The organism is Rhizobium sp. P32RR-XVIII (assembly GCF_012641395.1).
In the GTDB taxonomy this organism is placed as follows: domain Bacteria; phylum Pseudomonadota; class Alphaproteobacteria; order Rhizobiales; family Rhizobiaceae; genus Rhizobium.
This window is the reverse complement of record NZ_JABAIH010000025.1, coordinates 1-52952: the sequence shown is the minus strand read 5'-3', so window position 1 is coordinate 52952 and position 52952 is coordinate 1. Positions and strand designations below refer to the sequence as shown.

Annotated in this window: 45 protein-coding genes, 1 tRNA gene and 3 pseudogenes; 28 read left to right on the top strand and 21 right to left on the bottom strand. The window is 55.3% G+C overall.

Annotated elements, in window-relative coordinates:
• Positions 1-851, top strand: an 851-nt coding sequence (locus tag HGP14_RS32070) for an RHE_PE00001 family protein (RefSeq protein WP_168833853.1), incomplete at its 5' end; no start/stop codon positions are given.
• A 344-nt stretch (positions 852-1195) separates the two neighbouring features.
• Here HGP14_RS32070 and HGP14_RS32065 read toward each other — a convergent pair.
• On the bottom strand, positions 1196-2260 hold the full coding sequence (locus tag HGP14_RS32065; protein ID WP_168833852.1) for a hypothetical protein: 1065 nt from the start codon (positions 2258-2260) through the stop codon (positions 1196-1198).
• Positions 2261-2660: 400 nt separating this feature from the next.
• On the opposite strand from HGP14_RS32065, the gene HGP14_RS36000 reads away from it, so the two are divergent.
• From HGP14_RS36000 to HGP14_RS32035, 7 genes are all read left to right on the top strand, one after another.
• The gene (locus tag HGP14_RS36000) at positions 2661-3440 is read left to right on the top strand and encodes a toll/interleukin-1 receptor domain-containing protein (RefSeq protein WP_246704708.1); all 780 of its coding nucleotides are present in this window, start codon (positions 2661-2663) and stop codon (positions 3438-3440) included.
• Positions 3437-4618 (top strand): hypothetical protein, encoded by a 1182-nt coding sequence (locus HGP14_RS35995; protein ID WP_246704707.1) that lies wholly within the window; start codon positions 3437-3439, stop codon positions 4616-4618. Before HGP14_RS36000 ends, HGP14_RS35995 begins: the two co-directional genes overlap by 4 nt.
• A gap of 212 nt (positions 4619-4830) precedes the next feature.
• Positions 4831-6168, top strand: coding sequence for a hypothetical protein (locus HGP14_RS32055; RefSeq protein WP_312862237.1), 1338 nt, complete (start codon positions 4831-4833; stop codon positions 6166-6168).
• Between the two features lie 218 nt (positions 6169-6386).
• Complete coding sequence (locus HGP14_RS32050) at positions 6387-8141, top strand: ATP-dependent endonuclease (protein WP_168833850.1); 1755 nt, start codon at positions 6387-6389, stop codon at positions 8139-8141.
• The gene (locus tag HGP14_RS32045) at positions 8138-9658 is read left to right on the top strand and encodes an ATP-binding domain-containing protein (RefSeq protein ID WP_168833849.1); all 1521 of its coding nucleotides are present in this window, start codon (positions 8138-8140) and stop codon (positions 9656-9658) included. The genes HGP14_RS32050 and HGP14_RS32045 overlap by 4 nt, the downstream gene beginning before the upstream one ends.
• Positions 9659-9944: 286 nt before the next feature.
• Positions 9945-10433, top strand: a complete 489-nt coding sequence (locus tag HGP14_RS32040; protein WP_168833848.1) for a hypothetical protein — start codon at positions 9945-9947, stop codon at positions 10431-10433.
• Positions 10434-10661: 228 nt separating this feature from the next.
• Positions 10662-12896: an adenylate/guanylate cyclase domain-containing protein gene (locus tag HGP14_RS32035; protein WP_168833847.1), complete on the top strand. Its 2235-nt coding sequence runs from the start codon at positions 10662-10664 to the stop codon at positions 12894-12896.
• A 1617-nt stretch (positions 12897-14513) separates the two neighbouring features.
• Here HGP14_RS32035 and HGP14_RS32030 read toward each other — a convergent pair.
• The gene (locus HGP14_RS32030; protein WP_205927429.1) at positions 14514-15038 is read right to left on the bottom strand and encodes a PDDEXK nuclease domain-containing protein; all 525 of its coding nucleotides are present in this window, start codon (positions 15036-15038) and stop codon (positions 14514-14516) included.
• Between HGP14_RS32030 and HGP14_RS32025 the strand changes: the two genes are divergently transcribed.
• A complete protein-coding gene (locus HGP14_RS32025) occupies positions 15025-16563 on the top strand; it encodes an alginate lyase family protein (protein ID WP_168833846.1) in 1539 nt (512 codons plus the stop codon). The genes HGP14_RS32030 and HGP14_RS32025 overlap by 14 nt on opposite strands.
• 201 nt (positions 16564-16764) lie before the next feature.
• Here the strand turns inward: HGP14_RS32025 and HGP14_RS32020 are convergent, their stop codons facing one another.
• The gene (locus HGP14_RS32020) at positions 16765-17643 is read right to left on the bottom strand and encodes a bifunctional 2-polyprenyl-6-hydroxyphenol methylase/3-demethylubiquinol 3-O-methyltransferase UbiG (RefSeq protein ID WP_168833845.1); all 879 of its coding nucleotides are present in this window, start codon (positions 17641-17643) and stop codon (positions 16765-16767) included.
• 506 nt (positions 17644-18149) lie between these two features.
• Between HGP14_RS32020 and HGP14_RS32015 the strand changes: the two genes are divergently transcribed.
• The 3 genes from HGP14_RS32015 to wecB all read left to right on the top strand — a co-directional run bounded on the left by HGP14_RS32015 (position 18150) and on the right by wecB (position 22724).
• Positions 18150-19376 (top strand): glycosyltransferase, encoded by a 1227-nt coding sequence (locus HGP14_RS32015; RefSeq protein ID WP_205927428.1) that lies wholly within the window; start codon positions 18150-18152, stop codon positions 19374-19376.
• 139 nt (positions 19377-19515) lie between these two features.
• The gene (locus tag HGP14_RS32010) at positions 19516-21354 is read left to right on the top strand and encodes a glycosyltransferase (protein WP_168833843.1); all 1839 of its coding nucleotides are present in this window, start codon (positions 19516-19518) and stop codon (positions 21352-21354) included.
• 251 nt (positions 21355-21605) lie between these two features.
• Positions 21606-22724, top strand: a complete 1119-nt coding sequence (gene wecB / locus HGP14_RS32005; protein ID WP_168833842.1) for a non-hydrolyzing UDP-N-acetylglucosamine 2-epimerase — start codon at positions 21606-21608, stop codon at positions 22722-22724.
• Between the two features lie 318 nt (positions 22725-23042).
• Here the strand turns inward: wecB and HGP14_RS32000 are convergent, their stop codons facing one another.
• A complete protein-coding gene (locus HGP14_RS32000; RefSeq protein WP_168833856.1) occupies positions 23043-24107 on the bottom strand; it encodes a stealth family protein in 1065 nt (354 codons plus the stop codon).
• Positions 24108-24255: 148 nt separating this feature from the next.
• Between HGP14_RS32000 and HGP14_RS31995 the strand changes: the two are divergent.
• A pseudogene (locus tag HGP14_RS31995) lies at positions 24256-24756 on the top strand (transposase); the annotation flags it as partial.
• A 166-nt stretch (positions 24757-24922) separates the two neighbouring features.
• On the opposite strand, the gene HGP14_RS31990 reads toward HGP14_RS31995, so the two are convergent.
• The gene (locus HGP14_RS31990; RefSeq protein ID WP_168833840.1) at positions 24923-25768 is read right to left on the bottom strand and encodes a glycosyl transferase; all 846 of its coding nucleotides are present in this window, start codon (positions 25766-25768) and stop codon (positions 24923-24925) included.
• A 610-nt stretch (positions 25769-26378) separates the two neighbouring features.
• On the opposite strand from HGP14_RS31990, the gene HGP14_RS36580 reads away from it, so the two are divergent.
• Genes HGP14_RS36580 through HGP14_RS31975 form a run of 3 tightly spaced genes read left to right on the top strand, consistent with a single transcriptional unit; the run spans position 26379 to position 29867 of the window.
• A complete protein-coding gene (locus HGP14_RS36580) occupies positions 26379-26726 on the top strand; it encodes a hypothetical protein (protein ID WP_205927427.1) in 348 nt (115 codons plus the stop codon).
• A gap of 16 nt (positions 26727-26742) precedes the next feature.
• The gene (gene wecC / locus HGP14_RS31980) at positions 26743-27999 is read left to right on the top strand and encodes a UDP-N-acetyl-D-mannosamine dehydrogenase (RefSeq protein ID WP_168833839.1); all 1257 of its coding nucleotides are present in this window, start codon (positions 26743-26745) and stop codon (positions 27997-27999) included.
• A 35-nt stretch (positions 28000-28034) separates the two neighbouring features.
• On the top strand, positions 28035-29867 hold the full coding sequence (locus HGP14_RS31975) for a glycosyltransferase family 4 protein (RefSeq protein WP_168833838.1): 1833 nt from the start codon (positions 28035-28037) through the stop codon (positions 29865-29867).
• Between the two features lie 277 nt (positions 29868-30144).
• Here the strand turns inward: HGP14_RS31975 and HGP14_RS31970 are convergent, their stop codons facing one another.
• Positions 30145-31911 (bottom strand): ABC transporter ATP-binding protein, encoded by a 1767-nt coding sequence (locus tag HGP14_RS31970; RefSeq protein ID WP_168833837.1) that lies wholly within the window; start codon positions 31909-31911, stop codon positions 30145-30147.
• A gap of 961 nt (positions 31912-32872) precedes the next feature.
• Between HGP14_RS31970 and HGP14_RS31965 the strand changes: the two genes are divergently transcribed.
• Positions 32873-33661 (top strand): IS110 family transposase, encoded by a 789-nt coding sequence (locus HGP14_RS31965; protein ID WP_312862238.1) that lies wholly within the window; start codon positions 32873-32875, stop codon positions 33659-33661.
• A gap of 131 nt (positions 33662-33792) precedes the next feature.
• Positions 33793-33951, top strand: a complete 159-nt coding sequence (locus HGP14_RS31960; RefSeq protein ID WP_168833836.1) for a hypothetical protein — start codon at positions 33793-33795, stop codon at positions 33949-33951.
• Between the two features lie 415 nt (positions 33952-34366).
• On the opposite strand, the gene HGP14_RS31955 is transcribed toward HGP14_RS31960, so the two are convergent.
• Entirely contained in the window at positions 34367-34702 is a 336-nt protein-coding gene (locus HGP14_RS31955; RefSeq protein ID WP_246704706.1) for a hypothetical protein, read from the bottom strand.
• Positions 34703-35260: 558 nt separating this feature from the next.
• Between HGP14_RS31955 and HGP14_RS31950 the strand changes: the two genes are divergently transcribed.
• On the top strand, positions 35261-35617 hold the full coding sequence (locus HGP14_RS31950) for a DUF3307 domain-containing protein (protein WP_168833835.1): 357 nt from the start codon (positions 35261-35263) through the stop codon (positions 35615-35617).
• A 184-nt stretch (positions 35618-35801) separates the two neighbouring features.
• Here the strand turns inward: HGP14_RS31950 and HGP14_RS31945 are convergent, their stop codons facing one another.
• Positions 35802-36002 (bottom strand): hypothetical protein, encoded by a 201-nt coding sequence (locus HGP14_RS31945; protein ID WP_168833834.1) that lies wholly within the window; start codon positions 36000-36002, stop codon positions 35802-35804.
• Positions 36003-36062: 60 nt separating this feature from the next.
• Here HGP14_RS31945 and HGP14_RS31940 point away from each other — a divergent pair, with 60 nt between their 5' ends.
• Entirely contained in the window at positions 36063-36428 is a 366-nt protein-coding gene (locus tag HGP14_RS31940; protein ID WP_168833833.1) for an HNH endonuclease, read from the top strand.
• 5 nt (positions 36429-36433) lie between these two features.
• Here HGP14_RS31940 and HGP14_RS31935 read toward each other — a convergent pair whose 3' ends face one another.
• Positions 36434-37159 carry a hypothetical protein gene (locus HGP14_RS31935; protein WP_168833832.1) on the bottom strand — a complete coding sequence of 242 codons (726 nt, stop codon included), beginning with the start codon at positions 37157-37159 and terminating at the stop codon, positions 36434-36436.
• Between the two features lie 252 nt (positions 37160-37411).
• Between HGP14_RS31935 and HGP14_RS31930 the strand changes: the two genes are divergently transcribed.
• A complete protein-coding gene (locus HGP14_RS31930; RefSeq protein ID WP_168833831.1) occupies positions 37412-37567 on the top strand; it encodes a hypothetical protein in 156 nt (51 codons plus the stop codon).
• 139 nt (positions 37568-37706) lie between these two features.
• Positions 37707-39377, top strand: a complete 1671-nt coding sequence (locus HGP14_RS36890) for a flagellin (protein WP_168833830.1) — start codon at positions 37707-37709, stop codon at positions 39375-39377.
• Positions 39378-39514: 137 nt separating this feature from the next.
• Here the strand turns inward: HGP14_RS36890 and HGP14_RS31920 are convergent, their stop codons facing one another.
• The 4 genes from HGP14_RS31920 to HGP14_RS31905 all read right to left on the bottom strand — a co-directional run bounded on the left by HGP14_RS31920 (position 39515) and on the right by HGP14_RS31905 (position 40972).
• Complete coding sequence (locus tag HGP14_RS31920) at positions 39515-39769, bottom strand: hypothetical protein (protein ID WP_168833829.1); 255 nt, start codon at positions 39767-39769, stop codon at positions 39515-39517.
• A 46-nt stretch (positions 39770-39815) separates the two neighbouring features.
• Positions 39816-40043: a hypothetical protein gene (locus HGP14_RS31915; protein WP_168833828.1), complete on the bottom strand. Its 228-nt coding sequence runs from the start codon at positions 40041-40043 to the stop codon at positions 39816-39818.
• 126 nt (positions 40044-40169) lie between these two features.
• Positions 40170-40240: transfer RNA gene (locus HGP14_RS31910), tRNA-Gln, on the bottom strand.
• A gap of 204 nt (positions 40241-40444) precedes the next feature.
• Positions 40445-40972, bottom strand: coding sequence for a hypothetical protein (locus HGP14_RS31905; protein WP_168833827.1), 528 nt, complete (start codon positions 40970-40972; stop codon positions 40445-40447).
• An 838-nt stretch (positions 40973-41810) separates the two neighbouring features.
• On the opposite strand from HGP14_RS31905, the pseudogene HGP14_RS31900 reads away from it, so the two are divergent.
• Both HGP14_RS31900 and HGP14_RS31895 read left to right on the top strand, forming a co-directional pair.
• A pseudogene (locus HGP14_RS31900) lies at positions 41811-42369 on the top strand (NADPH-dependent FMN reductase).
• 342 nt (positions 42370-42711) lie between these two features.
• Entirely contained in the window at positions 42712-43185 is a 474-nt protein-coding gene (locus tag HGP14_RS31895; protein ID WP_246704705.1) for an NUDIX hydrolase, read from the top strand.
• 419 nt (positions 43186-43604) lie between these two features.
• On the opposite strand, the gene HGP14_RS31890 is transcribed toward HGP14_RS31895, so the two are convergent.
• Positions 43605-44090 (bottom strand): nucleoside-diphosphate kinase, encoded by a 486-nt coding sequence (locus HGP14_RS31890; RefSeq protein WP_168833825.1) that lies wholly within the window; start codon positions 44088-44090, stop codon positions 43605-43607.
• A 139-nt stretch (positions 44091-44229) separates the two neighbouring features.
• Positions 44230-44676 carry a nucleoside diphosphate kinase regulator gene (gene rnk / locus HGP14_RS31885; protein ID WP_168833824.1) on the bottom strand — a complete coding sequence of 149 codons (447 nt, stop codon included), beginning with the start codon at positions 44674-44676 and terminating at the stop codon, positions 44230-44232.
• A 1391-nt stretch (positions 44677-46067) separates the two neighbouring features.
• On the opposite strand from rnk (HGP14_RS31885), the gene HGP14_RS31880 reads away from it, so the two are divergent.
• Positions 46068-46505, top strand: a complete 438-nt coding sequence (locus HGP14_RS31880; RefSeq protein ID WP_168833823.1) for a GreA/GreB family elongation factor — start codon at positions 46068-46070, stop codon at positions 46503-46505.
• A 21-nt stretch (positions 46506-46526) separates the two neighbouring features.
• On the opposite strand, the pseudogene HGP14_RS35980 reads toward HGP14_RS31880, so the two are convergent.
• The 4 genes and pseudogenes from HGP14_RS35980 to HGP14_RS31865 form a co-directional block, all read right to left on the bottom strand.
• A pseudogene (locus tag HGP14_RS35980) lies at positions 46527-46696 on the bottom strand (IS630 family transposase); the annotation flags it as partial.
• 619 nt (positions 46697-47315) lie between these two features.
• Positions 47316-47615 carry a helix-turn-helix domain-containing protein gene (locus HGP14_RS31875; RefSeq protein ID WP_168833822.1) on the bottom strand — a complete coding sequence of 100 codons (300 nt, stop codon included), beginning with the start codon at positions 47613-47615 and terminating at the stop codon, positions 47316-47318.
• Positions 47616-47728: 113 nt separating this feature from the next.
• Positions 47729-48139, bottom strand: a complete 411-nt coding sequence (gene rnk, locus HGP14_RS31870) for a nucleoside diphosphate kinase regulator (RefSeq protein ID WP_168833821.1) — start codon at positions 48137-48139, stop codon at positions 47729-47731.
• Positions 48140-48163: 24 nt separating this feature from the next.
• Positions 48164-48667, bottom strand: a complete 504-nt coding sequence (locus HGP14_RS31865; protein ID WP_246704709.1) for a PTS sugar transporter subunit IIA — start codon at positions 48665-48667, stop codon at positions 48164-48166.
• 500 nt (positions 48668-49167) lie between these two features.
• Here HGP14_RS31865 and HGP14_RS31860 point away from each other — a divergent pair, with 500 nt between their 5' ends.
• The 3 genes from HGP14_RS31860 (at position 49168) to HGP14_RS31850 (ending at position 51010) form a co-directional block, all read left to right on the top strand.
• A complete protein-coding gene (locus tag HGP14_RS31860) occupies positions 49168-49581 on the top strand; it encodes a DUF5602 domain-containing protein (protein WP_168833819.1) in 414 nt (137 codons plus the stop codon).
• Entirely contained in the window at positions 49578-50096 is a 519-nt protein-coding gene (locus tag HGP14_RS31855; protein ID WP_168833818.1) for a plastocyanin/azurin family copper-binding protein, read from the top strand. The genes HGP14_RS31860 and HGP14_RS31855 overlap by 4 nt, the downstream gene beginning before the upstream one ends.
• Positions 50097-50212: 116 nt before the next feature.
• Positions 50213-51010: a nitrogen regulation protein NR(II) gene (locus HGP14_RS31850; protein WP_168833817.1), complete on the top strand. Its 798-nt coding sequence runs from the start codon at positions 50213-50215 to the stop codon at positions 51008-51010.
• On the opposite strand, the gene HGP14_RS31845 is transcribed toward HGP14_RS31850, so the two are convergent.
• A complete protein-coding gene (locus HGP14_RS31845; RefSeq protein ID WP_168833816.1) occupies positions 51007-51858 on the bottom strand; it encodes a LysR family transcriptional regulator in 852 nt (283 codons plus the stop codon). The genes HGP14_RS31850 and HGP14_RS31845 overlap by 4 nt on opposite strands.
• A gap of 219 nt (positions 51859-52077) precedes the next feature.
• The gene (locus HGP14_RS31840; protein ID WP_168833815.1) at positions 52078-52449 is read right to left on the bottom strand and encodes a DUF488 domain-containing protein; all 372 of its coding nucleotides are present in this window, start codon (positions 52447-52449) and stop codon (positions 52078-52080) included.
• Positions 52450-52952 lie beyond the last annotated feature (503 nt).

Genomic DNA, 52952 nt, shown 5'->3' with positions numbered 1-52952 from the left:
CTCAGTCACCGGAGTGGGCGCTGTCGGCAGACGGCGTTCGGGCGCTGCGACAGACATCTGAGATCCCGTCGACCGGCACGGGCGAGGCGACGACGGTCGCCGCCACCCGACGCGCATTCGCAACCGAACCGGAAGGGGAGGGAGAAGACGCCAACGCTGTCAAAAATCTGCCCGGCGTCGACTACGCCGCCATCGATGCCGTGCTCGCCCGATCGGAGGCGGCGATCGAGAACGCAACACGGCCCGGCCGCGCCGGCAGCCATGCTGCCGAAAAGGATCCGCTGGTCTATGATCTCGACTGGGACGAGGACGCGCGGCTCGAAGAATGGCGGGGCGTGCTGCGGCAGGCCGAACATCTGCCGACGGTGCTGCAGGCCATCGTCGCCCTGGATGCCTGGAATGAATTGTCCGTCCTGCAGCATGCACCCTGGCTCGGTCGGTTGTTTGCGGCCTCCATCTTGCGCCATGCCGGCATCACATCAGGCGCGCATCTCGCCGCCATCGATCTCGGCCTCAAAACCATTCCCGTCGATCGGCGCCGACATCGCGATCGCGAGACGCGACTGCTGGCCATCGCCCACGGCCATTTGGCGGCCGCCGAGATCGGCATAAAAGAGCATGACCGGCTGACGCTAGCGAAAAAGATGATGGATCGAAAGCTGGAGGGGCGGCGGACGTCGTCAAAGCTGCCGGAGCTGGTCGAGCTGGTGATGGCGAAGCCGCTGGTGTCGGCCAAAATGGTGGCCAAGACGCTGGACGTGACGCCGCAAGCGGCGCGGCGGATCGTTTTGGAGCTTGGCTTGAGGGAAATGACCGGAAGGGGGAGGTTTCGGGCATGGGGGATCTTATAATCGAGTCCGAGCTCTTCGCCGTCGGCAAAGTCCTGGAGGCATTTTTTCAACGTCGAAGCCAAACCTACCGGTTCTGGGAACGAGAGCGTTTCGCCAGTTCCCTTTAAGAGCAAGACGACCGTTGCTTTCCGGACCCAATCCAACATCGGCGCCGGAAGTGCAGCTCCGACCTCGATTGTGCTGTGCCCCACCGTTGGGCGCCCAGTAGTGGCCGATAGCAACTGCCGAACAGGTCCGAGACCCCGGCTTTCTATTTCTGCCTGAACATTGTTCGCCGCAACTGTCGCCTGTTAGTCATTTGCGGATTCCAGATGCTGGCTCGATCTCTGACGACTTGCTGTAGATTACTTGGAGGGCGTCAACCCGGCTATCGGCTTGTGGTCTCGCGCTGGTCGTGGCGGCTTGCTTTTCCGGCTCGATCTCCGGGTGATGACGGCTTCCTGGTCGAAGATATCTTGCCAGAATGAACCACTATCGTCACCACTTCCGTCTATTGCAACGAAATCGGGGAGGTTGACACGGGCCATAGCTCCCAAGAGCACGCGCGCATCTTCCTTGTTCAAACAAATCCCCGACTCATCTGCCATCACCATAGCGAGAAAGCTCTTCCTCTCGCGACCCGCTGATAGAGACAGATTTGCCTTAGGCTTGCGACTATTCATTTCCTGCGAAACTTCGCCATAAACCGCAGCGGCGGCAGCGGCGGTTGGCAAACGATATGTCAACCTTTTTCCAACCACCAAGGGCTGAGACCAATACATATAGTAGCACCAAATCGGATCGACTTTGTCCTGCCCGTGGATATCGCGCCAGACAGCGTTGCCGACTTCCTGCCAACGAAGGAGGCGATGAATTTGATGAAGTCTTGTGACGCTATCAATTTTGCCGGGCGCCTGACCAAACGCATATTTCCTCAACTCCGCGTCTGCGAAATTGCGATCGGCTACCCGGCGGTAATGTGAAAACGGCAAGGGCATAAACGGCGCCTTCTTTGCCTGGAAGAGCTTGATGTTGACGAAGTTTTCTCCGATGCGGCGGGCAAGTCCAAAATCCCCTCCGCGGATCGCCTCAATATGCTTGGGCTGTTGCGCCCAGTAGATTTCAGGTTGGAGGGCGTCGTGGTCCTCGGGGTTCTGCCATCGGTCCATGAGATTGAACCAAGAAAGACACGAGGCGAAATGGCCCATGAAACTCGACGTATGATGCTCTTCATCGAACCCAGACAAGGTGGAGGTCCAAATCGTCTCAAGTGCGGCCTGAGTAAGGGCTGCAGACAATACCGTGCCCTCAGTCGAGAGGCTATTGACCCATTCCAGGTCATAACTTGCCAGGCCGCCCATTGCCGCTATGCGCTGTTGTAGCACCGCTACTGCGTCGTCCAGAAGCCGTAAATCGTTTCCTTGGCCCATTAGATATCTCCGATCTAATCGGCGTAGTAAAGTTGAAGAGTTCACTCCGCCCTAAAGGCAAACCTAAATTTCCATCGATTTCTGCTTAAAAATCATTGCGGCGAAGAATGGGATTCCTTTTCATTGAAAGCTGCAGCCGAACCGGTGCATGCTTGAACCTTCCGATGCGGTCCACGGATGCGCGCTGGATAAACTAGAAAGTCGGCGTGTTAGCCGCGGTTGTTTATGCTTGCCCACCTGCGCCGCCAACTCGAAGATGAGAATCCGAGTTTGGCGCCGGGAACGCTCGACTATCCCTATCTTGCATCGATCGTTATTGTTGCGGTGCACGCGGAACGCAAACAACACCCGATAGTTGTTAGTAACGCGTCAAACTGAAGTTTATCTCGATGCGCAGTGCTTGACGGCAGGCGCACTGGCCTCTCATCGTCTGCCGATGAAGTACGATTTCGCAACACTCTCCGCCGCCGATTTTGAAGATTTGGCGCGCGACCTTATAGGGCGCGAATGTGGTGTCCGCTTTGAGGCCTTCACAGTGGGCACAGATGATGGAATGGACGGTCGGCACGCAATGGCGACCGGAGCAGTCATCCTGCAGGCGAAACACTATCTTCGCTCGGGCTTCTCAAAACTGAAGTCGAAAATGAGGGAAGAGCGCCGGTCAATCGACGAGCTCGCACCCCAACGCTATATTCTCGCGACTTCTGTTGCGCTAACGCCCGCCAACAAGGAAGATCTCGCCGAGATTATTGGCCCTGCATTGATATCCACTGGTGATATCTTCGGTGCTGACGACCTCAACGCCTCCCTACGCTCTCATTCGGACATTGAGACGGCACACCAAAACCTTTGGCAGCAAAACACGCCGGTTCTCGAAAAGGTTCTCACTTCCATCGTCCGCAAGGCTATGACATCTGAGGATGTCCCGCCGGCGCTGGCGAGACTTCTGCCGCCGCATCCCAGCAAAACCACTGAGGTCGCACATGCCGAGCGCGATATCATATTTCTGATCAAGGGCTCGCCTATCGACGACGAGTTCACGCTGTGGCTGGCGCCGAAACTCGAGGCCGAGGGCTATCAGGTATTTGCGGACATCCTTACACTTCAACCTGGTGATCGGTGGAAGCGGGAATTTACCACTGCACTTCGCCACCGCGCAGCCAAGGTGCTTCTGCTGTGAGGGATGCGACACTGGCCGAGAGCAATGTCGAAGACGATCTCGATATTGCCTTGGAATTGGCCAAGGAACTTGGCGACCAGCGGTTCATTATACCATTGCGAATGGAGACATTCCGCAAGATCAAGGGTCTTGGAGATACAGTCCCTGTCGACTTCGTTAGGAACTGGGGGGAGGGTCTCGATAAGCTGCTCGATACACTTCAGCGTCAGAAAGCACCGCGGCGGACAGACCAGATCTCGATCAACCCGAACTGGGAGATATTCCGCCGGCGCGGCGCCGTTCCGATTGTTGACGAGCCGGAACGACTGACCTCGAACTGGCTTCGCGTCGCCGAGGCGCCTGACGTCATTCGATACTTCGAAAGCTCTGGCGTGATCAACAGAAGCCGCCTTCAGTCGGCGATTGAAGCCTACGGTCATCCTTGCGCGTTGGTGGGGGGAGCCGGATTTTTCGCCTTCGGCGAGCCGGCGGAAATCGACATCGCGTTTGAAGCAGCCGGGCGCTTCAGGTTGAAATATGAAATTCCGCTTGTCGAATTTACAGAGAGTGGATTCGCCAAGCTGAAAGTCGATCGTCAGACAGCATCGAATCTTATGATCGCCATGCTAAAGACCGCGTGGTTCAACTATTGTAAGCGTAACGGCTTCGTCGAATATCAGTATTCGAACGCCGTGGGTTTTCATGCCTCAGCCGAACAGGCGCCTACCGGCAAACGAATTCCATGGGGAACGCAAGGCGACAATCGCTCTTCGATGCTGCGCAATTCTGCAAAGGGCCACATCTGGCAATTCGGCGTTACCGCGATGCCGGCCTTCTGGCCGTTCTGGCATTTCAAATTGAAGTCTCGAGTGCTGTTTGCAGTCGACAACCAGACACCGAGCGGACTTGCCATTGACGACGCCAAGAAGCTGCACAGGTTGAGGCGATCAATCTGCAAGGGATGGCGCAACAAGCAGTGGTATGGCCGAATGCTTGCCTTTCTCGAGCTTCTGTCGGGGGAATCTGCCTTTGTCCGCCTTCCTATGTCGGATTCCGCGGAAATCGTCCTGGAGGCAGCCCCAATGCTGTTTACTTCGCCCGTCAGGACGGCACTTCCCGACATTCTTGGTGAGGATGAAGAGGAAACCGATATCAGCACGCTCGGCAGGCCGGATAGCGAAGACGAGGTGGAAGAATGAGGTTCCCAGAACGCTCCCTGCAGGTCGATCATATCCACGAGCCGGAGCTCGAGTTTGCCTTCGGCCAGCGAAGCGCGCATCCGAAAGACGGGTTATACCTTTATGGGCCACACGCGAAGGCCAAGAAGGCGCGCGAGATCCGGGTGGGTGTCGTCGGCACCAGCGACGGTATCGCACATTTCCGCACCTGGAGCCGTGAACTGCATTCCATCGTGCAAGTGCCGCCGCCGGGGAAGGGCGAAAAGGCAAATCGCCTTCACCTGGCAAACTTCCCGGGTCTCGAGGAAACCTTTGGCATCCTTTACGATCCAGACGAGCTCAGCGCGCTTTCGATCCCGCTTGAGGACATCGACCGTGTTACACGCGTCTTCAATCAGCATGAGGCCGTGGATAAGGTATCCCGACTTTATATCGACCGTGTCAATAAGCATTTGCGTAACGAAGAGCGCACGGTCGATGTCTGGATCCTGGTGCTCCCGGAAATTGTCTATGAGCGTTGCAGGCCCAACTCAAAGCGCACTGGGCTTGCCACCGAGAAGGGGGACTTCGCCAAAAAGCAGAGACGGCGCGAGAGCCTTCCGCTTTTCGCCGGCGTCATCGACCAGAGTGATGAGACCATCTTTGATGATGTTCCTGACTTTCATCGCCGGATCAAAGCCGACTTCCTGAACATTGCCCCCACGCAGCTCATTCGTGAGACAACGCTGGCGCCGGGCGCCTTTCTGAACAAGGCCGGCTATCCCACCCGCAAGACGCAAGATCGGGCGACCGTTGCCTGGAATCTCGCGACTGGTCTCTACTATAAGACCCAACCACGACCGCCGTGGCGACTGTCGACCATCCGGCCGGGTGTCTGCTATCTCGGGATGGTTTACAAAAGCCTTCCGAATGACCCTCAGGGACACTCGTGCTGTGCTGCTCAGATGTTCCTTAACGAAGGCGACGGCGTCGTCTTTCGCGGGGCAAACGGTCCGTGGAAGACCGGAGACTATGAGTTTCATCTGAAACGTGACGCGGCCGAGGACCTGCTTAAGCTCGTTCTGGAGAGTTATATCAGCACTCATGGTGAAGCGCCAAAGGAACTCTTTATCCATGGACAAACGTTTTTCAACGACGAGGAGTGGAGCGCCTTTGCCGAGGCGGCGCCGGCCGGGACAAATGTGGTCGGCGTTCGGATCCGCACCACCGGCGGTGAGACGAAACTCTTCAGAGACGGAGACTATCCCGTCCTGCGCGGCACAGCGTTGATACTGGACCACCAGACCGCTTACATTTGGACGACGGGGTACGTTCCGCAGTTGGATACATATATCGGACCAGAAACACCCAATCCACTGCACATCACGGTGACCCGGAGCAAGGATGCCAAACCGAACATCCGCGACGTCCTGTCCGACATCATGGGCCTCACAAAAATCAACTATAATTCGTGCAATTTCAACGATGGGCTCCCAGTCACGGTTCGTTTCGCCCGGATGGTTGGCGACGTATTGACGATGGGTTCGGCCGCCAAAGGTGAGAAAAAGCAACCGTTCAAGTTTTACATCTGAAGAGCCTTAAATTCGGTTCGCGGGACTGCGTCTCTTCAAACAAGTCGAGCGGCAAATTGCTCGCCCTAGGTTGAGCACATCCTCGGTGCTGGGCAATGTGACGCCGTCACCTCGGCGGTTCCGGCAGGCGCTCTCCGATGAGGCGCCATGGTGCTTGCTATTGTCAAAATAGCTCGACAGCCTGTGGTTGATGGAAATCCCACTGATTCGGTTCGTCAATGATCAAGCAGCCCCGCATAAAACGTCTTCGGGTTACGAATTTTCGGGGGCTTGCCGACACGGAATGGTATCCCGACGACAATATGAACTTGCTTATCGGGGGAGGGGATTCAGGCAAGTCGACACTTCTTCATGCGATTGCGTTGTTGTTCAGTCCCACGAACTCCGTCCAAGTCTTCGAGACAGACTATCTCAACCGATCGCTCGACCCCGGTTTCGTAATTGAAGCAACCGTCTCCCTCTCCGAAGAGATGGGCCTGGCAAACTTTCAACAGGCGCTTTGGCCTTGGGAATGGGACGGCAAGGCTGCGGTTCTCCCCGACCGCGAACATGAAACTACGCCCAAAGATCCGGTTTACATCTTCAGGGTCCGCGGCACTCCCGAACTGGAACTGATCTGGGAGATCGTCCAACCAAACGCTGAGACGGTTGCGCTTTCTACCGGCCTTCGGCGCAAGGTTGGCGTCGTGCGTCTCGCGAATGACGACCGCAACGATCGTGACCTGCGGTTGGTCGCGGGGTCGGCCCTGGACCGGCTATTGTCGAAGGGGAATTTGAAATCACGCATAAGCAAGGAGGTCGCCGCTGCCGATATCTCCAATGCTTTGACCGACGAGGAGACGAAGGCCCTCCAGGGTCTCGACAGAACGCTGCAGGATGCGGGACTCCCGCACAACCTTGATATTGGGTTGACCAGCAGCCAGGGGCTCTCGATCGGCGCCCTTGTCGGGCTACTCGCCGACAAAGACGGTACACTCCTGCCCTTATCGAGTTGGGGCGCGGGCACGCGAAGAATGGCCGCGCTACAGATTGCGGGGGCAACCGAAGCATCGACCCGACTGACGGTGATCGACGAAATTGAGCGCGGACTCGAGCCTTACCGCTTACGTCAGCTTCTCGATTCCCTTTCGTCGGAAGATCAGCAGTGTTTTTTGACGACGCATAGCCCGATCGTTCTTGCCGCGGCAAGGCAATCAGCTCTCTGGTACATCGGTGGCGACGGCCGGGTTGGCCGGTTGGCCCAAGACAAAATCGCAAGGCAGCAGGCGCGTGATCCAGAGACGTTCCTATCTAAGGTCCCGATCATTGCCGAAGGCGTGACGGAAGTTGGTTTTCTTCGGCTCCTTTTTCAGCGCATTTTCTCAGAGCGGGAATACATTTACGGGATTCGGATTGCTGACGGGGGCGGCAACGAGGCGATGCTCGGCCTGTTAGAGGCACTGAGGACAGCGGGAATCGGTGTAGCGGGCTTCTGCGACGACGAGGGCAAATTCACTGGACGCTGGCGGAGTTTGAAGGCGGCGGCCGGGCCGAAGCTATTTCAGTGGCCGGCGGGATGCCTAGAAGAAAACATCATCGCGCATGTTCCCGATGACCGATTATTTACGCTTGCCTATGACGCCGAAGGTCTGGGTGGCGACCGTCTACGGACCCTTGCTGAGCGGCTGGGCATCGATAGGAAAGATGAGGCGGCAATCCTGCAGGCTTGTGGGTCGCTCAAGGCACTTCGAACATTGATCATTGCTGCCGCCACAGGCGACAAGAGTGGCGCGCCGAACGAACAAGTTGGCAAGGAGTGGTCGAGGCATAGCCAGAGGTGGTTTAAATCGATCACCGGGGGCGGTGAGCTATGTGAGAAAATGATAACTTTGGGCCTGTGGCGGAAAATCGAACCGGCATTACTCCCGTTCGTCAACGCAATACGCACAGCGGTTGGCGAACAAGCGCTCGATTATGGAGAACTTGTCCTGTGACAGATGACGATGTCGCATCGCTGCTGTGCTCCAATCTAGGCTTGGTTACGATCGAGGCGCCGGCTGGCTGCGGCAAAACCTATCAAGGCGCGAACTACGCGTTGAAAGCAGCTGACCGACTGCGGGCAGGGCGTGTCTTGATTTTGACCCATACCCATGCTGCTCGATCTGTCTTCGCGGATCGAACTCGGGGCGTATCTGACCGCGTAGAGATCCGCACGATCGACAGCTTCCTTACCGAGATTGCAGCGATGTACCATCGTTCCCTCGATTTTCCGGCTGGTGTCGGGACGTGGGCGAGAGAGCACTCGGCCTACGAAACCGTTGCGGCTCGCTGCAAGGAACTCCTCGAAAATTCCACCTCCGTGGCTGGCGCTGCTGCCATGCGCTACCCGATCATCATATGCGATGAACACCAAGACGCGAGCGCAGATCAACATGCGGCAGTGATGGCCCTGCATAAAGCTGGCTCGATTGTGCGATTTCTGGGCGATTCCATGCAGATCATTTATGGCGGTCCCGGTAAAGGAACGCGATTGGCACTCGATCGCTGGAAGAGCCTTACCAAATTAGGGGGTTTCGGAATGCTTTCGAACCCTCATCGCTGGCGATCCGGCTCACTCGGGCTTGGACACTGGGTGCTAGGTGCACGCGAGGCTCTCGAAAGGGGCCACTCCATCAGCCTCGCCGGCACGCTTACGAAGGGCCTTACCGTGATACACGCATCAAATTCCGCTCGCTTTGCACGCAAGGCCGTCAACATGGCAACTGAGGACCGCCGGCCCGTTTCAGCGCTCGCTCGGAATTCGCAACAATTGCTCATACTCACCGTGGGAAACGATCGCGTCGATCACCTCAATGCATTCTTCAATCGATCGATGCGAATTTGGGAAGGGCACAGCCGTGACGAACTCGCGGCTTTGGTTGCGGGTATCCGGCGGTGCTCCGGCTCCGCCCCTGACATCACCGAAGCATTTCTATCTTTTGTGGGTGGCACCTGCACCGGCTTTACGGCCTCAGCGCACGGGGGCCGCGTCAGGCAGGAGGTGATCGAGACGTGTGGGAAACCCACCGGAGGGCTGCCCTCACACCTTCAGGCGATCAGCCGCACTCTATTGGAAAATCCCGACCACCGTGGAGTCGCCCTAGCCCTTCGCCGTCTGAAGGACCTGATCTCGGCAAGGACGCCAGGGTTCACCGAGATCTCGATCGACCTGAAAAGCGAGTATCAGGATGGGATTAAGCTCGGTGGGTTCGAGTCTGTAGACTTGGGGCTCACCGAAATCACCCGCCGGAGAACTTTTTCTCATCCCCATCCTCCACCGAAATGTATTAGCACCATTCACAAGTCGAAGGGTCTCGAATGTGACAACGCTCTTATAATGATGTGCGACCGGCAATCATTCTCGAACACCGATTACAAGCGCCGCCTCTTGTATGTTGGTCTCAGCAGAGCAATGAAGAACCTCACGCTTGTCGTATGCCGCGACAATCCGAGCCCACTTTTCAGTCTCTAAATTCCGATCTGGTTCTGCGACATTCCTTCGCAGGGCCCGCAATTTCTCACGTCCACTTTAATCCTGGGCTAACGGTGGCCGGGTCCGATTCGTTGGGAAGACACTCTAACAATGAATGGCTCATTGACAGGAGCAGCTCGTAGCATTTCTTTCTGAGCATAACTGCGAGTTGAAATCCTATATGCAAGGCCGATCCCTTTGAAAGACCGGCCGCGGGGGACAGATGTTTAATCTTATAGTTTCAGGGAACGGCGAATGGTGGGAGACACCCCCTCTGTCTACCGGAGTGGATCGGTTCAAGGAATACAGCGATGCGGGTGCAGCCGCTTTTGACCTGGCGCAACCCGAGACGCTTCGTCAACTCGAAGGAATCCCGACGCTTCTGATGTATGAGGTTGGCGCCGGGGGACCGCACGCCCGCGTTGTCAGGCACGGTCAACTTCGAAATATCGTCCGACGAGGACGGGATATAAACTTCGAATTCGAACCTGACCCCGATCACGCCTACCTTGACCGTGGACTCGTATTGGCAATGGCAGATCAGCTCGGGATCGGGCAGTTCGAGCAGCACCGGACCCATTGGGCGATAAAGGACGGCGTACTGCCTCTGGCGCTTCTCGAGACGGGGACCGCAGAGCGGGTCCAACGTACAGTGCGCATCGTTGCCGCTGAGTATGTTGCCGCGCGGCGCGAATTAGACGCGGGAATGCGTCAAGCGCGCCGCTTCATCGAGCGGTTTGCAAAACAGTTGCTCGATCTCAGTCTATTGCAGTGATGATCTGGCGGCGAGGTCGGGCCTTACGGATTGGCTAGCTTCCAGACGCGGTGAGCCGTGGGCGACCCTGTCGCAAAGTTCCTCTACCAATGGGAACCGTTTTTGCGGAATTCGGTAGCAACCGCCACCACACATGGTAGAGTTTGCTGAGGCTACTACTGTGGTGCAACGGCGCGGGACCTGCGGTAAGATGCCAGTTCGAGGATAGCACCTCCAGAAAGAACTGCGATGGAGCGCCGTCTAGCAGCAGTGCTGATTGCGGATGTCGTCGGTTACAGCCGAATGAGCGAGATCGACGAAGAGGGAACGCGTCGTCGCTTCCATGCCGACCTGCGCGAACTCTTCGAGCCGAAGATCGCCACGCATCATGGCCGCCTGGTAAAGACCATGGGCGACGGCGTACTCATCGAGTTCCACAGCGTGGTGGATGCCCTGCACTGCGCAGTGGAACTTCAACAGGAGAAAGCCGAACGCAACGTAGCGCTGCCACCCGAACAGAGGATGGTTTTTCGCATTGGCGCCAATCTCGGCGACATCATCGTCGAAGGCGAGGACATTCACGGCGACGGCGTCAATATTGCCGACCGGATGCAGGTGCTGGCGGAACCCGGCGGCATCGCAATATCCGGGACCACGTACGACCAGGTTAAATCGAAGCTCGCGGTCGGCTACCTTGCGCTGGGCGAGCAGAAGGTCAAGAGCATCGCCGAGCCGATCCGGGTCTATCGCGTGGTGCTTGATCCGGCAGGAGAGGGAAAGACCGTCAGGGCAAGGAGGACCCCACGAGCTTGGCGCGTTCCTGCAGCCGCCATGGCAATCGCCGCCTTTTCACTAGCGGGATTGGCGTGGTGGCAGCCGTGGCAGGCGGACGATGATGCCTCCGTTGCTGCTGTCGATACCCGGCCGTCACTCGTCGTGTTGCCTTTCGACAACCTCAGCGACGATACGGAACAAGGCTACCTTGCCGATGGCATCACCGAGGATTTGACGACCGAACTGGCCCGCATTCCTGGTCTGTTCGTAATTTCACGCAATGCTGCCTTCACGTTCAAAGACAAGGCCAGCCTGCCATCAGAAGTTTCGACCCAACTCGGCGTTCGATATATCCTCGAGGGCAGCATACGCCGTGCCGGGTCCAAAATGCGCATCAATGCGAAACTCATAGACTCGACGACCAGTGGCAACGTGTGGGCGGAGCGACTTGACGGGGCATGGAGTGACGTGTTCGAGCTTCAGGACAAGATGGTTGGGGAGATCGCAACCGCCCTCAAGCTTCGCCTAGTCACGAGCTATCAAGTTGCCTCGATCGCTGGTGGAACAAATAACCTCGCCGCATACGAGGCATATTTGCGCGGTCGCGAACTGGAACTGAGGGAAAGGCCGGAGGACTGGGTGGAGGCCGTAAAGTACTACGAGCGGGCTCTGGCGCTTGATCCCGCATTTAGCAATGCTGCGGGCGCACTCGCCTGGATGTATCGGGAAGCACATTGGACCGAGGCACGGTCGAAAGTGTTCGGGCTTTCGCAAGATGAAGCCCGTAGCAAGGCGGACGCCTACTTCACACAGGCCGCCAAAAATCCCTCTCCGGCCTATTACAGACTCCTCACGGCAAAGCTGAACATGATGCAAAGGTCCGATGAGGCGATCGCCGCCGCGGAGCGGGCCATAGCACTGGATTCTAGCGACCCTTCCAATTACGAGTCGCTGAGTGCGGCGATGATTTTTAACGGCAGGGCCGCGGACGGTCTCGGCTACCTTGATGCTGCAACACGCGTAGATCCCGCGTGGTCACGCTGGCGCTACTTCCTTGCCGGGCTTGCTTATTTCTCGATGGATCGCTTTGAGGAAGCTGTCGTCGCCCTCGAAAAGATCGCTCCGGAATCGAAAGAAACCTCGTACTGGGACTTTTGGTCCAATTACGACGGTCTCATGTTACTCATTTCCGCTTACGGGCAACTAGATCGACGCGCCGATGCTGCCAAGGCCCGTGAGAGGCTCAAGCCATATCTTGCCCAGGCGCGGGAGCCTGAATACACAGGGCTGATGGCCGCCACGGAATTCCCTTTCAAAAATTATGTCGACCTCGAAAGGGTGCTCGTGGGTCTGCGCAAGGCAGGAGTGCCGGAACTGCCCGCCGGCGTCAGCCCGAAGCCGGAAGATCGTCTCGACGGCGACGCCATCAGAGCTCTGCTCTTCGGTCACGAAATTCAGGGGCGCAATATCGGGACAGGCGAGGCATATCGGCGGGTGACCGCAGAAAACGGCACGACACTTATCACCGTTGGCAAATGGTCTGATCAGGGGAGCAGCAGAATCGAGGGTGACATGCTCTGTTCCATCTATCCGACGCGGTGGCGCTTCTGCGGCGTCGTCTCCCGCAATCCCGGCGGCACTTTCGCCGGAAAGAACGAGTACCTGTTGATTCTTCAGTGGGACAGATTCGAATTTTCGGGCGTAAATTGAGATGCAGTCTTTGGCAGAAATACGGCAGTTGCTACCTGATTGCGCGTTTTTGAACTGCATCGGCTTCCTGGAGTGGCCGACCAACGGAGCAGTGAAGCGATATGACGGCTCCATCATCGAAGATCTGATACATCTTGACCTGCGACGCGATCACGGTGCCTGCGCTCTCTCGCACCATGGCTGCGTGGAAGGCTAATGCGGGCGCGCCGTCGATGTGGACAGCACTCGCGTCGATGAGCTGGTCCTTTTCGCTAAGGCCACCAACTGTTGCAGATCCTCAAACCTCAATCCGGGGATATCATCGCTTCACTTCACCATCACCGACATGTACACGGCATTATGGAGCAAGTGCCACAAGATTCAGATGAAGGCTGATGCTATCTCCTGAGGGTGCCTCAGGAGTCTTGCTGTTGATTGCCACTGAGAACTGACCCGGCGTGGCCTGATATTTCCATTGAGAATTGACCCATGTTCCAACCTTCCCTCGCATCTTTTCGAGTTCAAGGACGAGTTCACCTTCGATCCTGCGTCGCCAATTGAGATTGTTCGGGACGAAGTTGACACTGCCTATACGAAGCGTGCCTTCTTAGAGATATTGAAATAGCATCCGACTTCGCCCGGCGGCTCCGGAATGTTGAGGGATGCGTCGGGAGCGCATCGTCGGTTACGGTGCAAGAACGGTCGACACCATTGCTGTCCGACTGCAATCACCTGTCTTCAAGCCATTCGTGCTTCCAAAAAGTTCAACGGAGTCTGAGATATGCGGTTCGCGCTTCAACCGATCACACACCGTCCGATCGATGCCGCCGCTGGCAGCAATACGACTGTACCGGAAGCAGGAATTGCAGGTGAGGGGGCCATGCTCGGCCTCCAGAGGAGGGGCTTCGACGCCTAGACCGTTCACCCAACCTGGCTTGGTGCCGCCTGCTCTCTCCTGCTCCGGTCTAAGACAACCGGTACCGAGCTTCTTCGGAAGCGCTAAGACGACGGCAGGTACCGTCTGCGCTCTACAAGGATACCATTCCTACAAAGGTCTTCCGCGATCTCGTGAACCTGTGATGCTGGCAAAGCTATGCCAGCGGAAATGCGCTCAGTCGACGTTCCCTTCATCAATCAAACGCATTGCCTTAATCCCTTAATCGAAGGACTGGGCGAGGTCTTGGCTGGACGAATCCAATCAATCGTTCGCCCGTAGATTATTGCGTTGGACGCGACAACGTTCCTAATGAACTGATGGCTATTTATTACGGGCAACGGGCCACCAAGGTTCCATAATAGGGGCGGCTATGCCGTAAATCGCGAATAAATCCGCGGCTCAAAAATGAGACGCGTGTCATCGGTTCGTATCCCTTCAAGGCGGCGGATGCACGGCGGTGCAGTACAACGCGGCAATAGAGCTCCGCTGTCGGAATCTGCTCGGTGTAGATGTTCTGCTTCACGATCATTGTTTGTCGCGGATCGCGCGGAGTTCGGCAAGGAATGCTGTCGCGATTTCGGTCGCCTCGGATGCATCCGCAGGAGCGACATCCAATCCCTGCGCAGCGCGGTTCATGCTCTGCAGGGCACTGCGGAACCGATCTGCGGTTTGGGGAGCTAAGCCGAGTCGCTGCAAGTCGCTTAGCGTTGGTCCGAGAGCCAGTGGCGCTCCGCTTCGGTCTGATTGGCCACCAGCGATCGGATTTCACGCTCAACCTCAATGCGCAACTTCACAAGCGCCATCAACGGGAATTCGCGTGGAAACTCCGCTTCTGTCGGTAGCTCTGCCTGCAATGGGTCGGGAAGGGCGGCAGAGAGCCGGTATTCTGCAACACCCATCGGCTTCGTTGAATCTCGGAGAGCGTACTCGACAACGACCTCATTCTTGCCCTTGCAAAAGATAATGCCTATGCTCGGACCGTCGGACTCGTGGCGGAGCTGGTCGTCGCCTGCGGAAAGATAGAGTTCATCTTGCCGCAGCGTTTGGCGGATCGATCCGAAAGCGGCTCCCTCTTTGAGGCGGCTGTAAGTGGGCATTTGTATGAAAAAGCGTTCTATACTTGCGGCTGTGGTATCCGCGGCGACGGTTTTCCTTCTAGGCAATGGGCGGGCTTCATCTACAGAGCGAGATCTGCCGATAGAGGCAGCCTCGTTGGCGCTTTTCACAGCAACGTCGTATGAAGAGCAGAAAGCGCATGGATTTCGCCCGAGAGCAGACGTTCAGGCATGGCCGCTGACGCTACCAATCGATTGGAACGCGGACCCGTTCAAGGATAGAAACTGGCGCTTCCATCTGCATTCATGGAGAATGACGGACGCCATCTTTGAGAAGTATGTGAAAACCGGAGATCCGGCCTATCTCGATGAGGCGACGATCTTCATCCGTGATTGGCACGCGTACCACCTGATCGCGGGGAAATCCTCCGAGTTCAGTTGGTATGATATGGCCGCGGGCATACGGGCGATCCGTATTGCTTTTCTCCAAGAGCAGATCTCGACAGGCAAGTGGAATCCGCCGACTGCGGACAGAAACATCCTCCACGGCCTGGCATCTATACATGCGAAACGACTGCAGGATGAGAATTTTATCAGTCTTGGCAACCACGGTCTCTTTCAGACTGTCGGGTTGGACATGCTCTGTCAGGAATTCGCAGACATGCCCGAATGCCGCAATGGCCGAAAGTTCGCGGCCAAGATGTTTGAAAAAATCTCCGGTGGTCAGTTTACAGAAGAGGGCATTCACACGGAGAACTCGCCGCAGTATCATCGTTTCGCATTGACCGCGATTGAGAATGTTGGCGGGACTGACCGATTCGATTTGCCAGCGCTTCGGCGGAAGCTCGATCTGGCAAAAGAAGCGTGGCCGTTCATGGTGTTCCCGGACGGGACGGTCGTGCGAGTCGGAGACAGCGCGGGCTATGGAAACTCACTGAAGGTTCCGGATCCGCACCCGGTGAAACTCTCTAACGGCAAGGAGTTTGCGGTCAGAGATTGGCATGAGTCCGGCTATATAGTAATTCGCTCAAATCCACCAAAGCAGGATAGCATGCTTTTCGTGACGGGGATGAACGAGGTATGGAGTGGCCACAAGCATGCCGACAACCTCAGTTTTGAGTTGTATGAGCACGGCCGCCAGATCTTCGTGGATAGCGGGAAGTTCGGATACAACAAAAGCGAGGTCCGTAATTATTTCGTCAGCGCAGCGGCCCACAATACCATCAGCATCAGGGATAGGCCACAAACTCCAAGAGACGTAAAACTCAACGGCTCAAGCCTGAACCCGCTTGAGATCACTGACGATCAATTTGTCGTCACGGGTAGCGCGGAATTCCCGCGCCTTGGATTTAGGCACGAGCGAAGGCTGTCATATGAACCGGGAAGATCCTTGACGATCATCGACAAAGTGACCTCTGGCAGGGAACGTGAATTTGTCAGCACGCTTGTCCTGCCGCCGGACCTTATCCCGCAAATGACGGAGAATGGTTTTGAACTGACATTGGCTGATGGGAAAAGAATCGTCGGCAGTGTCGAACAGCGGGATTGCCGCGTTGAAGCCGTTAGGGGCCAGGACGAGCCTCCCCTTGGATGGATTAGTTCGAACTACCTGAAAAAAGAGCCTACGACAGTCGTCAGAGCGATATGCCGCGGTAACGTTCAAACGATTACTTGGGAGATTAACTTAAAAGCCTGACTCTGTAATGGCTCGACTAGCGCTGGGTCCTGTTTAAAATCCCTACTCAGCCAGCATGAGTTGACCCATTACGACAATCAAGGCTGGGCCGCCATACAGATCGGTTCGAACAACTCCATCATCAGAGTATCTGGGAAACGTCTCCTGTGTGTCGTGACCAGCCGAGTTGCGCTCAGCAGATGAGTTTATCTCCAAATCTTTTCAACGCGCGCGTCTCGACTTCACGTCCGTACGCGGGGCGTTTTCGAGCTGATCCGGTTTCCTTAGCTTTACATGCAGAAAGTCTCGCTCGAGGTCATAGCGAGGAAATCTGTCCAGCTTGTCGGCGAAGCGAGCAAGAAACTCTTCATCGAGGGGCGTTATCGAGTATTTGACGTGTTCGACGTCATAACCCACAAGTTTGAAGTAATTGAAGTAATCCGCAATTGATAATTGGTTGACCCAGGCACTTCCCCAACGCTCCTGCTCCCGGTAGCTGGGTTCGACCGAGTCCTCCGATATCCATGTTTCGCCAGCGGGCGGCGTTCCTAAGTGGCGATAGTACTCGTCGATGACTTCATCGGAAAAGAGCAGATGCGGCCATGGGAAGAATATTTCCCGATAGCGGTGCGAGGCTTTGGGGCCGCGGTAGAGGTTGGCACTGAGAAGGAAATGCCCACTTGGTACGAGAATATCATAGGCCCGCCGCAGCATGGTGTATGGGTGACGCACGTGTTCCCAGACCGAATTCGAGTAGATCAGATCGAACTGGCCAATGTCCGGTGGATTATCTTCGGTGAGGTCGGTTTGAATAAGTGTTACGCCGCTCGGCACGTCATCCCAATTGGAATAGCGGGAAACGTCTACCCCAACAACTTGACAGCCATAAACGTTGTTTAGCGCGACACAAACCTCACCGCGACCACAGCCGATTTCGAGGATTCGCTTACGTTCTACACGGACGCGACTGTTGATTATTTCAGCGCGACGGGCTGCTCTTTGCGCTAGGGCTTCCGGATCGTAGGCGGGTGGAGCAGTGACGAGGGGCTTTGAGCGATATTCTTCGTTGAGGGCTAGAAACAGATCTAAATCGTACTTCACTTTTGCGCTCCAACTGCGACTTGCTCCGCGCTGTTTCCGCGAGACCTAACGCGGTCTGTCATCAGAATGCGCCGATCCTATTGCTCGACGAACCTACGTCGGCGCTTGACACCGACTCCGAAGTGTTTATCAGAAGGTGCTTAAGAAGGCGATGGACGGCAAGACTGTAATCCTCGTTTTGCGCCGATGAGTTGGTAATTATGCAACAAGGAGCTGTTGTTGAACGGGGAACGTATGAACCCCTTAAGGGCCGACCCGACGGGGTCTGCGCGAAGCTTTATCATCTCCATGAGTTCGCCGAGCGATTCAATCAACCTGCCAAGGTCCGCTTGATTTCAACATTGATTGGATGCTTGACGAAGCTCGATACCGGTGATGGGGAAGTACCAAATGGCGTATTGAAGGATGGGAGTGCGGCCCTTGATCACTCAAAGCGGTCGCGGGATGTGTGCGCTTTTTTTAGGATTGAGGGTGAACGGAGCAACTATTTTCACCAGGAGAATCGCGTGAACTTACCACTGAGCCTACTAAGAGCATTGGGAGAAAAGTTTTTCGCGCCTCCTGACGGCAAATTTGCTTCCAACATTTCGACAAAAGGTAAGTTTGATGTAGATGTTTGCATTGTCACTAATTGTGCCTTTCCGGGAGGTAACGCCAGTACAACAGTAACAGAGTTGGAGACATTCACTGCGGCCGGGCTGAAGACCATAATTGTTCATTGTCCGTTGCGGCGATCGCCTTGGAAGCAATTTTGGTTGGCTGAGCGGTATTTTCCGCATGAGAGGGATATTGCGCTCGCGCGCACGATTCAGAGGATAAACTGTACTTACCTCATCGTGCGCGGACCACGGATGGCGATGATGGAACAGTTTCGAAAACTGGCCCGTCGTATTCACACGGTTAATGCTCTCTTTATTGTCAACAACTCGGCTTGGGACGAGCGCGGAAAGATCAATTTCGATTGGGTTGACCTAAATCGACGAGTGAATGAAATCGGGCTGTCCAATTCGCGAATTTTTCCGATCAGCCCAATCATACGAGCAGAGGCGAAGCGGGCGCTTTCCTCTGAAACTGATAGCCCAATGCTAGCTAAACTCGATTGGCCGCCGGCTTTCGACGTTACAGAGTTCAAATTTGCGCCTCGCCGGCACCTATTTGAACCGATTGTGATAGGTCGACATGCACGTGACCATGAAGGCAAATGGTTGCAGGATCCAGATGAACTCAGGTCTGCCTATCCGTTAGACAATCGGATCGCTGTCAGGATATTAGGTGGAGCGGACAACGCTCTGAACTTACTTGGGCAGCTTCCATCGAATTGGGAAGTCGAGCCATTCGGTGTAGCCGGCGTCTCAGACTATCTCTCATCGCTAGACATCTTCGTAAATTTCCCTGCAATCACGAGGGACGAGGCTTTCGGGCGCACCGTAGTCGAGGCGATCCTTAGTGGTCTTCCGGTAATCCTTCCGAAGCGTTTCGAAGCGACATTCGGAGAACTTGCAATTTATTGCGAGCCACGCGAGGTCTTATTTGTGATCGAAAGGATGACTCACGATGACGAAGCGAGGCTTCACTACATCAATGCCGCTCGTTCCGTGGCAATATCGCTTTTTGGGGCCGAGAATTTGGTAAAACGTCTTAGCCAGCTAAACGAGGAGCGTGTGATCACACCGACGCTTGATCAAAAAGCTAAGGAATTCAGACGATATGTCTTGGACGCCGTGGAGGCTTAAACCGGCCTTCGGCGTAAACCGATCAAAAAGGCAGGACAGTGACAAATCGCCTGGCAATATCAGCTTTGTTGGGAATTCACCCACCCCACGCTATTTTTAGTGCGGTTGCAGCGCCCGTCGAGCCAGGAGATTTCCAATCGTGACGACCTCCCACGGTAGCCCGCCCTCGACCGCAGATCTGTCAAAAAAGATCAGTTTAGCGCTGGGAGCTTTCGCAGATGACTTTTTGGAAACTCATCGCCGCAAAGTCAAAAGGCATTGGGGCAAAATTCTTTCGATGCCATACAAGCAATTCGTTGCGTACCGGGTGAAAAAATTCAGCAAGGCGTTAGAGAAAATATCTGCTTCAACAGACGGGATCCAGTTTCCCAGTTCTTTCAACGAAGCGGTTTTACAAAATCGTCTACCGTTTAGAGTTAGACTAGACATAACAAGAGTTGTTGTTCGCGCTCTCACTCTCCATGGCGGGCGCGAGGCAGCCATAAAAATTATTCACTCTCTGGACGATGCAGAGCCCGAGAGCAGATGGCTCAAGTTTACGTTACTCCAGGAAATGTTGGACGTCGTGGCAGCTTCTACTTACGGACGCGAACTCTTGAAGTCGAATCGGCTATCTCCGAAACGGCGCCGCGACCTGCAAAGACAACCGTCGATGTTGCTTACCACTAGAGAGCTTTTGGTAGAGAAGGCGTCGCCTCCAAGCTGGAGAATGAGCGCCCGGGTAGCGTATATCGCTTCATCTAGCCTTCCCTATAAGACAAGCGGATATACAACGCGTACACATGGTGTTGCCGCTGGCTATATCGAAAATGGGTTGGATGTTCAGGTCATAACCCGCCCATCTTTTCCGTTGAACCTGAAGCCCGAGATCGATGTAAAAAAAGTTTCCGAACTGGACGTTATCGACAGTATTCCGTACCATCGGTTACTCGAGCCAGACCTCAAGAAAAACGCGCCAGTTGAATGGGTGATACTTGCGGCAGACGCTTTGGAAGCAAAAATCCGCCAGCTCCGCCCGGAATTAGTCATTGCTGCATCGAATTATCTCAACAGCTTGCCGGCCTTGATAGCCGCTCGTAGGCTTGGTCTTCCGTTCGCGTATGAAGTCCGCGGAATGTCAGAGTTAAGCCGGGTTTCGCGAGTTCCCAGGTACATTGAGACAGCAGATTTCGCAGTGACTGTGATGATGGAAACATTTGTCGCATTAAATGCGGATTATGTCCTGACATTAACTGACCAAATGAAGGCTGACTTGGTCAAGCGTGGCGTGCCCGGTGAACGGATTAGCATTATGCCGAACGGCGTTGGAGAAAAGACAGTCGTTACTCCGGCGCGAGACGAGGCTTTAGCAAAGAAGCTACGCATTCCCGCAGGTGTTTCTGTTATCGGCTATGTTGGATCCATCGTAGAGTATGAAGGACTTCCGGATCTCGCGAGAGCTTGCGTGGGGGTAGGAAAACGCGGCTGTGATTTTCGGCTTCTGATTGTCGGAGGAGAAAAGCGAAATAAACTAAAAGGACCCCCGATATCCGATGAAATCCGTGCCGTCTTCCAAGACGCGGGCATGGAAGAAAAGCTCATAATGCCGGGCCAAGTTCCATTCGACGACGTCATTTCTTTTTACTCGACGATCGACATCGCTCCCATCCCTCGCCGTCCCTATAGGGTGAGTGAGATGGTGTCACCGATAAAGCCAGTTGAAGCCTTAGCGATGGGCAAAGTTCTCATTCTATCGGACGTAGAGGCTCTTAAAGAGTTCAGTCAAAACGGAAGGACGGGCCTTTTGTTCGAAAAAGGAAACGTCAGTGATTTGGAGGAAAAGCTGTTTCGAGCGCTTAACGATCCTCATCTGCAGAAAATGCTTAGCTCTAACGGGCAGGAATTCGTCCGTGCGACACGCACGTGGCCGGCCATTTGTGCTGCTGCAATGCAACACTTACAACTGGCCGGTCTTCTCATGAAAGACGGCCCGGCTTGAAGAGGGCATTGTCTGTGGAGGGAAGGGCGCCCTCTTGGCTTTGTCCTGACCGGCGGCGAAAACGTCCGCTTAGAGTAGAGCGCCATACCGGCTCCTCTTGCTATGCCGGTGAACCGTGAATCGGCCGCGCCAGACGGCAGGAATTTCACCAGAACGACGGCCGCAATCAACTTTAAGGTGGCTTATCAAACTTGCTTATTGAACCTCTCATTAGCATGGTCTAATACAGAGCTTGACCTCTGGAGAGACCGATGAGAAAAGTTCTCACCGTTTTTGGCACTCGGCCGGAAGCTATCAAAATGGCACCCTTGGTTGCCAGCTTACAGAATGCTCCTGATTTTTGTTCAAGACTCTGCGTGACTGCACAGCATCGAGAGATGCTCGATCAGGTTCTAGATGTATTTGCATTGGTCCCGGATCATGATCTCGATATAATGAAGCCGGGCCAATCCCTGTTCGACGTCACAGCGTCGATTTTGCTTAAACTTCAGCCGGTCCTTGAGGCGGAGCGACCGGATTTTTTGCTCGTTCATGGCGATACGGCCACAACATTTGCCGCGTCTTTGGCTGCCTACTACTGTCGTATCGCAGTCGGACACGTGGAGGCCGGATTAAGAACCGGAAAGATTTATTCACCGTGGCCAGAAGAGGGCAATCGAAAACTAACAGGGGCGATTGCTAGATATCATTTCGCGGCTACTGAAGTGGCACGTCAAAATTTAATTTCGGAGAACGTCGATCCTAACTCAATCGCGGTAACTGGCAATACAGTAATCGATGCTCTCATGAGCGTTAAGCGTGAGCTTGAAGAGAACGCCCGTTTGCGCTCAGACGTCCGGTCGCGCTTCGATTTTCTGGGTTCCAACAGGCGAATTATTCTTGTTACGGGCCATCGCCGAGAAAATTTTGGTGAGGGTTTTGAGAATATCTGTCGTGGCTTGCGGCAGGTAGCCAGTAGCTTTCCAGAGTGCATCATCGTTTACCCAGTGCACAGGAATCCAAATGTGCTGGAGCCCGTGAGACGATTGTTAAGTGGAGTTGAAAATATTCTTCTAATTGATCCACAGGATTACGTTCCATTCGTCTATTTAATGCTCAACGCTTATATAATACTCACTGACTCCGGGGGTATACAGGAAGAGGCTCCGTCGCTCGGAAAGCCCGTTTTGGTTCTGAGGGAATGTACTGAGCGGCCCGAGGCGGTTGCGGCCGGGTCTGTCCGGCTTGTTGGCACCGATGCGGATCGAATTACCCAAGAGGTTTCTCGACTTCTCTTAAGTCCGGACGCTTATCACGCCATGAGCACGGCTCACAATCCCTACGGGGATGGTAAAGCTTGCGAACGTATTATCAGTTGGTTGAGACAATGAGAGAAACGAGCCTTTTCTCGAATATTTGTCGTGGGCCCCGGCTACATCGGTTATGATCTTGCCTCAGTTTTGAGTTGGCTCCAGCGGTTTTTTGAAATGCTGCCCGACGAATTATCTCGCGACGAGATAGCAAACCGAAACGCTTGATCAGTTTAAATTGGCGTTAGGCTCCGCAGTTCGCAGATGAAATGTGTCCGCCTGACATCGAAGCACCTCGCTTCGACCGCATGCACGTGGCTGAGTGATCGTCGGCAACGGCGTCGGCAAAAACTTAACGCAAAAAGATCGTGCCGATAGGTCGCGGCGGCTAAAAGATACCTACTTTCGGGACCTGGCCGGTTGGGTTAGATGCGAAGTCACAACATTGCTACGGGTATTAACGTTTAGGCTCTTGGCTTCAGAGGCCGCAACCCAAGCGTCGAGCGAAGATACGACATAACCTTGATCATTTGAGTTCATTTTGTCGAGGCTTTGGATACAGATCGTATCGAACTCCCCTCCCTTCAGGCTTTCCAAGGCATTGTAGTTTCTCTTTTGCACCCGCTTACTATGGGGAGGCTTGATGTATCCCTTTGGCCCTGGCGGCCGGATGGCAGCCCCCTCGAGAAGCTCAAGGTGATTGGCGAGACCTATTGGCGAGTACTGTTCGGCACTGCGAAATCTATGCCCAATTTGAGACCGCAATAAGTGCTCGCGATCTGAAAAATACTGGCTCATCGTGGAGCGTCGCATGGCATGTGGATAATGTTCGGAATATAAAAAGTTTTTGTTAAATCCTAGCAGGGCGGCAGCGCGCCTTTGTGCCTCTTTAAAGCTCGCTCGCGATGGTCCCTTTCGTCTGAAAAACTGCTTAATCGCTGAAAGGAAGAAGTTAGGATGCCGGACGAGACTGCCGCGTAAAATCGGCTTCCCGCAGTCAAAGAAATAGTCGGAAGTAAGACTTCTCCCAACAAAAATATCGTCATTTAAGTAGATGAAATGTTCAGATAACCCTGGAATACGGTGAAGCATCGTTTCAATCGAGCGGGAGTTGAATACAGGTAAAACAGACTTGTGGTCGCCGAAGATAGTTTCGTGACCAATTAAATAAATTCTAGCCTCCCAATCTGGGTGTCGTTTTAATATTGGTGCGATACAATGCGGATATTGATTGTCCGTAACTATGTAAAGCCGACGGACAAATGGGCAGAAGTATAATATTGACCATACGCAATATCGTATTTCGTTTCTGCACGCAAATCTCGTAGAGTCTGATGAATCGATATGTACGCCATTATCTAAGTAGGCCTTGCGTTTCGCCATATGAGTCGGGTCATCACCGTTAACCCAGGTGATCACGGCATCAATTGGCATTTGGTTGCTTTCCATGATCATTACTTTCATTTGCGCGCTGCACTGGGCGTAGTTTATATTGCGAGTCGCTAATGTAAGCGAAAGCTACAACAGATAGCAATGATATTCGAGAGGGCGCCCAGTAATATCTCGGCTTGGCCGCTTGACGTGCTCCCGCCAAATTGAGCCAGTTCGAGAGCTGGAATTTCACACTTATGATCCCTGCGGGGACAATGAGGAGAATTCGACGGAGGCATCGAAGTTTTCGGAGGCACAGATCGCGTTTGTGCTGAAGCAGGCGGGGGACGGCACGCCGATTGCAGATGTCTGCCGCAGGCGGGGATGTCGGACGCGACGTCCTACAACTGGCGCAAGCGCTATGGCAGGTTGATGCCGTCGGAGATTAAGCGGCTGCGCCAACTCGAGGAAGAGAATGCCAAGTTGAAGCGGATCGTCGCCGACCTGTCGCTCGACAAGGCGGTGCTGCAGGACGTGCTGGCAAAAAACTCTGAGGCCCGCCCGCAAGCGTCTGCTCGTCGACAGGGTGAGAGCCGACTGGAAGGTCTCGACGCGACGCGCCTGTTCGGTGCTGAAGATCGATCGGTCGCTTTATGTCTACAAGTCCAGTCGCGGCGAGCAGGCCGACCCGAAGCTGAGGATCAAGGACATCTGCCAAACGCGGGTGCGCGATGGCTATCGCGTGTGCAGGCCGCTTCAGTGCAGCGTCCGGAGATCCCGGAATGCGTGGAAATAACTAGGGACTCGCTTGGAGAGCACCTCGCAGAAAGCGTCAGCATCAACGATCTGCCTACCGATTCTCGGGCGATGCGTCTGCTGCGGTAAGGTATGAATTCGACACAAGGATTTTACTCCTTCCAGTGATCAGCAACCCAGTCCGCCGGACGGATAAAGTGTCGCAGATGCGCGAAGACGGAATCGTTCTTCATGCGTCGGGACTTGTCGAAACTTGCCATAAGGTGGTCAGCTAAGTTACTGGCGCCACGCTTGTGATATTGGCCGTTAATCGCGTGCTCGGGCCGCAGTCCACGAGGGAAAATGACGACTTTCGCGCTCTCAGGGAGTCTTGGCGAAAGTATGTAATTTATAGGCCACGTTCGGCGGCAGTCCTGACGAAAGTGCAGCACCCACTCACGTGGGAAAAACTTCGGGCCATCCGGAACGTTTCTGGTCACAAAACGCTGTTCGAACCGGTATTCATTTGCGATGGCTTGTGGATCCTGCTTGAACAGTTCCTGGAGCGGCGCGAGTTTTCCAACCGGGAAACGAAAGAGCGATGTCTGACCAAGCTTCTCGAATGGTGTGGTTTGATTGCGCGTCATGACCACATCCTCTGGACTGCCAGTTTCAAAAAATGGGTCAATTGAAGCAACAATCACCAAGTCTAGATCCAGGAAGAGGACCGGGCCGCTAAGCGAACCCAGCGTTTCACCCCAGAGTCTTGCTTTATTCCAAATTCCTGGGGAATTTTCAGGCATCTTTGGTACTTCTAATGGAGGTAGTTCCTCGCAAAGAACCTCTCGCCTGATACCGTCCCGATTGTCGGTGAAACACGTGAAACTGAATGGCGGCGTAATGTTTCTCGCGACCATTGCATAAAGGCGATTGATAAACGGCGGACCGAATTTGGTTCCCCAATTTATGCAAATCACCTGTTTCACCGTCTTTGAAGAGAATGTCTCGTTCAGTGCCATTTTGCCTCCGCACCTGAACTTAAGCCAACTATCTTGTTATCTAAACTACTATCGCTCGGTCAACTTACTAACATCCGATCCCCTCGGGCGCGAACGTATCCAATATGCAAGGCGCAGACGGAACGGGTAGAGCCATGTCTTGCGCTGCTCGAACCGAAGGGGCCGGAGGGGCCGGAGGGGGTTTACGAGATCAAGTGGGACAGCTACCGCCCGGCTCTGTCCACGTTACACGACCGCCTCGCCGTCGAGGATGGCCGTCTGGACGCACGATGAGAAACTCCACCATGCATGTATCCTATAAGGAGCGGCGTGATCCCGAAGGCGCAGATCAGGACTTCATCTGGCGGATTGATGGGTATAGAATCTGCTGCTTCCCCGGATGTGAATCTTTGTCGGCGCCTTGGCGTACCAAAGCTTTGTGGGGCTCTTTGCCTGCTGTCCGTCCGCCACAGCTTGTACAATTGCTCAGGAAAGCGAGTTGAACGCGGCGTACACAGAGTTGCTCTCTTTGTAATATATTGTAAACAACTTTGAGGTGATTCATCTAGGACTGCGTATTAAACCCTTCACAAGCTGATTTATTCGGGCTTACAGCGGACCGGGGGGTCTGATGAAAAAAGTTCTCACAGTTTCTGGCACGATGCCAGAAGCTATCAAGATGGCGCCGTTGGTCGCCAGTCTGCAATCGCATCCAGACTTCACTTCGAAGCTCTGCGTAATGGCGCAGCGCGACATGCTGAAGACGCAAAATTACGGGCCGATATTTCGATCACGCTTCGACTTCTGGGATGCGAAAAAGGGATCAGAGGCCGTCGCCGCCGGAACAGTCCGGCTCGTTGGCACGGATGCCGATCGAATTGCCGCGGAGGTTTCCCGGCGTGTTCTTAATCGTGAAGCTTTTGGGACCATGAGCACAGCTCATAATCCCTACGGTGATGGCAAGGAAGCGAACACATAATCAACTGGTTGAGGCAATGAAAGATCAAATTTTTTCTCGAATTTCGGTCATAGGCCTCGGTTACATCGGCTTACCAACGGCCGCGCTATTTGCTTCTCGTAAAATCGAAGTCATCGGAGTCGACGTTAACTCGAAAGTTGTTGACACCATCAACAGGGGCCAAATCCATCTAGTTGAGCCTGACTTGGATATTCTGGTTCACAGCGTTGTGCATGAAGGCTATTTGCGCGCGACACTTCAGCCCGCGCCGGCGGAAGCTTTCCTCATCGCCGTCCCTACGCCTTTTAAGAGCGAAGCGCACGATCCGGATCTAAGTTACATTGAGGCGGCAGCCAAGGCTATCGCGCCAGTGCTGCGATCAGGCAACCTTGTCATCCTGGAATCGACATCGCCTGTTGGAGCGACCGAGCAAATGTCCGACTGGCTCGCAGAGGCGAGACCGGATCTGACATTTCCGCAAGACGCTGGAGAGCATTCCGACATCCGAATCGCGCACTGTCCCGAACGGGTCCTTCCGGGCAAGGTGATCAAGGAGCTTGTTGCCAACGACCGTATCATCGCTGGAATGACGCCGCGGTGTTCTGCGTTAGCGGTGCAGCTCTATCGAACTTTTGTCATAGGCGAATGTGTCATCACCAATCCCCGCACTGCGGAGTTGGCGAAGCTGGCTGAGAATAGCTTTCGCGACGTCAATATTGCATTCGCAAACGAGCTTTCACTGGTCTGTGAGCGTTTTGGTGTTGATGTGTGGGAGCTGATAAGCCTCGCCAACCATCACCCTCGGGTGAATATTCTTCAACCTGGCCCCGGCGTAGGCGGTCATTGCATTGCAGTCGATCCCTGGTTCATCGTCTCGGGCGCTCCGGCTGAGTCAAGGCTCATAAGGACCGCTCGCGAGGTTAATGACGGCAAGCCCGATTGGGTACTTCAACAAATACGGAAGACGATCGGCGACGCTTTGACGGCGGAACCGTTCCGCCGGCCATCCGATCTGCGCGTCGCTTGCTACGGAATGGCTTTCAAACCAAACATTGATGACCTCCGTGAAAGTCCAGCCCTCGAAATCATCCAACGGCTAAGGGAACAGCATCCCGGCGAGCTGATCGTTGTGGAACCCAACATCGCTGAACTGCCACACGGATTGCAAAACCTCCGTCTGATGGATGTGGACAGAGCGCTCGCACATGCGGACGTACATGTCCTGCTCGTTGCTCACAAGGAGTTTCACGGGAAGACCTTTCCACCACGAACCGTGCGAGCCGTGCGTGTCTGATTAATGCCCTTGCAGGCAAAATGAAGGAGGCTCGAATGAGCTTAGCCACATTCCACAATGAGACCTCGGAACGGAATGCCACATCGGATGCCGTCGGCATTGCCGTTGTCCAGTTTGCAGAGGAAATGCTGGCGAGGCACAGGGCCAAAGCCAAAAGGCATCGGGAAAAGAATTTTTTGACTCTATACCAGTGGCTCTTGGCACGTCGAGTTCGTAAATTGGGCCGAACATTAGGAGCTTTGTCAGACGCCAATAGTGGGGTTAGCAACCACGTTGCCCAATCGATGTGCGCTCTGATCTCGCAGGCACGTTTATCCCCAAAATTAAAGGGCGAGGTCACCGGCGCGGTCGTCAAAAAACTCCTTCAAAACGGCGCTACTAGCGCGGCTGCGGCGCTCGCCGATGCGATGGAGACGGGCACGATTCAGGAGAGGCTGGCTCGGTTTTCTGTAATGCAGGCAATCTCGCAGCTTGATAGTGCACTTGCATGTGGCGAGGAGCTCGTAAACTCTAAGAAGCTCTCAGCAAAACAACTCAATAGTCTACTGCGTGAGCCTGCCATGCTACTGGCGGCACGAAAGCTTCTGGTAGAGAAGGCTGAATTTCCGGCTTGGGCAACGTCAGGTAAGATTGCTTATGTTGCAGCCTCCAGTCTCCCATACAATGTAACTGGCTACACGACTCGCACGCATGGGGTTGCTCAGGGCTACAAGCAAAACGGCTTTGATGTTCACGTTGTGACACGCCCGTCTTTTCCGCTCAACTTTCACCCCACGCTTGACGCACGGCAAATTCCGGAGCTGGAGCGACTAGACGGCATTCCTTACCATCGACTCTTGGAGCCAAACCAGAAACAACATACTCCAGTGGAGTGGATACGCCTCGCTGCTGACGTGATCGAACGGAAGCTTCGAGATATGAAACCGGAAATAGTTGTAGCGGCTTCGAACTATATGAATAGCTTGCCAGCGCTGATCGCCGCTCGCAGGTTAGGCCTTCCATTTGCCTACGAAGTCCGCGGGATGTGGGAGTTGACTCGAGATTCTCGCGATCCCGGCTTTAGTAAGACCGCCGATTTCGCCGTGACGGTATTGCTAGAAGATTTTGTCGCCCAGAATGCCGATAGCGTCCTGACGTTAACCGAACCGATGAGGATTGATTTGATACAGCGTGGAGTGGAACCTCAGCGCATAGATATCATGCCTAATGGCGTTAACGCAGACGCCGTTTTCAGTCCTCCGCGTGATCAACCGCTGGCGTCCAGACTGGGTATACCTTTCGGCATACCTGTGATCGGATATGTTGGATCTATCATAGATTACGAGGGACTTCCGGACCTCGCGCTTGCGTGCGTTGGATTGGCGGAAAGCGGATATGACTTTCGCTTGCTAATCGTTGGAGATGAAGGACGACCTCAGTTCGGCGGGACACCCATAACCGACGAGATTCGTGCATTCTTTAAGGCGGCTGGAATAGAAGACAGGCTGATCATGCAGGGTCGCGTGCCCTTCTCCGAAGTTGCATCCTTCTATTCACTAATCGATATCGCGCCCATCCCCCGCCGCCCGTACAAAGTCAGCGAAATGGTCTCGCCTATTAAGCCGATCGAAGCTTTGGCAATGGGAAAAGTTCTGATTGTGTCTAGTGTTGAGGCAATGAAGGATTTCACCCAACAGGGAAAAACAGGACTGGCTTTTGAGAAGGGCAACATCCGTGACTTGCAAGCCAAGCTTCAGAAAGCCCTCCACAACCCAGCGTTAAGGGAAACTCTAAAGCAAAATGCACAGGAGTTTGTCCGGAACAATCGCACCTGGCCCGCCATCTGCAAGCGAGCTGCCAAACATATGACGCTCGAAGTGGGACAATAAGGGATGTGGAGGCGTGTCGAGTCCTTGCAGCCGCTCTCGATGCGCGATGGCCGTGATGTCCGTTTCACAGGAGCGGGCTTGTTCGTCAAACCGCTCGTTCGCTTCACTCTCCTGTTCCGAAGCGATCAATGCGACAGAAAGGAACGAAACACTCAGTTCGGCCGTCTGGCCGCGAACTTCCTTCGTCAAGTATATATCTGCTGAGGCCTAACATCGTCATTAATGACGAAATTAGTGAGGTAACTTCAGCGCTTTGTCGAATTTTTAAATGCGCACATTACGCAATTTCATGAGTTGCGAAAAGTTTTCTATAAAGTTCACTTTCCGTCTCAAGCCACTCATGTGTCCCGACAGCGACGATCTGTCCCTTGTCGATCAGGATGACTTTGTCCGCATCCAATATTGTAGATAGTCGATGCGCTACTGTCAGAGTCGTCTTGCCACGGGAGAGTCGTTCAAGCGCTTTCTTGATGTTTTTCTCTGTTTCTCCGTCGAGGGCAGACGTGGCTTCGTCCAGCAGGAGAACAGGGGCGTTCTTCAAGAAAGCTCTCGCGATGGCAATTCTCTGTCTTTGTCCGCCGGATAGATTGCCCCCGTTGTTTCCGACATCGGTATCCAGTTGCCGAGGTAGCTCAGACACGAATTCCAGAGCTTGAGCGGCGGACAACGCCGCAACAATCTCATCCTCGGTTGCATCCAATTTACCGAACGCGACGTTCTCGCGAACCGACCCTGAGAACAGGAATGTGTCTTGTGCAACATACGCGACGGCATTCCTCAAGGACCGCAGTGATGAGCCGGAGATATCCTGATCATCGATCAGGATCATCCCTGAACTCGGTCTATACATGCCCATGATCAAATTGATGATTGTGGATTTTCCGGCTCCAGATCTTCCAACTATGGCAACGTGTTCGCCTGGGAGAACATCAAACGTCACATCGATCAGAGTTGGAGCCGACGCTTTCTTGTAGGAAAACCCAACCGATGCAAATTGGAGCCTGCCGCCGTCAACAGCGAGATGGGTGCCTGTCTCATCCTGTTCGACCTCTCCATGATCGAGCACTTCAAAAAGTCGCTTAACTCCGACCATTTCTCTTTGAAGTTGGACATTTAAGTTTGCGAGCCTTTTGGCCGGATCATAGGCCAGGAGAAACGCCGTGATGAACGCCATGAACTCCCCTGGCGTCTTCCCATTGTCGAGAGTTTGCCACCCTGCATAAAAGATAAAGGATCCCACGATGAGGCCCGCCAGAATATCGAACATTGGTCCTGTCAACGACGATACCTTTAGGAGCCGGTTCTGGCGATTTTCCATCTTGTCCACGGACGAGCCGATCCGCTTGTCCATCACCCGTTGAAGGTTGAAGGATTTCACAACCCTTAAGCCCTGTAGCGCTTCGACACCAAGCACATTTAAGCCAGCCATCATATCGGCCTCCGACTGACTTAAGCGCTTAGTTTCTTTGATGACGACGTAGACTCCCCAAATGATAAGCGGCGCTGCCAAAAGAGCGAAAACACTCATGAATGGATCTTGGAGAACCATCACTACAACGAGCGAGATCACCGTGAATAGATCGCGGACTAGATTGGTTGTTACAGTGATGATCGCGTTCTTCGCGGCGCGGGCGGACTGAATTACCTTGGAAACAACTCCTCCAGGATGTCTGCTGGAGTGGTCGAGCACGCCCATCCTGATGAGCTTTTCAAATTGGAGTCGCTGCAACTTTGCAGTGATCGAACTACCGATTGATCCCATCAACACTGTTTGAAAATATCCCGCCAGCCCCTTCGTCAGAAAGGCAAGCATGATCGCAGATCCGATCATCCAAACGGCAACACGATCATTGTTTACAAAAATCTTGTTGACCATAGATTTCGACAGCCAGGCGACAGTGCCGGTAGCGACGCCTACCATCAACATGCAGACTATTGCTATTAAGAATTTCGCCTTGTGCTCAAGGCCGAAGTCCATGATCAACCGCTTCCCCAGCGCGATTGTTTCGCTTCTAGAGACTTTAACCTGGCTCTTCTTGGTCATTTGCCCAGATTTCCTAGTTCTGTTCGGCTGCTTCTATTCGAAATGCTTGAGCGTCGCAACCTTGCCAATACTTACCGAATCTGCCCACTTGTACCTTCCGAACGATGAAATCAGTTGCTATGCCTTCGGAGCCGATGTCAAATAGGTCAGAACGGCTGCCATCTCGCCGGGGCTGTGCAGCGGATCGTTGTGGACTGCGTTTAAGATGGTGTCACGCTGTAGCCAGATGATTTCTTCAATTTCCGAAGAAAGTCCCAGCGCAGGCTGGCTCTGCAGCGTTACCAAGAAATTTACTTGGCTCGAGATTTTGCCACGATACTTTATTTTGGAACTGTTCAGCGGGCGGAAATCCGCGCCCGCTGGGTCCGGCAGGAGCTATCTCTTCGCGATAGCTCTGGCTCTAGAATTCTAATAAAGTTCCGCTGATCCGTTATCTCCTCGCCGCCTCCCGGGAGCTCAAGTGCCCCTGGTGCATGGGTTTCATTCAAAGCTCGTCTTGCAAGCACGAGCCTGTCTGCGAAACTAAGCAATCCAGCGGTGACGCGGCGCTCGCTGGGCTGAGTACCCTAATCGGGAGCAGCGTCACCACCGCACCAGATGGTCGGCCCGTCAGGAAAGTATCGGAAATCGTACTGGGTTGACGCTCCTCCGGTGAGGGTCGTTCACCGCTGGCGTTTAAAAGGAAGACTGCCGCCAAGCCGCATCAATGACGACCGGCGTTCGGCGAGCGTCCAGTCCGCTAATTACAGACAAAAAGAGACCCCGCGTGCTGTGGAGAGTGGGTGCGGGGTCAGGTCGCCAGTGTGGCTGGCTGGATGCGCTGGCGGGCGATGCCAGAGGGCGCAATCCCTCAAATCAACGAGAGGACGAGCCTTGGGTTCCGTTGCTCTGCCGTACGCGGTCGAAAAGAAGATCGGATGATTGGGGCTCCGGCGGCCTCTCTGCATGGGAGTAGCGGGATATCGATCTTCCGGGCGGGCTCCAATGGTTCAACCGGTCAGGAGATCTGGAACTGTTCGTCGGCCTTGATGTTTCCGTTCGCACCACCAGCGTCTGCGTGATGGACACGAGTGGTAAACTGATCAAAGAGGGCAAGGTTGAGACCGAGCCGGATGCGATCGGCGCCTTGCTTCATGCGATTGGCGGCCCCTACAAGCGCATCGGCCTTGAAGCCGGTCCGCTGTCGCAATGGCTCTACAGCGGCTTGGCAGCCGCAGGCCATCCGGTGATCTGCGTCGAAACACGGCACATGAAGGCTGCGCTCTCGGCTCAGATCAACAAGACCGATCGCAACGACGCCCGCGGCATCGCGCAGATGATGCGTGTGGGGCTTTACAAGCCAGTCCATGTCAAGACCGTCGGGAGCCAAGAGATCCGGATGCTGCTGACCGCGCGCAAGTTCGTGCAGACGAAGATTCTCGATGTGGAGAATAACTTGCGCGGCCTACTACGCAACTTCGGACTCAAGGTGGGAGCCGTGACCAAACTGCAGTTCGAGCGGCGTATTATCGAGTTGCTCAAACAATCCCCGCATCTACGCTTGGTAATCGACCCTCTCCTGAAAGTCCGCCGCGTGCTGAGAGAGCAGTTTCGGCACCTGCAAAGGGCCATGGAACGGCTGGCCGAGAGCGACGACACCTGCAAGCTGCTGATGACGGCATCCGGCGTCGGGCCGATGGTCGCCCAGTTTCCGGGCAGGCGTCGACGAACCGATGCGGTTCCGCCGGCCTCGTGCCAGACAATGAACTGAACCTCACTGGAGAAGCGGCATGAAATTCAACGACTGGACAGCGAAGGCGGTTGAGGATCGGATCTTGGAGATGGCCGAAACGCTGAGGCGTATGCCGGCAGCGCGAGGACCTAAAAGCATACGGAAGCGCCATGCCCGAGGCTGTGAGGCGCATGGAGGAAGCTTACGGGTCATCCTCTGCTCGATATCGTCAGAACGCGTCGGCGGGCGCTCTGGGCCGGATGGAAGCGGTTTTCGGCTGGATCAATGCTTTGCCAAGCGAAGGCGACCGCAAGGGGATCTATGCCTAGTCGTGGGTGAAGGTCCGAAAGGGGCTGACGATCGCGGCATTTGCGGAAGAAAATGACTTAAATGAAAGAACTCTGCGCCGCGCGATAACCGCTATATGCCAAGACATTGCGGACTATCTCAACCAAAAAGGGCAATTTCGGCTTGTGGGGCAGGATTTACAGGTGTCCGAAACTCAGCCAGATATCACGACAACAACGGTATCGTCCGAGAAGTGCGCGACACATTGGATCGCACCGGACGCTAAGCCGCACATCGACCCTGCTCTGCATTGCACAGAGTAATCGAACCCCGGCAAGCCCGGGTGCGGTGAGGTTCGAGGCGCTGCCAGGGTTGATCTCCGGATGCATCCTCACTCGCCCGGGCTACGGCTCGGGCACCAATACAACCCGCCCCGAGCGATCAGAGGCGGGTTTTCTATCGCGAGGCTTTTCGCCAACCAGCAGCGCGGGCTTCTGCCTCAGAGCAGAACCAGCGCTCGCCGTACTGCGGTGAGATCTTGGTCTCAGCGTAAAACTTCTGGCCGGGAATGTGGTAGATACGCTCGCCGCTGTTGATGCTGACATTGCCCTTAATGTTGCAGGCGCCGCTTAGGTTAATCGTTGGGGCGAGCGAGTTGACCGCGTCGACACCGACGTATCCAAGCACGCCGACGCCGATGATCGCCAGATAGAACGACTGCATCGTGAAGAGCGGCAATGCCTGCTTTTTCGTCTGGTATCGAGGCGGCGGAAACGAACGGTGTGTCGGCATGCGGTGACGATGCTCTTTCGCCTTAAAGATGCAAGGTGAAGTTGAGCTACAGGTAAAGTGCCGGTTGGCGAAATTTCTAAAAGGCAATCAGTTCACGCCGCATAGCAATACGAGGGGAAGCCGACGCGCCCCGCCCATAGAGAACGCTGATGCATGCACCAGCGCCGTCGGCCAAGCCGGGAGGGTAGCCCGGCACACCAATAGTGCCAGAGAGCCCGTCGCCGGTTTGTCACCCGGTCGGCGGGCTTCTCATTTCCTAGATCATACGTACTCCGCGATACATCCCTCGGAACCCGAGCCGGTCGCTTTCATCGGCGGCCACGCGCTGCGCTTCCGTTCCGGTGGGATAAGGGCCGAGCAGTGCAGAAACACCATCCTCGCGGACGGCTACCCAGTGACCTCGGCTCGTCCAACCGGTAGATACGAAGTTGTCGATCATAATCGATGCCTTTCATGTTTGATCGCGGTTTAGCCCGCGAATCGAACATGCATCCCGAATAGTTGCCTTCACCTCTCGCCCGTCACCACCCGGTGGCGGGTTTTTCATTTGGAGAGATCATGGAAAGTGTCCTGACCTTGGCTTTGATGCTGTTGGCCGTTCACTGGCTGCTCGACTACCCCCTGCAGGGTGACTTCCTCTCAAAAGCCAAACAATCAGGCCCGCTGCGCGTTTATCACCTGATTGCGCACTCCGGCATTCAAGGCGCCGGCGTGGCCGTGATCACCGGAAACATCTGGCTTGGACTGCTCGAATGGCTAGCCCACACGGCGATCGACGAGGCGAAGGTGAGGGGCAGGACGACGTTCGCCCAGGATCAAGCCTCACACATCGCCTGCAGGGCCGCCTGGCTCGTCTACCTCCTCCTGTCCGCAACGCTGCTGCATGGATCGTCTATCTCGCCTTGGTGGCGGTGATGTTCTTCATGGGCTCGCTGCCTATGTGGTGGCGGTCATGACCCCCCGTGCAGAACGCGCGGTCCTCGCACTTCTCTGTACTGTTGCTGCCGCCTGTCTCGTCTATGCCGTGTGGTCCATCTGGTAGAAATTCATATCGATCGCGAAATGCGACGGCCTCACCGGCGAGTAGAAATGATTTTGCTCAGGAGGCCCAGTAGAGTTTGCGTGCTCGCCAAGCGTCTTTCATCTTCTCTAGGATTTCGGCTTCGGTTCGATGCGGAAACTGAGTGTGTAGGACTGCAGCCATGGCTAAGATATCGACGTTATTGATTTCTTCGGCCTTTGCCTTATCGGCAGCGCCATTGATTTGATCCGCCAACAGCGCGTCTTCGTTTTCGCTCATTCATTCTCTCCGGGGTACCTATGTCAGCCCTGAAAAGCGCACGGCTTGAGATCGGCGTCAATGGCTAAGCTCAAGACGATCAAGCCATTGGTGGCCACCCTCCCGCCCCTTATTGGCAGAGCCAAAGGCGAGAAGGCGAGAGACCAGCACCGCCGGCAGACCCAGCCTTGGCGCGCCTGGTACAACACCCCACGATGGGAACGCCTTAGGCGCCTGGCCTTCGAGCGTGACGTCTACACCCGCCAGCGTAGCGGAGAGATATGCTCCGGCACTAGGAACGATCCGAACACGCCCGTTGCGAACCACAAGATCCCGCACCACGGCGATCCGGTTCTCTTCTGGGACATCAACAACATAGAGACCGTGACCAAGCGCATCCACGACGCGCTGATCCAGGCAGAGGAACGGCGTGCCGCCAACACGTAACAAAACTATCTGGCGATCGATGGAAAGTTGGGCACATTGGTACGGCGTCTGAAACTATCGAGCGCGTCAAAAAAGTCGATGCCAGCGCGCAGGTATTCCTCGACCCTCTCGTCAGCCTCATCCAGCCGATGATGATCTATGCACTTAATGAGGAAGGTCGTTCCCGCGCTCAAATGTCTGGCAAGATCAAAGCCGAACCCCAACACTCGCTGCTCGTCGGGAAACGGGCCTACCATGGTGTCCATATCGGGGCTAATGAGCCCAACAGCGAGAGGCTTGGCGTGCGTGCCGTGCTCGGAGAAGAACTGATAGGCAGGTTTCCGGTAGGTTGGTTTGCAGCCATCAAGGTGATCTAATCGCGATTTCAGTTTTTGTGGGCGAAACTTCTGCCAGAGAACTTCATCGGAAGCTTCACGCCACATCGAAACCTCTTTGCGATCGCGCCTAAAGAGATCGAGTAAGAAGCTCACTTCAATAATGTCCCTGATGTGCGCCGCGGCTGGTTGGTAGTAGCCATTGATAGCGGCTAGCCCGCTAGCGCCAGCAGAATTAATCAGCCGAATGCCAAGGCGGAGGATTGTTATGTCGTCCGTTTCATCAAGCGGTAGATAAGCTGCAGCACGCAGCACATCGATACTTGTGTTAGTAAAGGCAATGTTCTGCAGAGCCCATTCGCTCGCGTTGATTAAGCGATCATTCTCAGAAGCTATGTCGGACGAGTCGATGATCATTGGTTCCCCCATTCGCCTGACACGACGATGTCAGAGCCGTGAGTATCCCGCAACAAGGGGGGTGGTTTGAAGTCTGACAGGCCTTTCCTTCCGGACCCGCGTCCCCCTCATCTACATATTTTTTTCTGCCGGCCTGAAATTTCTGACGGAAAGCATGAGATCGGTGGAAAAACAAAAGGGCAGCAAGGCGACTGCGAAACGCGGGCGCCCTGAGTATCGGCCGACGCTGAACAGCGCGAGACTGTCGAGCAGATGAAGTTCTGCGGGGAATCGGAGAATACGATCGCTTGCTCCCTCGGCATCGATGTCGGCACGCTCCGCAAGCATTTCGGCGAGGAGCTGGACAACGGCCATGCCAACCGTCGGCGTGAGGTGATCGGCTACCATTCACGCCGTATGCCGATTTAGAGACATCGGTCCATTGCGATATTTAACGGCCGAGTTGGTCTCACTTTGTTAACCATTGCTCACCAAATTGCATCCACAGCGTGCATGAAGCGCGATTTCCCCGCAAATGCATAAACACTAGTTTCATTCCGGATCATTGATGTCTTCCATCAATACGAATTACTCGGCCATTGCAGCGCTACAGACACTGAGATCCGTCAACTCCGATTGGGAAAACACGCAACAGCACGTCTCGAGCGGTCTTCGAGTTCAGACGGCTTCGGACAATGCAGCTTATTGGTCAATTGCCACCACGATGCGTTCCGATAGCGGCGCGATTTCTGCCGTTCAGGACGCGTTGGGGCTTGGCGCGGCGAAGGTCGATACTGCTTATGCGGGTACTGATGCCATAGTCGACATACTTTCCCGCTTCAAAGAGAGACTGGTCGCGGCAACAGAGGACGGTGTGGACAAAACCAAAATCCAAGCAGAGCTCTCACAGCTAAATCAGCAAGCTGAAAGTGTGGTCAACTCTGCCAGTTTCAGTGGGGTCAACTGGCTAAAAACTTCCTCACCGACCCATCTTTCGGACCGGGGGATCTTGCCAGGTTCGGTTGTCTCGTCTTTCGTCCGGTCGGATAGCGGGACCGTGGCTGTAAAGACCATGAGCATCGACCTAAAGGACACTAGCATGCTTAATCTCGGAGGCGGCGGGATCCTGCAGAAAGACGTTATGGATGTCGGTGAAATCGGTGGCTTCCAAGGTACTTCTTTTACCACAGACGCTCACAACGGGCATGAAGTCCACACATTCACAGGCCCGGCTGCGTTTAGTGTAACCGACTACATAACGTTTGATCTTGTCGTGGACGCCGGGTCTCATTCAGCGGGTACTACCAAAAGCGGGTTGCGCATCGACAAGTCGGTTATTGATGCAACACTTGGAACCACTGACGGCACAATAAACAACGCAATCGAGATGCGAAAAGTGCTCGCAAGAGCCTTCAATGACAACTCAGTACCAGCTTGGGTATTTACGCCGCCGGGGTTCACATCATTCACCTCTGATACAGATCCAACACTGTTCGAAATCGGCTCCTTGGAGACTTCGGGGCACCCTGGATCAAGCATTAGCATCGCCAACGTGACTTCGGATTTTGGCGGAGTTTTCCCTTCCGGATTCGGTTTGGGCTTAGAGGCGGCCCCGGTTGCCAACCATGACAATATGTATCCAAAATCCCCAGTAAACTTCACGGATCCCTTTACCCTTATAGGAAGCACCAAGATAAAGTTCGACGTTCAGATTGGTGCAGGACCAATTCAGACGGTTACTATCACCCGCGCTACGGTAGATGCAGCGCTCGGTACAAGCGATGGCTATGTCGGGAATTTCCATGACCTTGCCGCTGTAATCGCATATGCCTCGGCTGGAACGGGACTGACTGCATCCTCCACCGATGCGGAGAACCCCGGCAGAGTAACTCTGCTAGCTGACGAAAACATCTATCCTGATGCCGGTCGTCGCGCCCCCTCGATCAGCGTACGAAATGTCCGCACTGTAACAGACGGGAAGCTTGAGTTCGATCTCGCGGAGATTGATGTGACCTCATCCAAGTTTACCATCGATGAATACATCAAGGGTGTCGATTATATGCTTCAGCGCTCGATATCTAGCGCCAGTGCGCTCGGTTCCCTCAAGAACCGCATCGATATGCAAGCTGATTTCACCAGCAAGCTAATGGACTCCATCGGGTCAGGTGTGGGAAAGCTCGTGGACGCGGACATGGAAGAAGAGTCCTCCAAACTAAGCGCCCTGCAAACGCAACAGTAGCTTGCGCTTCAGTCACTTTCGATCGCCAACAGCGCGCCTCAGAACCTTATTAGTCTCTTCCGCTAAGCGCCTCGTGTTTCGCAGCAATTGAAAGCCGTCGACCGCCGCCGACGAGGCGCAAACCAGCAGTTCGGCGATCATTCCATCGTAGCCTCGGCCAGTAGGCTCAGCTGCTCCGGCTCTCGCACACCCTGCGCCTGAAGCCCCATGATGATCCTCGCCAGCCGCATCACCGCTTCCCGGTCCTCCTCGATGCCATACTTGCGCGAGAGCGCCTTCAGCACACCATTGAGGACGGCGAGATCTTCGGACGGCAGCTGCTCGTCGCGGCGATTCTTCTGGGGTGTGTCAGTCATGCGCAGAACATAGCCATGGTGCCGCGACCATGCCAAGAGCAGCTCCTATCCTATCACTCGATTTTGCACAGTTGGATCCGCACTAGCCGCCACCGTCAGGTTTCCGGCGGCGGATGTTCGGAGGCTTTATCAAGAGCTCCAAGGCGATTCCCATGTGCTTATCCACCGCGGCTCTATTTTCAGGGGAGAGGTTCCCCGTATAGGCTTCCAGAGCTTCGAATCTGACGCCGGCAGCATGGTCTATCCGTGCCTGCTGTCGAGCCAGCGCGCGGACGAAGTTTAGAAGAGCCTCTGTCGCTTCGTCTGTCATCCATCCTCCCAGTCATAAACCGGCGTCCGGATTGCTCTCTTTGTCCACCGATGTGGATCTGCTTCCTATGTGCGTCCTGCAGTATTTGAGCGGCTTGCCAAATCAATCGTAAGTGATTGAGAAGATTGGCGCACCCGACAGGATTCGAACCTGTGACCTTTGGAATCAGAATCCAACACTCCAACTTGCTGAGCTACCGATGTGAGATCGCCTTGTCACTGCCGCTAACGTTGGCTGGGCGGACTACATCAAACCAGAGTTCCATAATAGAACCTTATGCCAGCCAATCGAAATGGTTGGTCGAGGGTTCGAGTTGGTTCAAGAGCGCGGTTTGCTCCGATGACCGTCACGTGTCGATAGCGGTGAAAGCGTTCTCCCGCACTAGATCGGCCTCCTCCTGGTCAATAAACGCCGCTTGCCTGTAGGAGATTGCGGGTCTTTAGCTTAATGGAGCCAAATGCCAGCGTGAGAAAATCGGGCTCGTTTGCTCGGTCGCCGGCAAAGACCTCACCGGAACCGATGCCGAAGCATTCCCACCTCCCACTCGGCCTCGACATCATCATGCAACCGATAGGCAGGATTTGGTCGATCCACCCCGTAAGTACCGTCGGCGCCTGGTGAAGTTGCTCAGAGGCGAATGACAATCGCATCGGCCGCCTCGGCTTGATGGATACCTGCGCCCTAACTGCTCTTGATGGGGCGAAATCGCTTCCGTCTGTTACCGGTTGATCCTGTGATTTCAGCTCCACCGCCGAAAGTTTTAAAAATTTCGGCAAGCGTGCGCTTGCTCGAAGTTGGTCAAGCCAAGGAGAGGTGATCTTCGATGTCTTCAAATGATCGAGTCCAAATGATTGCCGGTGCGGGCGTGCGATGAACACGTCATCCGGCATCACGCGAAAGCGCAACGGACACGCGCTGTTTGGAGGCACGACAAGGCTCGTCCTGAAGGTTCAAAAAGGGCGAGCCCTGTCGCACCGTCTGTCGCAAGGGAGATCTCGGAAAAAACCCAGCGACATATAGGGAGCCATTCTAACGCCTGGTCGTGGAGAGTGCGCCGTCGTGGCTCTTAGGTGCTGTGCTCGGGGCAACAGCGCCTAATACTAAAACTCCGACAAGTCTGCTCGTCAATGATCAATTAGGATTAGAGAGCAGCAAGGGCCCGCCCGTTGAGAAAGCGGACCCCTGCGCCCCCCACGCTATAGTGTCCCTCGAAGCCTACAGCATGTGGAACTAGCGATGAGAATCGGCGACCGCGCGATCACCAGCATGAGGGCGCTCGTCGCTGGTGTTGAGTCTGGAAACACTGCCGCGCGGCCACAGTGTCAACGAGGTGAAGCTGTCAGAGGTTCCCGTTCGTTAGCGTACGGACAAAAAGGACCCCGCTGGTGGGTGCGGGGTCAGGTGGCCAGCATTCGCCGGCTGGATGCGCTGGCAGGGTTACGCCTGGCGCCTTCCGTCCCATCAACGAGCCGAGCGGCTGCTTGTTGCGGTCCGCAATCGTACCGAAAAAAGCCCCGCTGAAACGGGGCAAGCTGATCCAGAGGGCCGTGCGGCCTTCCAATAGGGCGCGGAAGGGGCAATCGTTAGCCTCTAAGCGCATCGACGCCTACCGCAATGCTGTTTTCGGATTCAGCTCCGCGCAGGTGGATGAGGTGTCGTTCTGTCAGACGGTGCGGCGGTGACACAATTACCGTGACAATCGGCTCGGAGAGGTGAACAATCTTTCGGATACGATATCGAGTTGTCCGCTGAAGTAGGAGTAATCGCATGACCACGCACAAAGTCGGCTATCTCATCGGCAGCCTTGCCAAGGGCTCGATCAACCGAAGGCTCGCGAAGGCATTGGTGCGGTTAGCTCCGCCGGAACTTGAAATGTCGGAGATATCCTTCAAGGACTTACCCCTTTACAGCTACGACTATGACGCCGATTATCCCTCAGAGGGTAAAGCGTTCAAAGAAGCCATTGCGGCCGTTCACGCGGTGCTGTTCGTCACGCCCGAATACAATCGGGTTGAAGAACGCGATCGATTGGGCGAGTCGTCCCTACGGCACCAACTCGTTCGCTCACAAACCGTCTGCGGTGATTGGAACGTCGCCGGGTGCTATCGGCACCGCCGTCGCCCAGCGGAACCTGCGAAGTGTTCTTAGCTTCTGCAACTCGCCACAGATGAACGCGCCGGAGGCTTATATTCAATTTACACCCGGCCTCATCAACGAGGATGGCGAAGTCACCAACGACAGTACGGCCGAGTTCCTGCGCACCTACATGGCCGACTTCCACACCTTCATCGCGAGAGTGCGTTCGGTGTTGCCGAAGGACGCGTAGGAGGGGAGCAGGTCCCAATCCTTCGATTACTTGTATGTTCTCCGCGAAGTAGATGTCTTTCAGCGTGTGAGGAAAAGATCGTCGAGAGCCTTGGTGGTTGCCGCCAACGTCAAGACCTCCAGCGGCACGGTTCCTGGAGGATCTTCTGCCAAGCATGGGCAAGCAGTTCGCGATCACGAGCAAATCTCTTCTTACCACATGCTACCAAACGTGAATCTACTGCCGTCTAACGCGCTATAGGGGATCGCGAAGGGACACTGATCATTGCACTCACCGATCTGTGGGAAAGGGGGCGTACTTGCCGCGAATCAGCTTGCGTTCCAAATTAAGAGGATGGAAATGATGACCACCCATCTCTCTCGTCTAGCGAGCCACGCGGAGACGATCCTGAATGGCGATGCCATCGAGCAATTTGGTGCGCTTTGCATACGTGACCGACGGGACGGCCAAATGGAGGTTTTGCTCATCACGACTCGCGAGACCGGGCGCTGGTCAATCCCAAAAGGATGGCCAATCAAGGGGCTTGCCCCGCAGGAAGTTGTTGAACGAGAGGCATGGGAGGAGGCCGGCGTCAAAGGGCGAGCAAAGAAGCGAGTCTTCGGCTACTTCACCTATCTCAAGTCTTTGGAAGACGGCCGCCAAATACCGTCGTTCGTCGAGGTGCACCTTGTCGATGTGCGCCAAACGAAGAAGAATTTTCCTGAGTGCAGGGAGCGTAAGCTCGCGTGGGTAACGCCAATCGAAGCGGCCACGTTGGTGCGCGAGCCTGAGCTCAAGAGCCTCTTGAGATGCTTAGAGAAGCGTAGCGCCGCTTAGGTCGTCAAAGCGGATCGGTCAACTTATTACAACCGATACGGTGAGTTGGGTTACACGGGACTTCAATGCATATCTGAGTAATGCCATAGCCGGCACGCTGACGCGGGGAAACCGCGCCCGGTGTCGAGTGTTTTGCCGGCCCCAACTAGTCCAACGCGGAACCGTACCGGACCTCTCAAGACAATGTTCCGGCTCGGCGCTATCTGCGCTTCATCCATCGATTAATGACCTGAGCGCTTCAGACGGCTCTTACGAAGCGAACTCCTCATCATGGGCCACCTCTTCATCTATCCGGCGACACTGCCGGCCGGTCCATTCCTCGCGTATGAGTACGACGGAAAGCTTGTCAGCAGCGCTCGTAGCTAATGCGGCGCAGGGCGATCCAGTCGGCGGCTATGACCGCCGGGGGACCGTCGTCGTCAGAACCGTCCATCGCGGCCGTTTCGAACTGGGAGTGGTCCGCGCCGTTGACAATCCTGAGCACTGGCTTGTGCCGAGGCGGCAGCCTTCCTGCGCATTGCCCTTTCCGGCTGATAGTGGACCGTCTCCAGCAGGATGCGTTCTTCAACGCCGTCGACGTTCGTCAGCACGAACTCCTGGCCTTCGGCAAGACCAAGAAGTGCCAACCCGCGCAGCGTCGTGACTGGCAGTAACATGCCGATCGCTGTCGTCATACGGTCGTCGGACAGCACGCGCGTGTCCCGACGGGCGCCATCGATCCTGTAGGTCACGCGGCTGTTCAGGCTGGCGACGTTCTCAGGAAGGTCCTGGCGGAACATGACGATCGCGGTTGTGATCTTGCGCCTCAGGACAGGCATCAGCCGGGTGTCGCGGACGAACGGATCGTCGAGTATGGCTTCCAACAAGGTGAAGTCTCGGGTGGTGAGGATGCAGTGTTCTCTCATCGTAGTTCTCCATCGCCCCCTCACGGAAGCGTTCACGTCTGGCATGGATGAAAATCCCCTGGCCGCGGAAGGCGGCACAGGGGCTACGAGCCTGCAATGAGGCGTCTTCCGCGGAAGAGGCAAGAGAGCGGCCCGCCTGTCATGATGCCGGCCGAAGCTGAGAGGAGGCTGGGTCGACCGCGCGATCTGGCGCCTCCACCGCAGCGACCGTCAGCCTGTGGACGCGACCGTCGCGGGCTGTCCAGTCGATCGACTGTCCCTTCGACAGTCCGATGAGGGCCGCCCCGATAGGCGTCAGGATCGATACCTTGCCCTCGGAGATGTCGGCGTCGCTTGGGAAGACGAGCGTCACCTGCCTGTCTTCGCCGAGGTCGCTTGTGAAGCGTAGTTTGGAGCCCATCCGGACGACGTCCGCCGACAGTCGTTCGTCGGGAACGACATGCGCCCGCTCGAGCTCGGCCATCAGTTCGTCTGCCACTTCGGGGATACGCGAAGCGTGGCTCTCCGCGAGTCTCGCAAGCCGCTCATGATCGGAGACGGCCATCGAAATCGCGGGTTTGCGCGATTTTCTGGTCTCGGGAACCATTAAGTTCTCCTGCAGATTTCCAGCGGTCGCCTTCGTGCGCCACCGGTACTTCATAATCGTGGGATGAATGTCGCTCTAGGCTGCGCCTTAGTCATAGGCCGATACCTACACCCCTCGGCCGGACGCGACACGACCGGGCCGGGGGTCAGATTCCCGCGATGGGGAACACCCGCTTGAGGACGACATTGAGAAGCGAGATCAGCATGACTTTAAGATGGTCTTAGCAAGCCGGATAGTCAAGCCAGGCCGGTGGACAGCAATCTTTCCAGAAAGTGGAGGATGGATGCCGTCTGCTTTCAGGTCGATCGGGCGCCAGTCAGTCGCAGGAGTTCACGCCTCAGCTCGGACAATGTTAGCCAATAGCCGTCAGGTCGCACGATCTCGAACAACAGTATCCCATGGGAGAAAACTTCGGACCTTATCGGGCTCTTGGCGTGATGGGCTCCCCATTTGGCCATGTCCGTGGTTGGAGCCGCTTGGTACCCAGGTCAGCAGGTCGTCGGCCTCTCCTCCAAACAGCGACAGGGACTTCGACAACCAAATTGTCTTGGGCAACTAATGTGAAGGAGAGCGTCGGGACAGCGCGCGATCACCATAGTTGGGTACTGGCTCGGGCGCGGATCTAGCAATAAAATTGCACAGAAGAGGCGATTAAATTCGTTTGCTTAAAAATCGTTACCACACCAAACTGCCGGGCGATATGAGGCCGACGGCCAAACAGAAAATCGCCCCTCGTGGCCGCAAAGCGTGACGCCATTTTAATGGCTTCTGAACACGCTGTCACGACCGTCTAGGTCTGGCCCGAGGTATAGAAACAGCCGATCTTTCGTGGCAGCAAAACTGGTCGTCAACCGCCTCAGTGGAGAAAGGAGCTGCACTATGTCAACGTTGCCCACGCACAATTTCGGTTCTGGGGTGCCGCATCCAGTTGCCCCCGCTAAGCACTACTCAAGGCTGATAAAGTTCATCGACGATATTGCCAGGCTTGAGCCACACGAGGCGTCTACCTCGGTCGATATCTACTCGGATGATAACAACGAGTGGTACTGCCAAGTTTGCCGCGGTGGACAAAAGACCCGGCCAATTGGTCCTTATACCAAACTACAGGCGGAGCGAATTCAAGACGCCCGCAGGACTCGGATCGCAGCAAAGGGTACCGCCTGGCTAATCTTTGAGCAAAGCGAAGAGGGCGAAAGTGACGAAAAGCGGGTGGATGGTAGTGTAGTAAATCAAAGGCCTAGTTCTTGTTAGGCAATGCTACGTCCAGCGATTTGTCATGAACATGCGCAGGCCTGGTGAGGCGGCTCAGCGCTGATAGCACCCGAATGCAGTCTCTTCCCCTCATCAGGGAATGCCTTTTGCCGGAGCTCATGCCTCCGAGGAGTTATGCCATGACCACGCCGCTTCGGTGTTACCTAACCACAAAAGACCTTGCAATCCTCACGGATGTTCTTGATCGGGACCCTCGCGACAACGCCCACAGCCGATTGCTTAGAAAAAAGATGGCGCAGGCCGAAATTTGCTCTCCCGGGGGTGTTCCCCATGATGTCGTGACGATAGGCAGTCGCGTGACCTTCCGCGTCGACGACGGCGCGCCAAGAACAGCCAACGTCGTCCGGAATGAGAGCTGTGACTTTCCTATCTACACTGTCTCGGTAGAATCCCTTCTGGGGTTGGGGCTGCTGGGCTTGAGAGTGGGTGACGCGATCGCTATGGAGACAGAAACGGGCCGCTCACAAAAGATCGATGTGATCAGGCTCGATTTCCAAGCTCTTGCTCCTCATCTCGCGGGACGCGGCCGAGGTGATTACCTCGGTCTTTTCGGTTAGGCGTGCTAGGGCATGTCCGCTTTACTCCGGGTCATAGCCTGCGGCTGCGAAGTAATTTGCGCATTCGGGCCTCGAACGGATCGACGAAGGTGTTCCAAAAGCCACCGACAGACTCGGCCTTCCTCTTAGGAGCGCTTTTAGTTTCGAGAACGCGTTTCGATGGGATTGAAGTTCGGGCTGGTGGGAGGCAGGGCCGATCGATTTGCTGTTCTGCAAAATCTGGCTTTGCCTTCACTAGCGGAGCTCATGAGTCGCCTAGGTGTATCCGTGTGGTCAGGGATGCTTTGTTAATGGCGCGCACGCGCTTTTGCAGGCAGCCAAGTGCTAAGCGGATAAGCCGCCGCGTTGGTTGTCACCGATTAAGACTTCAAAGGACTTGCGACTGGACACTACCGCGGTAGCCCGGACTTCAAATCGTATCCGAGCTTCATCCGCGTTGGCCTCGTGCAAAGTTTGGACCAATGCCGAATTCGGAGATGTCCAATCCGATCGAGTTCGTGTCCACGGCCTCAGGTCCTCTGCCGTTACAAAAACAGGCGCAACCGATCGCTCGTCGAACATCTTTTCCGGGCATTTCACTGAATATTTCGAGATTTCCAGAGAAGTATTCCGCAGTCGATCGAGGCGAACCACCCGCATTGAGGAGACCACGACCGGTCGGCTTCCCCCGTCTCGGTACAGCGCCTGGTAGATGGAAAAGGAACGCAGCCGCTATCGGGCCGGCGGCGAGCAGTGACGCAAGCTCGGACGCCGAAACGGGACACAAGCGCGCAAGGAATCAACCAGGCAGGGCAATTAACCTGACGTCGCCTACGGCACGCGGTCAGGTGCAACTATGCCGCCTTCATTCTCCAATATGGCGATACGTTTAGCTTCAGATTTTGTAAATTTCAGACGCACACCGATGCCGCGGCCGTTGTCAGAAATGAAAACCGCGCCGGCTGCCTCCAAAGCTGATTGTAAGGCAAATACTTCGTCATCGGTTGGTTCGGCAAGTTTACGCTCAAAATGCACGATGGTTTCGATACTAACACCGGCAGATACTGCGAGGCGCTCGCGCGAGAAGTCGATGAGTGCCCGTGCTGCACGACATTGGGAGCCACTGATCATAACTCACCTCCATTGCAAAATACGATTCCCCAAGGCGTGGGCGGGGGTCAATCGCAAGTTGGCCCAACGAGCGCCGCAACTCGCCCGGACTGATTTCAAGCGCGAGCTCGCTTTCACCACATACTATGCACACCGGCAACCGCTAAAACCGTCAGTTCGTGTCTCCGATTATCCCGTGCGGTCCAGCCCATCGTCTGCCCGGCGGCCAGCCCGAGAAGGGCAGTCCCAATCGGAGTGAGGATGGATATCTTTCCTTCAGAGATATCGGCGTCTCTCGGGAAAACAAGCGTCACTTTTCGCGCACCGGTATCAGTCTCATAATCTACCGTCGATCCCATGCACACGACGTTTCCAGGCACCGAGATGTCGGCTACCACGCGTGCACGTTCGAGCTCGAGCAAAAGACCATCGGAAATATTAGGAAAGCGGCCAGCCGCGACGACGGCAACCTTGTTCAATCGCTCGTGATCCGTCTTGCCAATCACGATTGGCGGCATTCGTGGGTTCTTGATTTGTTTAATCATTTTTCCTTACGCATCCTTTCTTGTTCACCTGAGGGACGCCCAGGTGGCGGCTCGCTCCGGGATGGCGGGCCAGTCGATCGCTCTTGGGTCATTGTCAAGGATGGCCATTACCTCGTCGGCGGAGCGCGCCAATCGGAGCCCCTCGCGAATCCGAGATGCCCGAACCAGTCGACACAGTTGGGCGAGCGCGGGCAGGAAGGTGGTAGCGGCAGAGCGGGGCCAAAGCAGGGTGAAAACAAGATCGACGGGATGGCCGTCGGAGCTCCTGAAATCAATAGGAGGTGCTAGTCGCGTGAACGACGCAACAGGACACGAGATCGATTGGAACACAGCATGCGGCACGGCGATACCACGGCCAATGCCTGTTGCGCCGCTACTTTCACGCTTCCAAAGACGCCGAAGAACAACCTGATCATCAAGCCCGGTTCTTCGCGCAAGCTTGACGGCGATCTTGGAAAGGGCCGAGTGCTTCCCCTTTGTCACAAGGTTAAGCGTAATGTCTTCTTCTGACAGATTTCTGAAAATCATCATGGTCGCCTCTAAGCCGAGCCGCAGAAGTACGAACGACGCGCTTTTGGCATTCCGTCTGCAGCTGTGCACATTGAATTGAGATGCTGGCGGACCCGGACGCGGTGCCAGTGAAGTTCGCGTCCGGGCTAGAGGCCCGCTTTGAGGCGCCGTATGTGGTGCATGAAGATGTCCATAGTAATTAGAACATGGTGAGAGATTTTTTGAATTCAAGCGAGCGTCAAAAATCTGAGATCGCAGTTGAGTTCACGATCGCGCGTTCAATTTACTTTCGGCGGACGGGCGGCGAATAGACGATCCTTATCTTGTGCGGGATACCGTCGTTCCGCAGATGTCGGTGAACACCAATGTAGTGCAGAAATACTGCATTGAAGTGCCATTTTATTTCGTTGGACTAATATTATCGCCGGCTTTTGAATGGCTGTACGCGACAGATCAGAGCAGCCCATTGGCTGCCGAATTTGGGCGATCGCGAATTCGAACGAAAAAGGATGTCCCACATGAAAAAACTCCTCCTCGGAGCTGTTTTGACACTGGCCAGCTCGGTTTGTGCCATGGCAGCGGATGAAATCGCAAAATCGCCACCGGCCGCACCTTATCAGCAGGTCAGCAAGCTCGTGAAGTTGCCCGACTTCCTGCCCGGCATGGGCCAACTCTTCGTCGATCCGGCGACACTGCCGGCCGGTCCGTTCCTCGCGTATGATCACGATGGAAAGCTTGTCAGCACGATCTATATGCTGCCGACGAAGGATCTCAATCCTGACAAGTCATTCGATAATCTTGCTGCGCCCGGCGGCCACGTCGACCATATCGACGTCTACTACAATGCCGGCCATCCAGGCGTGGAAGAGCCGCATGTCCATGTGGTGCTGTGGCATGTCGCAGCGGACGGCGAAGCGAGCGTCGCCAAATGACGGTCGCGCGGCGTGACGTGCTGGGCGGTGGGCTCCTCGCAGCCCTTTCCCTGTCCAGGCGAGATGTGTGGGCCGAAAACGTGGTGGAAATTAAGATGCAGGGGCGCGCGGATGGCTCGCATGTCTGGTTCGACCCGATTGGTGTTCTGATCAAGCCCGGTCAGATGGTCCGTTGGATCAACCAGAACCCCGGCAATTCGCATACGACGACCGCCTATCATCCAGCAAACTTCGGGAGGCCGCTCCGCATTCCTGAAGCGGCAAACTCCTGGGATTCAGACTATCTCCTGCCTGACGAGAGCTTCTCCGTTAACTTCACCGAGCAAGGGGTTTATGACTATTATTGCATTCCCCATGAGCACGCTGGAATGGTCGGCCGCATTATCGTCGGCAAACCAGAAGCACATGGCGGTTGGATGGAGCCGGTCGCTGCAAGCGGCCTCCCGGATGAGGTCCTCAAGGCGTTCCCGACGGTCGAAGAGATAATGGCGAAACGGATCGTCCGTCAGGCTTAGAGAGCCGCCGCGAACGTTCGGCAGTTGTCCAGCCCCGATGAGGCGATCCATGAAGTGGATGCGGGCAGGGGACCGGAGTTCCTGACGGCCCTCCGTGAACAGGGAGATGATTAACCATGGCAGACATGGTGCTTGCGAAAGAGATTTCGCTGCGATCTCAGGCGGAGCGCAGCGGCTGCGCACAGGCAGTCCAACAGCGCGAACGCGCAATGTATCGACTTTCGACCTTGGGCGAGATGACTGGCGGTATTGCTCATGATTTCAGAAACCTCTTGGCGATCATCGAATCCGGGCTGAGGCTCGCCGAAAGAAAAGCCGACCAGCCGGAGAGCGTGCGCGCCTATATTGCGGCGGCGCGGGAAGGCATCAATCGGGGTGTCGAGCTGACGTCCCAGTTGCTCGACTTTGCAAACCACAGAGAACTCGAAGTCCAAGCTCGCGACTTGAACGAGCTTGTCAAATCTTTCGAGCCTTTCCTCAAATTTGGCGCGGGAGCTCACATCCGCGTTAAGCTCGAACTTGGTTCTGGTATCCCAAGCTGTCTAGTCGATCCGTCGTTCTTGGACGCCGCCGTTCTTAATCTGGTCCTCAATGCTCGGGATTCCATGCCAAGCGGCGGCGAGATTTCGATCATAACAGAGCGTTTTGTCCAGACGGATGCTGCAATCGGCCAGCCTGCGCCGGGAGCCTATGCGCGCCTTCGCGTCAAGGACCATGGCTGCGGGATGGAATCGGATCTATTGCAGCAGGTGTTAGATCCTTTCTTTACGACTAAGGGCGAAAACGGCACCGGAATGGGATTGGTCCAGGTATACTCGACTATGCAGATGGTCGGGGGCCATCTGCTCATTGCCAGCGAGCGAGGAACCGGAACGACGGTCGATCTTCTGTTTCCATCGGAAGTGGCCGCTTAGGCCCCTATCTCACCCTCGGATAGAGCGCGCAAACCCGCCAGAGCAGGGGCCACAACGCTCTCGTCAGCATTTGCAGACCTTACCGCGTAAACCGGGTAGGAGTACTGCGGCATTTCGGGTACGAGGTGGAGTTGCCCCGCCGCAATATGCGGCTCCGCCGCACTCATCCTAAAATACCCGGAGCCGCCGCTCGCAAGAACATAGCTAAGCGCCAAGGGACCGAGATCGAATGAAAGGTCCGGTGTGACATCCGGAAAATTCATGTCGTGGTGCAGCACGAAATCCGGCCCCCAATCCATATAGACGTAGTTCGTCTCCTCGAAGCGCTCCGCTTCAGGATCGGTTGTAACAAGCACCAGCTTTTCTTCCATCAGCAGATCGATTTTGAGGCCGGGGCGATGTTGGGGCGCATACATGATCGCCACATCGACCAACCCCGAGGCGACCTGATTGATCAGATCCTGAGGGACGTCGACATGTACGCGAAGCGCGATGTCAGGAAGGGACTGACGAATCCAACTAACCCAGTTCAGCAGGAGTGGTTGCGCAAGCGTGACTTCGCTGCCTACCGTCAGCACTGCTCTGCGACCTGCCGGCACTGCGACTTGTTGACGAGTGCGCTGCCATAGCTGGACAAAAGTCGGCGCGTGGCGCAGGAACTGCTCGCCAGCCGGCGTGAGAGAGGCTCCGCCTTTGTTCCGCACGAACAGTTGCCGACCGAGTAGTTGTTCCAGGTTACGAATCCGCGCGCTAACTGTCGTCTGAGCAACATTCAAGCGTTGTGCGGCCCGAATAAAGCTTCCCGTTGAAACGATTTCCAAAAACGTGCGGGCGAGCTCAATCTCCATCGAAGAATAGCATAAACATTGCGCTCAAATGTCAATCAAATTCGATACTGCACAAGGATAGGCGTCGGTGAGTTTCTCAGCGCTCCATATCTCATTAGTGCTTGTTACATGATCCTAGATGACGCCTGCAAACGCGCCGCGGCATCGTAGGACGTGCCAATTGCACGGCTAGGACTCCCGACGTGGTCGCCCCGGTCCCCCTGTTGCTCGCAAGAGGTTTTACTGATGCGCCAGTAAGATCTCCCTGAGAACAACGGCATCGTTGTGCATCTCGTCGTGCGCTCCGTAGACAAGTGTCACGGGGCCCTTCAACGCCAAGTCGCGCAATTGTTCAAATTCTTCGCGGTGCGCCTTGATCTCCGCGGAATATCGACAGCGAAATTCCGCCCAACGCGCCGGATCGTGACCGAACCATTTCCGCAACTCAGTGCTCGGCGCGAGTTCCTTGGCCCAATAGTCAATTGCCGCATCGATCTTCCTAACTCCACGCGGCCACAGTCTATCAACCAATACACGCATGCCGTCGGCATTAGTAGGTCTCTCATACGCGCGTTTCAGCTTCACATTCTCCTCGCAAATTTTGGCGCTCATGAACGTCGCTCCTCTGCTGCCTTGCCCTCTAAGACATAGGGCAGGCGTACAAGGTCTGCGACAGCCCGCTTGGCAACTTTCCAGCTTCACAGCGAAGCGGAAAATCTCAAACGATCCGGTAGCCGCTTCAACGACTTTTAAGGTCGGTTGATCCATTTGCCGCATCTTCGCCTCCGGATGATAGGGATTTTGCCAAGGGAGGCAGTCCGTGGTGACCAGGGCCGGCCTTCTCTCCCGCTGTGGCGCCCCAGGACGGCCGTAAGCCGGTCGCTATAGGTGCTCGTAGGCGTCAGGTAGCACCTTCTCGGCGTCTACAAGTGGAGAGGAGGTCCCGCAGGCGAAATCCGAGATCGCTTGCGAGGAACATGAGCCCAATCTTTTACGTTACCCGATCCCAGCGTGTAGCACCGGTAGATAGGCGGCGGAAGCAGAGATGAACATCGATCTGAAGAATAAGCGTGTTCTCGTGACGGGAGGCAATTCGGGCATTGGAGCGGCGATTG

What these genes read in the sequence shown, in the direction of transcription:
- HGP14_RS32065 (WP_168833852.1), bottom strand. Translation starts at nt 2,260, where the DNA reads ATGGGCCAAGGAAACGATTTACGGCTTCTGGACGACGCAGTAGCGGTG.
- HGP14_RS32050 (WP_168833850.1), top strand. Translation starts at nt 6,387, where the DNA reads ATGATCAAGCAGCCCCGCATAAAACGTCTTCGGGTTACGAATTTTCGG.
- HGP14_RS32035 (WP_168833847.1), top strand. Translation starts at nt 10,662, where the DNA reads ATGGAGCGCCGTCTAGCAGCAGTGCTGATTGCGGATGTCGTCGGTTAC.
- wecB (WP_168833842.1), top strand. Translation starts at nt 21,606, where the DNA reads ATGAGAAAAGTTCTCACCGTTTTTGGCACTCGGCCGGAAGCTATCAAA.
- HGP14_RS32000 (WP_168833856.1), bottom strand. Translation starts at nt 24,107, where the DNA reads ATGAAAGTAATGATCATGGAAAGCAACCAAATGCCAATTGATGCCGTG.
- HGP14_RS31990 (WP_168833840.1), bottom strand. Translation starts at nt 25,768, where the DNA reads ATGGCACTGAACGAGACATTCTCTTCAAAGACGGTGAAACAGGTGATT.
- HGP14_RS36580 (WP_205927427.1), top strand. Translation starts at nt 26,379, where the DNA reads ATGAAAAAAGTTCTCACAGTTTCTGGCACGATGCCAGAAGCTATCAAG.
- wecC (WP_168833839.1), top strand. Translation starts at nt 26,743, where the DNA reads ATGAAAGATCAAATTTTTTCTCGAATTTCGGTCATAGGCCTCGGTTAC.
- HGP14_RS31975 (WP_168833838.1), top strand. Translation starts at nt 28,035, where the DNA reads ATGAGCTTAGCCACATTCCACAATGAGACCTCGGAACGGAATGCCACA.
- HGP14_RS31970 (WP_168833837.1), bottom strand. Translation starts at nt 31,911, where the DNA reads ATGACCAAGAAGAGCCAGGTTAAAGTCTCTAGAAGCGAAACAATCGCG.
- HGP14_RS31960 (WP_168833836.1), top strand. Translation starts at nt 33,793, where the DNA reads ATGCCCGAGGCTGTGAGGCGCATGGAGGAAGCTTACGGGTCATCCTCT.
- HGP14_RS31955 (WP_246704706.1), bottom strand. Translation starts at nt 34,702, where the DNA reads ATGCCGACACACCGTTCGTTTCCGCCGCCTCGATACCAGACGAAAAAG.
- HGP14_RS31950 (WP_168833835.1), top strand. Translation starts at nt 35,261, where the DNA reads ATGGAAAGTGTCCTGACCTTGGCTTTGATGCTGTTGGCCGTTCACTGG.
- HGP14_RS31945 (WP_168833834.1), bottom strand. Translation starts at nt 36,002, where the DNA reads ATGAGCGAAAACGAAGACGCGCTGTTGGCGGATCAAATCAATGGCGCT.
- HGP14_RS31940 (WP_168833833.1), top strand. Translation starts at nt 36,063, where the DNA reads ATGGCTAAGCTCAAGACGATCAAGCCATTGGTGGCCACCCTCCCGCCC.
- HGP14_RS31935 (WP_168833832.1), bottom strand. Translation starts at nt 37,159, where the DNA reads ATGATCATCGACTCGTCCGACATAGCTTCTGAGAATGATCGCTTAATC.
- HGP14_RS31930 (WP_168833831.1), top strand. Translation starts at nt 37,412, where the DNA reads ATGAAGTTCTGCGGGGAATCGGAGAATACGATCGCTTGCTCCCTCGGC.
- HGP14_RS36890 (WP_168833830.1), top strand. Translation starts at nt 37,707, where the DNA reads ATGTCTTCCATCAATACGAATTACTCGGCCATTGCAGCGCTACAGACA.
- HGP14_RS31915 (WP_168833828.1), bottom strand. Translation starts at nt 40,043, where the DNA reads ATGACAGACGAAGCGACAGAGGCTCTTCTAAACTTCGTCCGCGCGCTG.
- HGP14_RS31895 (WP_246704705.1), top strand. Translation starts at nt 42,712, where the DNA reads ATGACCACCCATCTCTCTCGTCTAGCGAGCCACGCGGAGACGATCCTG.
- HGP14_RS31890 (WP_168833825.1), bottom strand. Translation starts at nt 44,090, where the DNA reads ATGAGAGAACACTGCATCCTCACCACCCGAGACTTCACCTTGTTGGAA.
- rnk (WP_168833824.1), bottom strand. Translation starts at nt 44,676, where the DNA reads ATGGTTCCCGAGACCAGAAAATCGCGCAAACCCGCGATTTCGATGGCC.
- HGP14_RS31880 (WP_168833823.1), top strand. Translation starts at nt 46,068, where the DNA reads ATGACCACGCCGCTTCGGTGTTACCTAACCACAAAAGACCTTGCAATC.
- HGP14_RS31875 (WP_168833822.1), bottom strand. Translation starts at nt 47,615, where the DNA reads ATGATCAGTGGCTCCCAATGTCGTGCAGCACGGGCACTCATCGACTTC.
- rnk (WP_168833821.1), bottom strand. Translation starts at nt 48,139, where the DNA reads ATGATTAAACAAATCAAGAACCCACGAATGCCGCCAATCGTGATTGGC.
- HGP14_RS31865 (WP_246704709.1), bottom strand. Translation starts at nt 48,667, where the DNA reads ATGATTTTCAGAAATCTGTCAGAAGAAGACATTACGCTTAACCTTGTG.
- HGP14_RS31860 (WP_168833819.1), top strand. Translation starts at nt 49,168, where the DNA reads ATGAAAAAACTCCTCCTCGGAGCTGTTTTGACACTGGCCAGCTCGGTT.
- HGP14_RS31855 (WP_168833818.1), top strand. Translation starts at nt 49,578, where the DNA reads ATGACGGTCGCGCGGCGTGACGTGCTGGGCGGTGGGCTCCTCGCAGCC.
- HGP14_RS31850 (WP_168833817.1), top strand. Translation starts at nt 50,213, where the DNA reads ATGGCAGACATGGTGCTTGCGAAAGAGATTTCGCTGCGATCTCAGGCG.
- HGP14_RS31845 (WP_168833816.1), bottom strand. Translation starts at nt 51,858, where the DNA reads ATGGAGATTGAGCTCGCCCGCACGTTTTTGGAAATCGTTTCAACGGGA.
- HGP14_RS31840 (WP_168833815.1), bottom strand. Translation starts at nt 52,449, where the DNA reads ATGAGCGCCAAAATTTGCGAGGAGAATGTGAAGCTGAAACGCGCGTAT.